The organism is Olsenella profusa F0195, from assembly GCF_000468755.1.
GTDB classification, from domain to species: domain Bacteria; phylum Actinomycetota; class Coriobacteriia; order Coriobacteriales; family Atopobiaceae; genus Olsenella_F; species Olsenella_F profusa.
Genome location: NZ_AWEZ01000006.1, coordinates 56,657 through 113,771 on the forward strand (window position 1 = coordinate 56,657; position 57,115 = coordinate 113,771).

The window sequence follows — 57,115 nt, forward strand, 5'->3', positions numbered from 1 at the left end:
GCCTATGCCCATGAGGCCCTGGTGACCACCCTGCCTTCCGGCCAGATGCCACGGACGGGCTCGGTCGCCGGATCCGCCCGCGCCCAGGTGGGCGTGGCACTCGACCAGCGACGACGGGGCATGATCGTTGCGTCCTGTGCCATCGACAACCTGGGTAAGGGTGCGGCGAGTCAGGCCGTGCAGTGCGCCAACGTCGTACTGGGCCTCCCCGAGACCTGTGGTCTCGACTTTACCGCCCCCGTACTCTAGCACCCCAAGGAGGTAGCTGTGACTTCCTACCAGCCTTTGGATATTCCCGCATATGGCCACGCGGAGTCCGCCTATGGATTCGCGCCCTGCGATGGTGGCGTGTGTGCCGCCGCGGGCATCAGGGCAGCGGGGTTCTCCGCGGGGTTCCGCCGCAATCCCAACCGCCGCGACCTTGCCCTGGTGGTTGCTGACGAGACCTGCGTATGTGCCGGAACCTTCACCAAGAATCGCTTCTGTGCCGCTCCCGTGCAGGTGTCGCGCGAGCGTGCCGCCGCCGGCCGTGCGCGTGCGGTGGTGCTCAACTCCGGCAACGCCAATGCTGCTACGGGGGATGAGGGGCTCGAGGTGGCCCGTACGTCCGCGCGCCTCGTGGCAGAGGCCGTGGGCTGTTCCGAGGAGGAGGTGCTCGTTGCCTCCACGGGCGTCATCGGCGTGCCCCTGGGCTTGGACAACTTCAGGACGGGCGTTCCTGCCTGCGTAGCACAGCTCGATCGCTCCGCCGCGGCGGCCCACCATGCCGCTCGGGCGGTCATGACCACCGACACCCACTCCAAGCAGGCGGCCGTCGTGGGGCAGCTTCCTGGCAGGGATGGAACGCCTGGCACAACCATCCATGTGGGAGGTTTCTGCAAGGGCTCCGGCATGATACAGCCCAACATGGCAACCATGCTGGCCGTTCTCTCCACCGATGCCTCGCTCACGGCAGCGGCCGCGCATGCCGCCCTGCTCTCGTCGGTCAAGCGCACCTTCAACAAGGTGACGGTGGACTCCGACACCTCCACCAACGACACCTGCGTCCTGCTGGCCACAGGCAGGGCCACCGTCGACCCCATCGACGAGGCGTCTCCCGCCTTCCCGGTGGTCGCCGCTGCCGTGCGGGCGGTGTGCGAGTCGCTGGCCCGCCAGATTGCGGCTGACGGGGAGGGCTCCACCAAGCTCGTGACCGTGGACGTGCTGGGCGCCGCCACGGACGAGGATGCCGATGTCGTGGCGCGCTCCATCGCCAATTCGCCCCTCGTGAAGACGGCCGTCTTTGGTCACGATGCCAACTGGGGCAGGGTCGCCATGGCGGCCGGCAAGTGCGGGGTCGCGTTCGACCAGCGCAGGGTGGACATCGACCTTTTGGGCGTGCCCGTGTGCCGCGGCGGGCTCACGGTACCCATGGACGAGGAGGACATGCTCCGCCGCTTCGAGGCCCCCGAGGTCTCCATCGCCATCGACCTGGGCATGGGCACGTGCCACACGCGCATCTGGACCTGCGACCTCACGCACGACTACGTGACCATCAATGGGGACTATCGCACCTAATGTCCCGGCGCGGGGATGGTGCAACTCCAACGGGAGGGACAGGCTATGGCGATACGCAGGGGACAGCCCTCACGGGCGTCACAGGAGCAGGCGGAGGTGCTCATCGAGGCGCTGCCTTGGATCAATGCGTGGTCGGGCAGCACCTTTGTGGTGAAGTACGGTGGCTCGGCCATGGAGAGGCCCGAGCTGCGGGCCAAGGTCATCGAGGACGTGCTCATGCTCAAGCTCATGGGCGTGCGCGTGGTGCTCGTGCACGGTGGCGGCAAGGCCATCTCTGCACTGAGCGACCAACTCGATCTCAGCGTGCAGTTCAAGGACGGGCTGCGCGTGACCGATGACGCCACCATGGACGTGGTGCAGATGGTGCTCGTGGGCAAGGTGAACGCCCAGCTCGTGGGTGCCATCAACAGCTATGGCAACTACGCCCTGGGCATCACGGGTGCCGATGGCCGCACGCTGATGGCCGCCCAGCAGGACCCCAGCCTGGGCCGGGTGGGCAAGGTGACCGAGGTCAACGTCGACCTCATCGACAAGATCCTGGAGGATGGCTACATCCCCGTACTGGCGGGCGTGGGCTTTGGCGAGGATGGTGGCTCCTACAACGTGAACGCCGACCTCGCAGCGAGTAGGGTCGCCGCTGCCCTCAAGGCCGACAAGCTCTTCTTCCTCACCGACGTCGATGGCCTCTACGCCGACTTCGACGACAGGGACAGCCTCATCGCAGGCATGAGCGTCGCCGAGGCGCGCAAACTCGTGGATGCGGGTACGCTCACGCATGGCATGATCCCCAAGATCGAGAGCGCCATCGACGCCATCGATGCGGGGGTGGGGCAGGTCACCATCCTCAATGGGACCGTGCCCCACTCGATGATCATCGAGACCTTCACCGATGCCGGCATCGGCACCGAGATCTCCGAACACTACGAGGCACCCGAGGAGGACTAGCCATGTACGAGTTTGACAGGCACGCCGAGTTCATCGGTCAGGACGACACCTATCTCATGCATACGTACGGACGCCTGCCCGTGGAGTTCGTCTCGGGCAGGGGTGCCGTGCTCACGGACAGCGAGGGTCGAGAGTACCTGGACTTCCTGGGGGGCATCGGCTCGGTGAGCCTGGGTCACTGCCATCCCGCGCTGGTCGCGGCCGTGCAGGAGCAGGCGGGCAGGCTCTGGCAGGTGGGCAACTACTACTACGTGGAGAATCGCAACGAGCTCGCGCGTGACCTCTCGGATATCCTGAGTGCCACGACAGATGAGGCGGGGCACATCACGGGATCCACGGGGGAGACGTGGAAGACCTTCTTCGCCAACTCCGGGGCCGAGGCCAACGAGGGTGCCATCAAGCTGGCACGCAGGTGGGGTGAGCGCACGCTGGGCGGTGCCACGGGCATCATCACGGCCAAGAAGAGCTTCCATGGCCGCACGCTGGCCACGCTCTCGGCAACCGGTCAGGAGGCCTTCCATCAGAGCTTCTTGCCCCTGCCTGCCGGCTTCGAGGCGGTGCCGCTCAACGATCTGGCGGCGCTTGAGGAGGCCGTCGCACACCCCTCCGACCAGTGCGGCCCCGTGTGCGCGGTCATGCTCGAGTGCGTGCAGGGCGAGGGGGGCGTGTGGCCGGTGACCAAGGAGTACCTGCAGGGCGTCTCCCGGCTGTGCCACGAGAGGGGCCTCGTGCTCGTGGTGGACGAGGTGCAGGCGGGCATCTTCCGCTGCGGTGCGCCCTTTGCCTATCAGCTCTTTGACGTCGTGCCCGATATCGTGAGCATGGCCAAGGGCATTGGCGGTGGCTTCCCCATGGGGGCCTTCGCCGCGCGCGACGAGGTGGCCGCCCTGTTTGGGCCGGGCGACCACGGCTCCACCTTTGGCGGCAACGCCCTGGCGTCCGTCGTGGGGCGCGCGGTCATCGAGACCCTCGTGGGCGAGCATGTGGGCGGGCATGTGATTGCCACCGGTGCACATCTTACCCAGGCCTTGGCAACCCTGCCTCACGTGAGCGAGGTGCGTGGCCGCGGCCTCATGCGGGCAGCCCAGTTTGACGCGCCCATCGCCACCGAGCTGGTGGAACAGGGCCTCTCTGCCGGTCTGGTGCTCAACCACATCGGTGACTCCATCCTGCGCTTCCTGCCGCCACTGGTGGTGACCGACGAGCAGGTGGATGCCATGGCCAGCCGCCTGCGCGGGCTCATCGAGGGGTTGGCCTAGGTTCATGCGCCCCTTGCCGGGATGGGGCCGCGTGCCTGCATGGCCGCGATCCCCTTTGCATAGATGAACCACCTGTATGAATGGCGGTACATGGCGAGTGCGTTCAAAGTGTACATTTCTGTCATCTTGCGTGATGTTTGCCCAGGATCGCAATTCTGGAAGTTACGCATGCGTACAGTTTGGGGGCTACCCGTCAGGTGCGGAGAGCATAGACTCACCCGGAGTATCAGGTGCCAGACATTCGGAGGACCTCCATGCCCCACAAGCGACTCGTCAAGGTCATCCTGCTCACCGGTTACCTCGGTGCGGGCAAGACCACGCTGCTCAACCATATCCTCGCCAACGACGAGGGCATCCATGCCGCCGTCATCGTCAACGACATCGGCGAGGTCAACGTGGACGCCACCCTCATCGCCGATGGGGGCCTGTCCGAGACGGACGACCTCATCCCCATGACCAACGGCTGCATCTGCTGCACGCTGTCAAGCGACCTCACCGACCAGCTGCAGTCCATCGCCGACTCCGGTACGTTCGACTACATCATCATCGAGGCATCGGGCATCTGCGAGCCCATCCCCATCGCCTATACCATCAGCGCCTTCTGCGACCAGGAGCGGGCGGGTGGCCAGGCGCCGCTTGCGCTCGACAACATCGTGGCGGTGGTGGACTGCAAGCGCATGTACGACGAGTTCAATGGTGGCCATGCGCTCTTGGGCGACGACATCGACGAGGACGACATCGAGAACCTGCTCATCCAGCAGATCGAGTTCTGCTCCACGCTCATCCTCAACAAGTGCGACCTCGTGAGCCCCAACCAGATCGCCGAGCTCAAGGCCCTCATCCGCAGCCTGCAGAGGGATGCCGTCATCGTGGAGGCCGAGCGCGGGGAGATCCCGATGGGCGAGCTGCTCGACACGGGACGCTTCGACTTCGACAGGGCATACAATTCGGCGGCGTGGATGGATGCCATGGAGCATCCCGAGGAGCATGATGACCCCGAGGTGCTGGAGTACGACATCACCACATTCGTGTACGAGCGCCGCCACCCCTTTGACGTCGACGCCTTCGCCGCCTACGTCAAGACCTGGCCCGACAGCGTCATTCGCGCCAAGGGCATGCTGTGGGCCAACCAGGATCCGGACATGTGCTACGTGTTCGAGACGGCTGGGCGCCAGGCAAACATGCAGGCGAATGGCCTCTTCGTGGCCTCGGCTCCCGAGGACGAGATGCGGCGGATCGTCGAGGCCAACCCCGAGGTGCTCAAGGACTGGGATCCCGTGCTGGGCGACCGCATGACCAAGCTATGCTTCATTGGCAGGCACATGGATCGCGCGGCGTTGGAGCGAGGCCTGGACGAGTGCCTGGTGGCGTGGGATCCGGGGCGTGCCCGCGCCTAGCGTGAGGGATCCCTCGGCCGGGGCGTGCCGACTTGGTATACACTGCCTGAAGTCGTGTCGGAGGGCGCGGGAGGGACTCTCGGCGTCCGCACTCATGAATGGAAGCCGTCTGTGATCAGGGAACTCTGCAAGGACGAGAAGGTGCTCTCCATCCGCTGCGAGAGGGCAATGCCGGAGGATGCGCCCATTGCGCAGGATCTCATTGACACCATCGAGTCCATCGAGGACGGTGCCTGTCTGGCGGCCAACCAGATTGGTGTCACCAAGCAGGTTGTGGCCTACCTGGACGAGGATAAGGGGCCTCACGTGCTCTACAACCCCCGCGTGGTGATGGGCCTGGGCGCCCAGCGCGTGGAGGAGGGCTGCCTCACGCGTGACGGGACCTCCAAGGTCACGCGCTACGCCAAGGTGAAGGTGACCTTCGATGACCTTGTGGATGGTGCCTTCAAGCGGCGCACCTACGACTTCGAGGGCTGGACGGCGCAGATGGTCCAGCATATGGTCGACCACTGCCAGGGCAAGCTGGTGTAGCGAGGCGCCCGCGGCGCCAACGGCGGGGAGTCCGGCACGAGCGCGCGGACAAGGAATAGAATCAGGGCAGCCACTGCTGGCGCGATGAAGGAGGACCCTATGCTTGTCAAGGACTACACCCTGCATGGTGAGGGAGCCAACCGCGACTTTGACCTGGTGGTGTATGGCTCCAAGGGTCAGCCGGTGATCGCCTTCCCCGAGGCCGATGCCTCATGCGTGTGCTGGGAGAACAACGGCATGGTCGCGGCGCTCGCCGACCTCATCGAGGCCGGCACCATCCAGCTCTTCTGCGTCGACTCCCTCGATGACGAGAGCTGGCATGCGACGGGGGCGCTCGACGAGTATCGCCGTCAGAACCTTGCCGATTGGTTCGACTTCATAGAGCATGAGCTGCTTGCCTTCGTGGGCACGACGTCCACCTCTCGTAGGAGGCCCCTTCTCGTGGGGGCGGGCATGGGTGCCATGAACGTTACGGTCGCCCTGCTACGCAAGCCCGCCGCCTACGCGGGGCTGCTTGCCCTTTCCGGGACCTATGACGTCCGCGCCTTGGTGGGCGACTGGGCGGTGCCTGAGTGGCTTGCCTTCTCGCCGGTGGACCTTGTCGCCAACCTCGATCCCGCATCCGATGTCGTCAAGGCGCTCAAGGACGGCCAGCTTGCCTTCGTAAGTGGCCAGGAAGGCAGCGAGACGGGGGCGTGGAGCCAGAGCCTCCTTGAGGAGCGCATGGCTGCGCTTGGCATAGACGCCACCTTCGAGCTGTGGGGCTACGACGTGAGTCACGACTGGTGCTGGTGGCAGGAGATGTGCCGCCAGCTCCTGCCGTGCCTGCTCAAGCGCAATGGCCTCGAGCAGCGCAGGCTCACGGCGCGGGTCTCCCGCGCCGAGGTCGAGGCCCAGCACGCCGAGGAGGTGCTGGCCGCGCGCGAGGCGGAGCTTGCGGTCGTCGAGGCTTCCCTCAGCCAGACCAAGGGCGAGGTAAAGGTCACCGCTGCCCGTCAGGAGGCGGAGGAGCACGTGGTGCTCGAGCACGAAAGGGAGCTCAAGCGCCTTGCCGACCTCGCCACCGAGGCGTGGGCCGAGCGCGATCGCATCGCCCAGCTCCTCGCCCATGCCAACGATGCGGGCAACGAGGCACAGGCCAAGGCTGATGCTGCCGCCGAGGCGCTCTCCGAGGCCGAGTGGATTGCCGGCGAGGCCAAGGGGGCCGCCGAACGTGCCGCGGCCGAACATGCTGCCGCGAAGGAACGGGTGAGGGAGGCTCGCACGGCGGCCCAGGCCGCCAAGAAGGCCAAGGCCGCTGCCGACAAAGCCTTGGTGGACGTGCAGGCGGAGCTCAAGGCCAAGAAGGAGGCACACACGGCGGCCAAGCCAAAGGCTCGCAAGGCGTCCGCCAAGGCCACGAAGAAGCCCACGGCGAAGAAGATGGCTGCCAAGCGGTCTGCCGATGCGCCCGCCACGTAGGGCCACATCACCGGAAAGGGGCACAGGCCATTCGGATGCCGCGCCTATGCCTCCACGTCGTAGCGCACGGCATACTGCGTGAAGATGCGATCGAAGAAGTAGGTGACGCCAAACGTGGCGTAGATGCGGTGGAGCGGCCCGCCCTCGATGGCGTGCTGTCCCAGTTGAAAGACCTCGTCAAAGGTCCGTCTCGTCCCCTCGTCCTCGCTGGCCGTGACCACCACCTTGTGGGCGCCGCTGCGTGCGATGACGTCGTGCTGGCGCTGGGCGAAGGCATTGGACGTGGTGACCACGACCAGAAGGTCGCCCGCACCGAGCGCCCTGATGCCATTGATGTCCGGGGAGTTCTCGCTCACCATGCGAACGAATCGGCTCTCGGCGTGCATGGCCTGCTGGAACTCCCTCAGGGAGAGCGTGGATGCCTCGGTGGCAAAGAGCACCACGTGGGATGCATCGTGCAGCATGCTCACGAGCCGCGCCACCTGGTCGGTGAGGAGCACCCTGTCGATCTGCGTGTAGATGGCATCGAGGTCCGCATGGAGGTTGCGGTGCTGACTGCGCTCGGCGCGCACATAGGCAAGGTAGTGCGCACGGAGTTCCTGCTGCTCCTCCTTGCTCAGGACGCGGTTCTGGGTGATGGAAAAGCCGATCTCGCTCATGGAGGCCTCCTTGTGCGGTGCCGTGTTGCACCTTGTCGCCGATCCCATTGTAGGAGTTGTGCACCTGTCGCAGCGAGGCTATCCTGAGGAAGAGTCGCACGTGAGAAAGGTATGGTATGGCCACGCAACCCATCCGTGACGTCGCCGCCCGCATGAGGCTCGAGAGTCCCGCCATGGCGGCCTCTCCCGTCGAGACGCGCAATGCCGCGCTTGTCCGCATCAAGCAGGCGCTCCTGGCCTCCCAGGACGACGTCTTTGCCGCCAATGCCCATGACCTCGAGCGTGCCCGGCGGGGCGCTGTCGCCCCCGCCGTCATCAAACGCCTGCGCTTCGGTGAGCACAAGCTGGCGGACGTGGTCGCTGGGCTTGACAGCCTGAGGGGGCTGCCCGATCCGCTCGGGCGCACGCTGCTCTCCCGTGAGCTGGACGAGGGTCTCACGCTCACGCGCGTGAGCTGTCCCATCGGCGTGATCGGCGTCATGTTCGAGGCGCGGCCCGACGCGCTCGTGCAGATTGCCTCGCTCTGCATCAAGAGCGGCAACGTGGCCATCCTCAAGGGCGGATCCGAGACGGCCGAGACCAACCGTGTGATCTTCGGCCTCGTGCATGCGGCGGCGGTCGGGGCGGGCCTCCCCGCAAGCTGTCTCTTCCAGGCCGAGGCCCACAGCGAGATCGACGAGCTGCTCGCTTGCTATGGCCTCGTTGACCTGCTCATCCCACGCGGCTCCAACGCCTTCGTGCGCCACATCATGGACAACACCAAGATTCCCGTGATGGGCCATGCCGATGGCATCTGCCACATCTACGTGGATGCGGCAGCGGACGTGGAGCGTGCCGTGCCCCTGTGCGTGGACGCCAAGTGCCAATACACCGCGGCCTGCAACGCGGTGGAGACCCTCCTCGTGCATGCCGACGCTGCCGAGCGCTTCCTGCCCGCCCTCGCCGCGGCCTACGATGCGGCGGGCGTGGAGATGCGCGGCGACGAGCGCACGCGAGCCCTCATCCCCTGCGCGCCCGCCACGAGCGAGGACTGGGACAGCGAGTACCTGGCGCCCATCATCTCCATCAAGGTGGTGGACTCGCTGGACGAGGCCATCGCCCACATCAACCGTCATGGCTCCCATCACACGGACGCCATCCTCACCGAGGACGCGGTGGCGGCCGGGCGCTTCATGGATCTGGTGGATTCCGCCGGCGTGTACCAGAACGCCTCCACGCGCTTTGCCGACGGCTTCCGCTACGGCTTTGGCGCCGAGGTGGGCATCTCCACGAGCAAGCTGCATGCGCGTGGTCCCGTGGGGCTGGATGGTCTCGTGACCTACAAGTACAGGCTGCGCGGCCATGGCCAAGTCGTGGGCGACTATGCCGAGGGCAGACGTCAGTTCCACTTCAGGGACCTGGCGTAGGGACGCCGCGGCCCCACGTGCGGGACTATCGGGTCAGGCGCTCGCGCACCTCCTCGAGGAGCCTGCGGTAGTCGGAGAGGCGTGCCTGCGGGAACGCCCGCAGCACGCGCCGTTCCTGGTCGCTCAGCATCCCGGCGAACGTCCTGGCGAGCTCGTCAAGCGAGGGCAGGCTGGGCCATCTGGCTGCCTCGCGCAGGCTGGGGAGCGGGGAGAGCTGCCGTGTGGTGGCGTGCACCCGGGCGGCGGCGCCCTCCACATAGGCGCGGATGCGTCCCCTGATCAGCTCGTCCATGTCCGGCGTGGTGAGCGCGGGCAGGCCCTCGCGCAGGCTCGCCAGTCTTAGCAGGCTCTCCTCGCGCAGGTAGTCCATCTTCTGGCGCAGCCCCGCCATGCCCGTCACGGTGATGGCGGCATCCGTGGCAAAGAGGGCCAGGCTTGCCGCGCCCACCAGCTTGAGCAGGGGATGCGGCAGGCCCTCGAGGGCGTCCAGCAGGTATGGGTTGACCAGCACCACGGCCACGCAGCAGGCACCGAACTCGGCGAAGCCGCCGATCCAGACGCGCCCGTTGATGTTGAGGGGCTTGTCGGAGTAGTCCCACCAGCGCGCATGGTAGGCGCGCTCCATGGCCCAGGACGTCACGTACTCCAGCCCGCAGCTCGCGAGGCCACCAGCACAGAACACCATTCCCAACCTGTCCAGCCCGGAGAGCCCGAGGGCCGCGATCATGGCCCCACAGCCGTAGATGGGGATGTAGGGCCCGTTGAGGAAGCCACGATTGATGGGGCGACCGACGTGGAGGGAGCAGTAGGTGCTCTCGATGACCCAGCCGCACATGCTGTAGGCAAGGAAGAGCAGCCAGAGGAGGTCAGGCTGCGTCAGAGGGCTGCCGTCCGGCACGGCGTGCGTCCCCTCTCCCACGAAGGCGCCGCACGAGGCCCCGCGCCGTCTCGCGGGTGGCGACGTACTTGTCCGCCATGCAGAGCAGCCAGGCCTCGCGACAGGTGGGTGGCACCGGCGTGAGCGGGAACATGTGGCGCAGGATCATGTTCCCCTCGATGGCCGTGAGGGCAAAGTCGCGTCGCGCGTTCTCATAGGCGGTGCGAGGATGCCTGAAGCCATGCAGGCGGTGCGCGGGGTCGCTCTCATGCCAGTCGTAGAGGAAGTAGTCGTGCAGGAGCGCCCCACGCAGGAGGTCGCGCTCGTGCACGGGGACGCGCAGGCGGCATGCCAGGGAGACGCAGGCGTGCGTGACGGCGACGGAATGCCTGAAGACCGAGGTGGTGCCATGCTGCATGCAGCGACGCTCGATGGCGATGCCCTCGGAGGCGAGGATGTCCATGCAGTGGCGCTCCATCAGGCCTTGGATGGAGCGACCAGCTGCAAGAGGCGTCCTGCGAGGAATTGGCATGGGCGTGGGCCTCCTGTGGCCCTGCGGGCTAGGCCCTCAGGCGCTCCGCGATGGCCAGGATGAACTCCTCGGTGCCCAGCGTCTGGGGGCGGGGGAGCGTGGTGATGCGCGCGAGGTCGCCCGTCATCCGTCCGGCCTCGATCGTGGCGATCGTGGCGGCCTCGAGACGGTCGGCAAAGTCCACGAGCTCGGGCGTCCCGTCCAGCTCGCCGCGCTTGCGGAGCGCTCCCGACCAGGCGAAGATCGTGGCGACGGAGTTGGTGGAGGTTGGCTCGCCCTTGAGGTGGCGGTAGTAGTGGCGCTGCACCGTGCCGTGGGCCGCCTCGTACTCGTAGTAGCCATGGGGTGAGACCAGCACCGACGTCATCATGGCGAGGCTGCCGAAGGCGGAGGAGAGCATGTCGCTCATCACATCGCCATCGTAGTTCTTGCAGGCCCAGATGAAGCCGCCCTCGCTGCGCATGACGCGGGCCACGGCGTCGTCGATGAGGGTGTAGAAGTACTCGATGCCCGCCTGATCGAAGCGTGCCTGGTAGTCCGTTGCATAGACGTCCGCAAAGATGTCCTTGAAGCGGTGGTCGTAGGTCTTGGAGATGGTGTCCTTGGTGGCAAACCAGAGGTCCTGCCCGGTGGAGAGGGCGTACTCGAAGCAGCTGCGCGCGAAGCTCTCGATGGAGGCATCGAGGTTGTGCATGCCCTGGATGACGCCGGGCCCCTCGAAGCGGTGGATGAGCTCGCGGGTCTCGCTGCCGTCCTCGGCCGTGAACACGAGCTCGGCCGTGCCGGCTCTGGGTATGCGCATCTCGCTGTTGCGATACACGTCGCCGTAGGCGTGGCGCGCGATGGTGATGGGCCGCCTCCAGCTGCGTACCTGTGGCTCGATGCCCCTGACCTGGATGGGTGCGCGGAACACGGTGCCGTCGAGCAGGGCGCGGATGGTGCCGTTGGGGCTCTTCCACATCCTCTTGAGGCCGTACTCGCTCACGCGCGCGGCATTGGGCGTGATGGTGGCGCACTTCACGGCCACGCCCAGGCGTCGCGTCGCCTCGGCGGAGTCGATGGTCACCTGGTCATCCGTCTCGTCGCGATGCTTGAGGCCCAGATCGAAGTACTCGGTCCTGAGATCGACGAAGGGGCAGATGAGGTCGTCCTTTATCATCTGCCAGATGATCCGGGTCATCTCGTCGCCGTCCATCTCAACGAGCGCGGTCTTCATCTGGACTTTGGGTTCTGCCATGCATGCCTCCCTGATGATACGTGTACCCCCATGATACTTGAGGAACCCGCCCCCGCCTCATGTGGATACGCCTTGGCAACGAAGGGGGCATCGGCGTCTCAAGCGCCGATGTATGCATAGTGGGGGTCGGCTCTACGAAAGGCGCTCGCCTACAGGGTGCGTTTCCGTCACATTCGACGAGGCAATCCTGGGCAGATGTCGGCGCGCGGAACGCAGGCGTACACCTTGGATTGCCCACCAACGCATGGCTATGCATGCGCGCATTGCTAGAATGGGAGACAGGGTAATCCTCGCGAGGAAGGCAGCTCCCATGATTTACACGGTTACGCTCAACCCGGCACTCGACAAGACGGCAACGGTCGAGAACCTCCGTCTCGACTTCGTCAATCGCATCAGCGAGCTGCGCGTCGATCCAGGTGGCAAGGGCATCAACGTCTCCAAGGTCGTCAAGGAGCTGGGTGGCACCTCGGTTGCCTATGCGCTCCTGGCGGGCAACACGGGTGCGACCATCAAGAACATGCTTGACGAGCTTGGCGTCAGCTGCGAGGTGCTCGAGGTCCCGGGAGAGACGCGCGCCAACCTCAAGATCAAGGATCCCATCAACAAGACGAACACGGATATCAACGAGCCCGGTCCGGAGGTGACGGACGAGCAGCTGAACGGCATGCTTGAGCGGCTCGCCGCCAAGGTTGGCACGGGCGACATCGTGGTGCTCTCGGGCTCGCTGCCGCGCGGTGCCGCCACGGGCACCTACAGGACGTGGGTCACGGCCCTCAAGGCCGCAGGTGCCAGGGTCTACCTGGATGCCGATGGCGACAAGCTCGCGGCAGGCATCGAGGCCAAGCCCGACCTCATCAAGCCCAACGAGATCGAGCTCGGTGCCATGTTCGGCCGCACGCTCGATGCGGACGGGGAGGTCGCGTCCGCCGCCCGCGAGCTCATCGACGGGGGGCTTGATCGCGTGATGGTCTCCATGGGCGGTGCCGGGGCCCTCTATGTGACCAAGGACGTGACGGTGAAGGCCAGTCCCGTGAAGGTGAGGGTGGGCTCCACCGTCGGTGCGGGCGACTCCGTGGTGGCGGCGCTTGCCTATGCGGAGGATACGGGCTTGGGCCTGGAGGAGACCATGAGGCTCGCCATGGCCACGGGCGCCGCCAACGTGATGCAGTCCGGGACGCAGGCCGCCCCGCGCGACCTGATCGACTCCCTCGTGGACAAGGTGCAGGTCACGCAGCTGTAGGTGCCTGAGAGTCCCCACCTGCGGGAGGGGTGGGAATCGATGCCCTGACGGGGCGCCTGCGCCTGGCGCGCGCCGACAAGCCAGGCGGGTCGCCCGGGAGCGACCACAGCCTCGGTGGCGGCCAGCGCGGCAAGCCCTCCGAGGCAGGAGGCCCATGGGCCAATGACTGCGTGACGCACGAGCCCTCATCCAAGGTTTCGAGAGAGGGCTCGTCCCTGCGGAGCACCTCCCGCCGGAAGTCCTGGGGAAGGTCCTGCGGCAGGTGCCCTGCCGCCCCGAGCTCCTAGGAGAGCAGCCGATAGAAGTACAGGCGGTCTTCTGGTGTGATATGCGGCACGGGCTATCGGGTCTCCTGCACGCCGGCGTGGATGATGCTGGCAATCTGCCGGACGGCATTCCGTGCCTCCGGGATGAGGGCAAGCGGCCACTCGTGCGAGAGGCCCTCTCCCGTGACGAGGCGGTGTGTCACGCCGGCCTTCTCCAGCAGCTGGTCCCATGTGGCGCAGTCGGGGTAGAGGATCTCGCGCGCGCCCACAAAGGTGGTCACGTTGCGCAGGACGGAGACGTCACCGTTGATGGGGCTCAGGCGTGGCGAGGAGATGTCGTCCCCGTCGGCCCAGAGGTCCCCTGCCTGTGCCAGTCCCCAGGGGGCCAGCGATGGGTCGCGGTCAAAGTAGTCGCTGATTGCGTCGTTGCGCAGGGAGAGGTCAAGCTCCGGCGAGATCAACACGAGCTGGCCAGGCTGGGGCAGCTGGTAGTGCTTGAGCGCCTCCACGATGCCCGCGGCAAGCCCGCCGCCCGACGAGCTGCCCACCAGGGAGAGATCGTCCGCCCCGTAGCGGTTGACCATACCCTCGTACAAGTCTATGAGCAGCGAGTACGCCTCATCGTAGTCGTGCGCTGGCGCCAGGGGATAGATGGGCACGCACACCTCCGCGCCGCTGAGGCGGCAGAGCCTATCGGCAAAGAGCCAATCGATGGGGCGCATCTGGGTGAGATAGTCACCGCCATGCAGGAAGAGCACGGCCCGCGTGTTCTTGCCGGTGGTTCCCAGGTGGTACGTCCTCATGCCATCGCGCGTCTCCTCGAAGACGAGCGACTTGATGGGCAGCCACGAGGGGATGGCATATTCCTGCTCGTTCCGGACGCGGTTGCGCGCGACGTAGTCCTCGAAGCGCTCCAGGTCGTCACCGAGGAGGTTCTTGCGGGAGCCCGTGGCCCGCCGACCGACCTCCCACAGGCTCGCGACGCCGGTGCGGTGCCATCTGAGACGCGAGAGCGCCTCGAACCCCACTACCGTGCCCGTGGCGATGACCGCAGCGGCTGCGGCTTTGATGAGAGACCTTGTCGACCTGTCCATGGTGCCTCCATTCCCGTGACGCGGTCGCGTCGCACGTATTCCCTCCAGTCTACTCTGAGTGGGGCACGCCAACCTCCTCAACCACCCTGTGGTGGCAGATGGATGTCATGTCGCAGGTCCCTGGCGGGGCGAGCGTCCGCGTGGGGCTGTCCGTGCGTCGCGGCCCTGAGGCGCTGGTTGCGTAGGTTGGTGACGGTGCCCCGCATGCCGTGGGGCACGTAGGTGGCGGCCATGGCATCGAGGTCTGCGGGCAGGTAGTCGACGAGGCTCATCGATCCCCTCTGCCCCACGCAGGCTGGGATGGGAGTGGTCTGGGGCGTGGCCTCCACGGCGTAGACCGTGGCGCCCTGAGCGGAGAGGCGTCTTTCGTACCAGCTCATGACATCGTCCGACCGCTCGGCGCGCGCGTCCTCGCTCTGCCAGAGCACGTCGTAGCCGGCCAGATCGAGCTGGTCGAGCGAGAAGCGCCAGAGCGGATAGCTGTCCGTCTTCAGGAGCAGGCGCGCGTCGGGCGCCAGGAGCCTGCGGTATTCCAGCAGGCGGTCCGCATGCGTGAGGCGCAGGTGAGCCTCCTTGCGCCTAGGGAAGGGCGTCGGGAAGTTGAGGTAGATGCCGTCGAGCTCACCGGGGGCAAAGGCGTCTGAGAGACGGTCCGCCGAGCGCGGTACGAGCACCATGTTGTGAAGATGCCGTCTGACGGCCTTCTCCGCTGCGTAGGCCATGCAGACGGGCTCGAAGTCCACGCCCACGAAGAGGGTCGTGGGGTCGCGCTTGGCCATGTCCGCCGTGAAGCCACCCTTGCCACAGCCCAGGTCAAGCCACAGCCCTTGGTAGGCGTGCGGCCCGTCTTGGCCCTCCCTGAGGGGATGGCAGGCCTCGCGCCAGCGCCCGGCGTAGCTCTGGGGCCGCACCTCGATGGCATCCGCATACCGCTCGAGGCGCTCCTCGAGCACGAAGTGCTTGGGAAGTCTGGTGCGGATTGCATGCATGTGGCCTCCTATCTTCCATTTGTTGCATTTGGGAGCTGAGTATCGAATGCCTCCAGGTGCAATGCAGATCGTGTCGAGAAAGTAGGTGCCCCCAGGTAGGGAAACGGCCACTGCCTCTCGTCGCATCCATTGTCTCGCAACTGCGAACTCTAAGGCGGCGGCCGTTGCCCTACCTGGGGGCACCTACACCAGAGACTCCGATGTGATCCCCACTCCTTGGCAAAGGCAATGGGAATATGGGATCAAACCAATGTAAGTACAGTTTAAAATTGTCATCACGCCAACTGGCGTCGATCGCGAGTGGCTGTCACCCAGCGACTTGGTCGTGATCGACCTTGACGGCCACGTCGTTGAGAATCTCTCGTGACTCAGGCCTACGAGCGAGGCGACGATGCACAGGACATGTCCGAGGCATATCTCAAGGCCCCATACGTGGAAGAGGTGGCACATCTCTATTACAATGCGCTGAGTATTTCGGATGGTACGGAGATGCATGGCCCTTCTCAGGAGGAGCTGGATGCGTGGAGATATCCTTCGGGGGCTATCACAGAGGGGATAGCACATGACGAGGGCAAACTCGGATACAGGGCAAGGGAAGTGGAAAGGGCGAGGCAGGATGTCACGTTTTACCAAGTATTTTGAGATGAGTCCAGATGATGTTGTGGAGTATGCGCTTGAGAAGACACCAGAGATAGGGTGGGATCGCGCATCCATCAAGGCGGTCGTGCCTCCTGAGCATGGAAACCTGAATTACGTCTTCCGCGTGACGGATGACGTCGGTCACTCGCTCTACATTAAGCAGGCTGGGATGGAGACGCGCATCTCGAAGGACATGAAGCCCTCGACTGATAGAAACCGCATCGAATCTGAGATCCTTGAGGTGGAGGGCAAGCTGGCACCTGGCATGGTTCCACACGTATATTTCTATGACACCATCATGTGCGCCTGTGGGCTCGAGGATTGCAGTGACTTCGAAGTCATGAGGGATGCGATGCTCAGGCATGAGACGTTTCCACACTTTGCGGAGGCCATCTCGACGTTCATGGTCGACACGCTTCTGCTGAGTAGTGATGTCGTCATGAACCATCAGGAGAAGAAACGCCTCGTACAGAGGTTCGTCTCTCCAGACTTGTGTGACATTACCGAGAAGCTCGTGCTGATGGAACCATATGGTGACCATGAGGGACGTAACAACGTTTTTCCTCCCAACAGGCAGTTCGTTGAGGAACAGCTTTATGCGGATCAGAGGTTGCATCTGGAGGTCGCGAAACTCAAGTTCAAGTTTATGACAGACGCCCAAGCCCTTCTGCACGGTGACTTGCATACAGGATCGATCTTCATCGCACCAGACGCTATGAAGGTGTTCGATTCGGAATTTGGTACCTATGCACCGATGGGATATGACACGGGCAATGTCGTCGCAAACCTCATTTTTGCCTATGACAATGGACTGGCGACAGAGGATGAGCCATTCTGCACATGGGTACTCGATACCATCGAACAGACGGTCGACAAATTCGTCACAAAGTTCAACAAGAGGTTCGACGAACGTGTGACCGAGCCGATGGCCCAGGTACCTGGCTTCAAGGAATGGTACCTCGAAAGCATACTTGATGATACGGCTGGTTATGCGGGCACAGAACTCCACCGCCGGACCGTGGGCCTTGCCAATGTTGCTGACGTTACAAGCATCAAGGATGAAAAGAGACGCCTATTGGCGGAACGCATCAATATCCTTGCCGGAAAGGACTACATACTGCATCAACGTGCATTTCGCTCGGGCAAGGACTTCGTCGGTGCGGTCAGGCGCGCCGAGGACGCTGCCATGAGGACCCTGTAACAGCCAGTGGGAACGCAAGAGGAGCTTAGTCATGAACGTTGAGGAATTCTTTAACAAGGTCGTTACCGTTCGCATGAGCCCTGATGAGAGCGCACTCGACATCATAGACCAGACGCTTCTTCCCGGCACCATCAAGCGCATTGAGATATCAAGCAGGGTGGAGATCTGGGACGCCATCAAGCGGCTGCGCGTGCGTGGTGCACCTGCAATTGGTGTTGCGGCTGCATATGGCATCGCGCTTCTGGCGTCTCGTATCGAGTCGAACGGCCTTGATGACTTCTATGCCAAGTTTACAGAGGAAAAAGACTATCTTGCCTCCTCTCGTCCTACGGCAGTGAATCTGTTCTGGGCGCTCGATCGCATGGACCGTGTCGTCAAGAACCATGCGGATGATTCTCCTGATGACATCAAAGAGGCGCTCTTTGCCGAGGCTGACGCCATTCGAGAAGAGGATGTGCAGATAAGCCGTGCGATTGGCGAGATTGGCTTTGGGCTGCTCAGGGATCTCAAGAGGAACGGCCAAGCGGTTGGGATTCTGACGCACTGCAATGCCGGTACGCTTGCCACTGCAAAGTATGGTACGGCCACCGCACCTATGTACCTGGCTCTCGAACACGGGTGGGCTGGAACGGACATGCATGTGTACTGCGATGAGACGAGGCCGCTGTTGCAAGGTGCACGCCTGACATCCTTTGAGCTTTACCATGCGGGAATCACTACTACGCTGCAGTGTGACAACATGGCCTCCATCCTCATGAGATCCGGCAAGATCGACGTCATCTTCGTTGGGTGCGATCGTGTGGCAAGGAATGGTGACACGGCAAACAAAATTGGAACATCCGGGGTAGCGATTCTTGCCCACCATTACGGGATTCCATTCTATGTCTGTGCGCCAAGCTCGACCATTGACATGGACACACCAACAGGAGAGCAGATTCCCATCGAGATGCGCAATCCCGACGAAGTGACGGAGATGTGGTATCGAGAGCGTATGGCCCCTGAGGGCGTTGACGTCTTCAATCCGGCTTTTGACGTGACGGATCACGGCCTCATCACGGGCGTCATTACGGAAAAGGGTCTGTGCCACACCCCTTATGACGAGGCTTTCCTCGACCTTGGCATGGGTCCATAGGGGGTCACCTACCTGAGGTGCACGAGGCGGAGGCACGGATCCGCCTCGTTGCCCCGGCTGATTCGTTCCCCTCGCCTCCGTCCCTGCATGCCGTACGATGACCAGTGACCGTCACACGCCATTGGAAGGATAGCCCATGGATCGCCAGCAGTCGCACTTCTCGGCGATACTCTCACGCCTCAGGTACATCGATCGCTGGGCGCTCATGCGCAACGCGCGCACGGAGAACCTCAGCGAGCACTCGCTGGAGGTGGCCATGATCGCGCACCTGCTGTGTGTGATCGGCAACGTGCGCCATGCCCGGAGGCTCGACGCCAACCGTGCCGCGCTTGTGGGCATGTACCATGATGTGGCGGAGATCATCACCGGCGACATGCCCACGCCGGTCAAGTATGCCAACGGGCATATCCGTGATGCCTACAGGGACGTGGAGGCAGCGGCCGAGGAGCGCCTCCTGGACACGCTGCCTGCCGACCTACGGCCCACCTTCGTGGAGACGCTCGCGACGGGGGAGGGCGAGGCGGACCAGTACCTCGCACGCCTGGTGAAGGCGGCCGACAAGCTCTCCGCGCTCATCAAGTGCCTCGAGGAGCGCGCGGCAGGCAACACCGAGTTTGCGACGGCAGAGGCCGCCACCCGCGCCAAGCTCGACGAGATGGCGGCGGAGCTTCCCGAGGTGGCCGACTTCATGGAGGAGTTCCTGCCATCGTATGGCAGCACGCTCGACCAGCTGCTGTGACGGTCGTTCGGGTCTGCGGGACGACGCAGGCCGTACCCACCGCCCCGTGGCGCCCAGGCGGTGGGTCGGTCGGGGGGATCTGTGGCTACTCCTTCTGGTAGTCCTGCAGCGTCGCCATGAGTGCGGGGATGACCTGCTTCTTGCGGCTCACGACGCCCGGTAGCATGGCGACGCCATCGACGGGTTCCACGTCGAACGCCTGCCTGACGATGCGCTCGGCGTTGGTGCCAAAGTAGAGCATCTCACTCGAGGCGTGCTTGACATCGGTGAACAGGTAGAACACCATCGGCAGCTCATCGGCGGCGGCACCCTCCTCGAGGTAGGGACCCACGAGCGCCTCGGCGGCCTTGCGGCTCCGCTCGGTCATGAAGCTGCCCTGGCCCACGCCAAAGCGTGCGGAGCCGCGGGAGAACACCTTGAAGTCCTGGTGGAAGACCTCCTCGGCGGTGCGGCCGTCGAGCGCGGCCCCGGCATCGAACATGTCATCGGCGTAGGCGTCGATGTCCTCGCCACAGATCCGGGCCAGCTCGCGGGCCGCATGCTCGTCGCGCGGGGTGCAGGTGGGGGAGCGGAACGCCAGCGTGTCGGACAGGATGGCGCTCATCATGAGGCCCGCGATGTCGTGCGGAATCTCCACGCCCTGCTCGTGGTACATGCTGAAGAGGATCGTGCAGGTGCATCCCACGGGTTCGTTGCGGAAGAGGGCGGGTGACTCCGTCTCTATCGTGCCGATGCGGTGGTGGTCGATGATCTCCATGATGACGGCCTGCTCCAGGCCATCGACCGCCTGCGAGCGCTCGTTGTGGTCCACGAGGATGACGTGCTTCTTGTTGACGCTGAGCAGGTTGGGCGTGGAGACCAGGCCGCTGTAGTGACCGTCCTCGTCAATTACGGGGAAGAAGCGGTGGCGCGACTGCGTGATGGTCCTGCGCGCCTCGTCCACGGTGGTGTTGACGGAGAAGCGCAGGACGTCCGCCGCATCGAGCATCCTGGCGCGCACGGGGACGGACATGCTGATGAGACGCGCGGCAGAGAAGGTGTCGTAGGGTGTGACGATGACGGTGCAGCCCCTGTCCCTGGCGGCGTCGAGCACCACGTTGGAGATGCGCGCGTCATTGCAGACCACGAGGCAGCTCGCGCCGGACTCGACGGCAAAGCGTTGCGTCTCGTAGCGGTTGGTCACCAGGACGGTATCGCCCTCCTGGATGTTGCCCTCCATCATCTCGGGCGTCGTGCCCACGACGACCTTGCCGACGGCGACCTTGTCCACGAGGTCCCCCAGGAGCAGCTCGCCCTTGAGCGTGGAGACGATGTTGGAGTAGAGCGTGTGCGCCTCGGAGAGGGCCGTCTTGTCGAAGACGTCCATGTTGGCGTTGGCGATGTCCTTCACGGCGATGAGGCCCTTGAGGTCACCCGTGGGATCGGTGATGCAGAGCGTGTCGGTCTTGCTCTCGCCCATGAGATTCCAGGCGGAGAACAGGCTCATCTCGGGATCGATGCCTCGCATGTCCTGGATCTGGATGTCCTTGATCTGCGGACGCACCGACGTGATGAGGGCGGGCTCCTTAAAGCCGAAGTGCTTGAGCACGAAGGAGGTCTCGCGGTTGATGGTGCCGGCGCGTCGTGGCTCGTATTCGGTGTCGTCCGTCTGGCCCTTGAGGTAGGCCAGCGAGATGGCCGAGCAGATGCTGTCGGTGTCGGGATGCAGGTGGCCGATGACGTTGACCTTGCGAATGGATTCGGACACGGTGTCCTCCTTTGTGCAGTGCCTCCGGTTTCGGATGCTACCATCGCCGTCGATTGTACACGTCTGCGGTGCAGCCATGATGGTCGGGCTGGTAGAAGGGGTAAGACGTTCCGTCGGGGCCTGGTGCCGGACGCCAGTGCCCCAGGCCGACGACGGGGGATGCGTCCCATGGCGTCTTGGGGCTATACGCGGGTGGGCCTGAGGCCCCGTTCCTCTTGGCGCAGCTCGCGCAGCACCTGCCAGGCAAGCGGCAGGGCGATGAGGCCCGTGATGACGTCGGTGACGGGCTGTGCCAGCTGCACGCCCAGAAGTCCCCAAAGGTGGGGGAGCACGAGCACGACCGGCCCCAGCACGAGGCCCAGCCGACAGGCGCCCAGGATGGTGGCGCGCCACATGCGTCCCGTGGTCTGCAGCAGGAAGTTGGTGATCATGGCCACGCCGGTGATGGCCATGGTGAAGCTCTCCACGCGCAGGCTCAGCGTGGCTATCTGGATCGCCTCGGCGTCGGGGGTGAAGGCGGAGACCAGCTGGGGTGCGAACGTGCAGGTGAGAATGCCCACCATCAGCACCGATACCACGGCGGCCCCAACGGAGAAGAAGTAGCCCCTGCGGATGCGCGAGAACTTGCGCGCGCCGTAGTTGTAGCCCACCACGGGCTGATAGCCCTGACCGATGCCGATCTGGATGTAGTTGCCAAAGGCACAGATGCGCTGCACGATGGCCAGGCCGGCGATGGCGGGGTCGCCAAAGGGACGGGCGGCATCGTTGAGCAGCGTGGTGGCGATGCCCAGCATCACCTGGCGCACGAACGAGGGAACGCCGCCATTGTTTATCTCGCGCAGCATGGCGGCGCTGGGTGGCTGCAGCCATGCGGGCGAGAGGGTGGTGATGCCCGTGCGCTGGAGCTGTATGACCAGGATGACGAAGCTGATGGCCTGGCAGATGATGGTGGAGAGGGCGCTGCCGGCGATGCCCATGCCCAGGACGTAGATGAAGAGCGGTTCCAGGCCGATGTTGAGGATGGCACCCGTCATGATGGCGACCATGGCGTAGAACGCCTCGCCTTCGAAGCGCATGAGCGTGTTGAGCATGAGCGCTCCGCACATGAAGGGGGCACCCAGCAGCGTGAGGCCGATGAACGTGCGCGCGTAGGGCAGGATGGTCTTCGTGGAGCCGGCAAGCCGACAGAGCGGGTCGATGAACACGTTGCCGACGATGGCGATGAGCACGCCCATCATGAGGGTGTAGGCCAGGCCATTCGTCGCGAGGCGGCAGGCGTGCTCCGTCTCCTGCTTGCCGAGGCCACGCGAGGCGGCGTTGCCTATGCCCTGTCCAAAGTAGAAGCCCACGGCCTGGATGGCGGTCATGGCGACGAACGAGATGCCGATGGCACCCGATGCCTCAACGCCCAGGCTTCCCACGAAGAAGGTGTCCGAGAGGTTGTAGATGCTGGTGACCAGGTTGGAAAGGATGGACGGTGCCGCAAGGGTGAGGATGAGCCGCCGCACGGGCGACTCCGTCATCTGCCGGAACTTCTCCTCTTGGGAGCCCTCTTCTGACTTCATGGTATCCCTATGTCGCATTCCTATGCCTCGTATCGGTTCTCTTGATAGTGTCACAAACGATGCCGGCTCGCACACGTTGGCTTTCCGACATGGTTGAGCATGGGGGCATGCCACAATGAAGGTGACAGGTACGGGGTCTGAGGGAGAGTGGCACATGAGCGAGGGGCTATCTTTGCCTGCCATGGCACGACGGATGGGGTGGCATACCATCGCGACCTGGTGTCCGTGGCATAGGCACTGGCGTCAGCGTGCTAGCGGCCGCTGCGTTCGGTAGTGACGATGGCCGATGCCCGGGAGTTTCCACGACGGGCGCCGACTCCTGCTGGCCTACACTGGCCTCGGGGACGCGGAGGTACCATGCGATGGCACCAGGGGGGGAGGCCCATGCTGGACAGACGAGCCTTCGTTGCGGCGGCGCTGTGCGCTGCGGGTGGCCTTGTGGGCTGCTCGGGCGCGGGCGGCGCACAGGGGCAGGATGGTGCCCCTGAGCAGGGCAGTGCCACGGAGCCGCAGAACGTGGTGGCACTCATGCGCTCGCTTGCGGACATGTGGCTGCTTGCGGGCGGCACGCTCGTGGGTGTGACCGAGGATGCCACGGACCTCGACGGCGTGGGCTCTGCGACCACGGTGGGAACCGATGCCAAGCCCAGCCTCGAGGCCATCGTGGGCCTCGATCCCGGCCTCGTGCTGCTCTCGAGGGAGATACCCGCGCAGGTGGAGCTCAGGGACTCCCTGGACGGACAGGGCGTCACCACCCAGGCGGTCACGATCGAGTCCTTTGGGGACTATGCTAGCGTCATGGCGCAGCTCTGTGCCATGACGGGGCGCGGCGACCTCTACGACCAGAACGTCACCACCGTACAGGCGGACATCGATGAGGTCAGGAACCAGGCGGGCAAGCTCCCTCAGGCGAGCTACCTGGCATTGCGTACCTCCGCTGCCAAGAGCAAGGTGCTCAAGGACGACCACTTCGCCTGCGAGATCCTCGATGACCTCGCCCTGGCCAACGTCGCCGAGGGCACCTCGAGCCTGGACGACCTCTCGCTCGAGGCCATCGCGGCGGCTGACCCAGACAACGTGTTCGTCATCTATCAGGGCAGGGAGGACGAGGCGGCATCCGCCTTCGAGGAGGGCTTCTCCAGCCAGCCCATGTGGCAGGATCTCTCGGCGACCAAGACAGGTCATGTGTACGTGCTGCCCAAGGACCTCTTCCAGTACAAGCCCAACGCTCGCTGGGCCGAGGCCTATCGCTACATCCTCGATCTCAGGGAGCAGGGGTAGTGTCGATGTCCTCCCCACGTGGCGTGCGCCAGCGCCCAGCCGCGGCCTCGGCGCTCGGCGCGCTCGTGCTCGCCTGCGCGCTCGTCGCCTCTGCGGTGGTGGGCACCGACGCCCTGGGCACCGGTGACGCCCTGGGGGCGCTGCTGCGTCCGGACGTCGCGTCGCGTGTGGCCGTGACCATCGTGTGGCAGCTGCGCCTGCCCCGTGCGCTGGGCGGCGTCGTGTGTGGCGCCGCCCTCGCCGTGTCGGGCCTCCTGCTGCAGGCGGTGCTCGACAACCGGCTCGCGGCGCCAAGCGTGATGGGCATCAATGCCGGTGCCGGCCTCGCCGTGCTCGTCTGCGGGCTCGCGCTTCCGTTCGTGCCCCTGGCGCGGCAGCTGTCCGCCTTGGCGGGGGCCCTCGTCGCAACGCTTGCCGTCATGCTCGTGGCGCGCCGGGCGGGGGTCTCGCGCACCACGCTGGTGCTTGCCGGCGTCGCCGTGGCCTCGCTCTTCTCTGCCGGGTCCGACGCGCTGGTGACCGCCCGTCCCGACCTGGTGGCCGACAGGGTCGCCTTCCAGCTGGGTGGATTGGCGGGCGTCTCCTGGCAGCAGCTCCAGGTGGCCGCGGCCATCACGCTGGTGGGAATCGTGGCGGCCTATGCCCTGGGTCCAGGGGTCGACCTGCTTGCCCTGGGCGACCAGACCGCATTTGGCCTGGGACTCGACGCACGTCTCCATCGCGCGTGCGCCGTGGTGATTGCGGCGGCGCTTGCCTCGGCCGCCGTCTCGGTGGCAGGTCTCGTGGGCTTCGTGGGGCTCATCGTCCCCAACCTCGTGCGCATGGTGGCGCGGGGCGGCTTTCGTGAGGAGGCCGTGGCCTGCGCCATCTGGGGCGCGTGCCTGCTCGTGGGCTGCGACCTGGTCGGTCGGCTCGTGCTCTATCCCTACGAGCTGCCGGTGGGGCTGGTGCTCTCGCTGCTGGGTGCGCCCTTCTTCCTAGCGATGCTCATGCGGGGGCGAGGGGGGATGCGCCGATGATCGAGCTCTCCCATGTCACCTGCGGCTATGGTGGCAGAGCGGTCGTGAGCGTGGATGACCTGTGCTTTGGGGACGGTGAGCTCACCTGTGTGGTGGGGACCAACGGCAGCGGCAAGTCCACGCTGCTCAAGGCCATCGCCGGCGCACTGCCGCACGAGGGCTCGATACGTGTGGACGGTCTGGACGTGAGGGGCCTCTCGCACCGTGAGCGCGCGCATCATCTGGGCTTCCTGCCGCAGCGCCTCGCCGTGCCCGCGATGAGCGTCCGCACGCTTGTGGGGCATGGGCGCTTCTCGCGTATGGGCGTCTCCAAGGTGCTCGGCGAGGGGGATCGTGCCGTCGTACGTGAGGCCCTCGAGCTCTGCGAGCTGGAGGGTCTTGAGGAGCGGCAGCTGGAGAGCCTCTCGGGAGGGGAGCTGCAGCGGGCCTACCTGGCCATGGCCATTGCACAGGAGCCGGGAGCGCTGCTGCTGGACGAGCCGTGCGCCAGCATGGACGTACGGCATCGCCGGTGGGCAACCGACATGCTCTCCCGTCTCGCGCACGAGCGGGGCATGGCGGTGGTGGAGTGCACGCACGACCTCGTGGAGTGCTTCTCCACGGCGGATGACGTGGTACTCATCGATGGGGGGTGGGTACGCGCGGCAGGGACGCCAGCGGAGCTGGCCCGGATGCCCCGGCCCCTGTATGAGTCGTTTGGCGTCAGCGTTAGAAAAACGACAGACAATGATGCCGTCTTCCCGTACGTTCTCGTGGACGAGTCATAGGCCGCTTACGGCATGCCGGCCGTGACGTGAGGGCGTCACGGCCGGGGAGGGGGAGACATGGGCTACGTGCTGAGCGCCGCGGGCTTCTCGCGCGCCATGGGACGTCTGGGAGAGGATCGCCTGATCTATGCGCCCCAGCTCAAAAGGGGCGAGGGCCGCTTTGCCGACGTGGATGTCGTGCGCTACGACTTCACGGCCGACGTCAGTGCCATGGAGCTGGAGAGACGCTCTGACTACCCCTTCAAGGAGGTGCTCACGCCACTCTCTCAGACGCTGTTCTTCTTTACGGAGGATGACGTCAAGGTGGCGGACGCGGACGAGCGCGAGGTCGTGGTGGTGCTGAGGGCCTGTGACCTCAATGCCGTGCGCCGCCTGGACGCCCTGTACCTCGAGAATGGCCGTCCCGACCCCTTCTACCAGCGCCTGCGCTCCAGGATGCGCTTTGCCCTCCTAGGCTGCGACCACAGCCAGGAGGACTGCTTCTGCGTGAGCATGGGCACGAACGTGGCCACGGGGTACGACCTCTCGTTTGACCGCCCCGCCGATGGCGGTGGGTATCGCGTGGACGTGAAGGCGGACGACCTGCGCCCCTACTTTGTCGCCGAGGCCACGGGCGAGGAGGACGTGACGCCCACCCATGTGGCGTCAAACGACGTCTCCGTGCGCGTGCCCGAGGCCGTTCCCAACGCCATCTACGGGCACGATATGTGGAACGAGTACACCGAACGCTGCATCACCTGCGGTCGCTGCAACCTGGTGTGCCCGACCTGCACCTGCTTCACCATGCAGGATGCCTACTACACGGACAACGGCCGCGTGGGCGAGCGTCGGCGCGTCATGGCCAGCTGCATGATCGATGGCTACACCGACGTCGCCGGTGGTGGCTCGTACCGCAAGGCCGCTGGCGATCGCATGCGCTTCAAGGTGCTGCACAAGGTGTACGACTTCCGTCGGCGTTTCGGCTTTGACATGTGTGTGGGCTGTGGCCGCTGCGACACGGTGTGCCCGGAGTACATCTCGTTCTCGGGCTGCATCAACAAGCTCGCGGATGCCGTCGACGGGCTTGCCCGGGACGCCTCCCAGGGGGTGGCCACCAATGCCTAGCAGTGCCACAGCTGCCGTCACGCTCGATGCGGCGACCAATCCCTACGTTCCCTTCCCATCCACGATCCTCGAGGTCATCCGCCATACCAAGAGGGAGTACACCTTCCGCATGGCCTTCGCGGGCGACGTGCGGCCCGGACAGTTCTTCGAGGTCTCCCTCCCCAAGTTCGGCGAGGCACCCATCAGCGTGTCGGGCATCGTACCGGGCGTGTCGGTGGATCTCACCATCCGCCGCGTGGGCGTGGTCACCAATGAGGTGTTCGAGCATTACGAGGGTCAGATCCTCCTGCTGCGCGGACCCTATGGCAACGGCTTCGACACCTCGCTCTTTGAGCGAGGTGAGGTCGTGGTGGTGGCCGGCGGCACGGGCGTGAGTCCGGTGCGCGGTGTCGTCGACTTCCTCTCACGGTGCGTCGACGCCGCGGACAAGCACGTGATCGTGGGCTTCCGCAGCCCTGACGACCTGCTCTTCCGTGATGACCTCACACGGTGGGACAAGGCGCTCGACCTCACGCTCACCGTGGACGCGGCTCCCGAGGGCTATGGGGGCAACATCGGCCTGGTGACCAAGTACATCCCCGACCTGTCACTGCGGGACCCTGCGACGGTGCAGGCCGTCGTCGTGGGACCACCCCCCATGATGCGCTTCACCATCAGGGGGCTGCTCGGGCGCGGCCTTGCGGAGGGAAACGTCTGGGTCTCCCAGGAGCGCCGCATGTGCTGCGGCCTTGGCAAGTGCGGCCACTGCCGCATCGGTGACACGTACGTGTGCCTGGACGGCCCGGTGTTCAACTACACCGAGTCCAAGGACCTGTTGGACTAGGGGGCAGCTCGTTATGACCATGGACGTCAACGTCAAGAGGCTTAAGAGGAACGCCTTCCGCCAGTCCAAGGTGCGCGGCGAGACGGCCAGTCGCGTGCGTGTGCCGGGTGGTCTCGTGAGTGCCAGGAGCATGGCGCGCATCGTGGGGATCGCGGAGGAGTTTGGCAACGGCGAGATCTTCCTCACCAACCGCCAGGGCGTGGAGATCCCCGGCATCAGGCTGGAGGACATGCCCCAGGTGAATGCACGGCTCAAGGCCATCATCGAGGACACGCGCATCAACCAGGAGGACACCGACCACGGCTATCTGGCGAGCGGCACGCGCAACGTCGTGGCGTGTCCCGGCAAGCGCCTGTGCCCCTTTGGCTGCTATGACACCACGGCCTTTGCCCGGCGCATGGATCAGGCGATCTTCCCCAATAACCGCCACGTGAAGGTGGCCTTCACGGGCTGTTCCAATGACTGCGCGCACGTGGCGCTCAATGACTTTGGCATCATCGGCATGACGGAGCCGCAGTACGATCCCACCCGCTGCATCGGCTGCGGCCAGTGCGTGGACTGGTGCCGGCGTCGTTCCGTGAGCGCGCTCAAGCTGGTGGGTGGCAAGGTCGTGCGCAGCGAGGATCGCTGCATCGGCTGCGGCGTGTGCGTGGTGTACTGCCCCACGCGCGCCTGGACCCGTTCCCGGGAGCACTACTTCCGCGTCAAGATCCTCGGGCGCACGGGCAAGCAGAACCCACGCCTGGCCGAGGACTGGCTGCGCTGGGCGGACGAGGACTCCATCGTCAGGATCGTGCAGAACACGTACGCCTTCATCGAGGAGCACATCGACCCCCATGCCCCGGAGGGCAAGGAGCACATCGGCTACATCGTGGATCGCGTGGGCTTCGACGAGTTCGTGAGGTACGCGCTTGACGGCGTGGAGCTGGGCGAGAAGTGCCAGCGTGCGAGCCATGTGTACTGGGGTGGCAAGCGCTATGATCGAGACAACGACCTGAGGTAAGCGCCTGGATCGGGCGGTGCTACGGCCTGCGGAGGTCCCATGTTTCGTCCCATGCGTAGATTCAGGCAGGAGCTTCCTCGCGAGGAGTGCGACGAAGTGCTCCTGGATGGCATGCGTGGTGTCATGGCCTTGCTCGGCGACGACGACTATCCCTATGCCGTGCCGCTCGACTACCTGTACGAGCCCTCCGAGGGGCGCATCTACTTCCACGGTGCCCGCGAGGGCCACAAGGTGGACGCCCTGCGCGCCCATGAGAAGGCCAGCTTCTGCGTCATGAGCGAGGGCGTGCCGGCGCAGGGCAGGCTTGGACTCGATGTGAGGAGCGTCATCTGCTTTGGCCGCCTGCATGAGATGGAGCCGGGCGCCGCCACCATCGAGGCCGTGCGTGCGCTGGGTTTGCGCTACGTCCATAGGGTCTATCCCGACGTGGCTGCCGTCGATGAGGAGGTGCGGCAGGCAGGCAAGCGGGTGCTCTGCTACTACCTGGACATCGAGCACATGACGGGCAAGCTCGTCAATGAGTCGTAGGAACGACCGCGATGCCCGACCCCGCCCGTTCAGTAATTCAGTAATATGGTTATCCTGACGGACCCTATGATTCATACTATGGTTCCCTGTGGGGTATGGATGCCCCGTGCCAGAGAGGCCTCAAAAGAAAGGGCGTTATGGGGAGCATGAAGAAGTACGTTGCCGAGTTCATTGGAACGTGTGTCCTGGTGACCTTTGGCTGCGGTACCGCCGCCGCACTTGGCTGCAATGGTGCGGAGCCCAATGGCGCCTATCTTGCGACGGCACTGGCATTCGGCCTGTCCGTCGTGGCCATGGCCTACTCCATTGGTAACGTCTCGGGCTGCCACGTCAACCCTGCCGTCTCGCTGGGCGTGTGGATGCGTGGCAACATGGACACGGCGAAGTTCGTCGGCTACCTGGTCTCGCAGTTCCTTGGTGGCCTTCTCGGTGCCGCCTTCGTGGGCCTCTTTGCCGGGTTTGGCAGCAGCATGGGCACCAATGCCCTCTACCAGGGTAACGTTGGCCTCTCGCTGCTCATCGAGATCATTTTGACCTTTGTATTCGTGCTCGTGGTGCTTGGCGTCACCGACAAGGTGGAAAACGGGGCGGTCGCCGGTCTCGTGATAGGCCTGTCGCTGACCTTCGTGCACATCCTGGGCATCCACTTTACGGGTACGTCCGTTAACCCCGCCCGCAGTCTTGGCCCCGCGCTCCTCAAGGGCGGCGAGGCACTCGGGTGCGCCTGGGTCTTCATTGTGGCTCCGCTCATTGGCGGTGCGTTGGCGGCCGCGGTGTACAACTACCTGGCTCCCAAGAATCACTAGGTCTCCCGTTCTCAGAGTCCGATGGTGTCCTGAGGGGCATCCGGTCGCACAGCCGCCCCAAGCTTGGCGTTGGGGCGGCTTTTGTTGACGAGCCCTGTCACCGGGCCGAGGCGTGTGTCAGTTTTTTGGTGGTATGGGGCGACGCACTGTACATCTGATGACAGCACAAGCGCACTTTCGCGCTCATACCGCCATCAGATGTACGATTCATAAGATGGTTGGTCACGGGAACCTCAGATTCTCCATCTGCCACTGCAGGGGCGCATAGCTGACCCCACTATGTGAGTTTGTGCGTTTGAGCAGATAAACAGTTGTGTCTGTGTCCACGTTCTGCCCATATTGATAGATTTCTGCCAGTTTGCTACACGTAAGGCATAGAAAATCCGTCCACCAGGGCCCAAGGACTCCCATCATGGGGGCATGGATATCTGGATTGGCGGACATAGCGCGGTCGAACTGCTGCGCATGGCGCGAAGCGGCCGGTGGCCGCGCCTGCACGAGTCCAACAGTCATATCGTTGGGCACTCCTCTGCAGGCGTTGGCAGGACATGGCGGGAGGCGGTGAGCGAGCTCGGACAATACCTGGACGTCTTCCCATCGCATCCATTGATGGTGCGCGTTGCGGACGGGGCGCATAGGATACGGAGTTCGGTGGTTGATTGCAAGGTGAATGCCTCCGTGCTTCCCAGCGGGTCGTTCCTGATAGCCGAGCTTGACGCCTTTGGCACGTCCGTCCATATCGACGCCCCGGAGCACCAGCTGCTCTCCCTTGCCCGTCACCTGAGCCCCCTTGTCTCCATGGGGCGCATGGATCGTCCGGTTGCCCTGGCCGTGCTGGCGGAGTTTGGCATGGAGCTCTGCGGAACCTATGCCCGCAATCCCAGGAATCCCTATGGCGAGGACTGCCACTACGGGACGAATCCCGTCACAGATCCGAATCGGCTGAGTCTATGGCTGAATGGGGTCTCCCATGTTAAGGGCGCACGACTTGCCAAGGCGTCCGTGCGTCACATCCGCGCCAGCTCCGCCTCGCCCGTGGAGTCGACCCACGCCATCCTGCTGGGGTTTCCGGTGCGTTGGGGTGGAATCGCCCTTGGAGACTTCCAGCTGAATGCCCAGCTGGTGATGAGCCGTAAGGACATGAGCATGCTCGGGCGGACGTCGTTTCGTCCGGACCTGTACTTTCCGAGGCATCGGCTTGCCATAGAGCACTATGGGGCGGAGTGGCACGGTGGGATTGATCGCATGGCGGAGGACGCCACGAGGACCCAATTGCTATGCCGCCCTAGGCATCAGGGTGTATCCAACCACTGCGCGCGACTGCGGAACCGCTGTGGCATACGAATCGTTTCTCAGGAAGCTGGCGGAGGGGTTGGGGCATGACCTTGGCGAGCGTCACCGCAGGATGATCCTTGGCCGCCTCGAGGACTTCGATGGCTCGCGCATGCGCGCCGCGATCATTGACGAGCTGGCGCACGGTGCCAGCGTGCGTTCCTATTGACGGTCGAGGGTTCCTGGGCGCGAGGACTACATGCGAAAGTGCGCATCTGATGGCATTCGCAGCCAAAATCTGGGTTCAGGATGTCATCAGATGTACACTCGCACGGGTATGGCTGGGCTGCCCATGACGAATACGACGCTTGCTCACGAGGGCCTTCCTGGGCGGCGGCACGTCCGGGCCCTTGGAAGCGGAGGGCCTTCCTGGCGCAGCCCATGCGGCATGGGTGGACGGCGTATCCTTCCTGCGGCGTGACTTGTGAAAGGCCTGCGGAAGCGCCGGGGCTCCCGTAGAATGGCGGGGACGGCACGACGGCTGCGTGGGCAGCCATACGCAGGGAACGGCATATGGCAGAGTTCATCTACCAGATGGAGAAGGTTCGCAAGGCCTTTGATGGCAAGGTCGTCCTGGATGACGTGACGATGGGATTCTTGCCGGGCGCCAAGATCGGCGTGGTGGGGCCCAACGGCATGGGCAAGTCCACCCTGCTCAAGATCATGGCAGGCAGGGAGGGCATCTCCAATGGCGAGGCCAGGCTCTCACCCGGTTACAGCGTGGGCCTGCTCGAGCAGGAACCGCCTTTGGACGAGGCCAAGACCGTGGGGGAGGACATCCGCCTGGCCTTTGGGGACCTTCTGGCCAAGGTCGAGCGCTTCAACAGGATTGGCGAGGAGATGGCGGATCCTGACGCCGACTGCGATGCCCTCATGGCGGAGATGGGGACGCTGCAGGACGAGATTGACGCCGCGGGTGGCTGGGACATCGACTCCCAGCTCTCGCAGGCCATGGATGCCCTGCAGTGCCCCGATCCCGACGAGGGCGTGAGCCACCTCTCAGGCGGCGAGCGCCGTCGCGTGGCCCTCTGCAGGCTGTTGCTTGAGGCACCGGACCTGCTGCTGCTGGACGAGCCCACCAACCACCTTGACGCCGAGAGCGTCCTGTGGCTGGAGCAGTTCCTCAAGAGCTACCAGGGCGCCGTCCTGGCCGTCACGCACGACCGCTACTTCCTGGACAACGTGGCCGAGTGGATCTGCGAGGTGGACCGCGGCACGCTCTATCCCTACAGGGGGAACTACTCCACCTACCTGGAGACCAAAGCCGCGCGCATGGAGATGGAGTCCAAGCAGAACGCCAGGCGCGCCAAGCGAATGCAGGACGAGCTCGCGTGGGCGCGCAGCTCGCAGAAGGCACGTCAGGCCAAGAGCAAGGCCCGTCTGGCCGCCTACGAGCAGATGGAGGCCGAGGCCCGTCGCGCCACCAAGACGGACTTCATGGACATCCACATTCCCGTGGGCCCGCGCCTGGGTGCCAAGGTGCTCGAGGTGGAGCATCTGCACAAGGCCTTCGGCGATCGCACGCTCATCGACGACCTCTCCTTCACCCTGCCGCGCAACGGCATCGTGGGCGTCATCGGCCCCAATGGCGTGGGCAAGTCCACGCTGTTCAAGATGATCGTGGGCCGGGAGCGGCCCACATCGGGCACCCTCGAGCTGGGCGAGACGGTACGGCTCTCCTACGTGGACCAGGGACGCGAGGGCCTGGACGCCCAGAGGAGCGTGTGGGAGGTCGTGTCGGACGGCAACGACTACATCCAGGTGGGCGATGCCGTGATCCCGAGTCGCGCCTATGTGGGCGCCTTTGGCTTCAAGGGTTCCGACCAGCAGAAGCGTGCGGGCGTGCTCTCCGGGGGCGAGCGCAACCGCCTGAACCTGGCTGTCACGTTGCGCCAGGGCGGCAACCTCCTGCTGCTTGACGAGCCCACCAACGATCTCGACACCGAGACCCTGTCCTCCCTCGAAGAGGCGCTCCTGGCGTTCCCGGGCTGTGCCGTGATCACGAGCCACGACCGCTGGTTCATGGATCGCGTGGCCACGCACATCCTGGCCTGGGAGGGCACGGACGAGAACCCCGGCAGCTGGCACTGGTTCGAGGGCAACTTCGAGGACTACCAGAAGGATCGCGAGCGGCGCCTGGGACCCGACCTCTCTCGCCCGCACCGCCTGCACCGCAAGCTCACGCGCGACTAGCCTGGCGCTGAGGGCGATGAGGGCACAGGCATCACAGCCGCAGCGCCGCCTGGCATGGCTCACCACGAGTCGTGAGACGGCGCGGCAGTATGTACGATGGACGGCGGGCCTGCGCGCGCACCCTGGGGCGCGCGCGGCTCTGTTGGGGGCAAACCGCTGGCTCAAGGTACTGTGCTACGTGCTCTACCCGCTGTTGCTGGTGCTCACCTGGTTCGGCGTGGGATGTGAGACGGCAGGGGCATCCTTCTGGCACGCACTGCTGGCTCCCGTCGTGGGCTTTGTCTTGGAGACGGCCCTGCGCGCCTGGCTTGACGCACCGCGTCCCTACGAGGTCTTGGCCATCGACCCGCTCATCCGCAAGAAGACGCGCGGCAAGTCGTTCCCCAGCAGGCATGTCTTCTCGGCCTTCGTGATCGCCACCAGCTGGCTTTCCTATAGCGTGCCGGTGGGGTGTGCGCTCCTTGCCGTCGGCGTGATGCTGGCGGTGGTGCGTGTGCTCGGTGGCGCGCACTTCCCACGTGACGTGGTGGCGGGAGCGCTTTTGGGCATCCTGATCGGGATTATCTAGCGGTCGCTCGCGGCAGGGCTATCCGAGGCCCTTCGCAGACGCCAGGAGCCCGCCCACATCGTCATTGCCCGTGGCCTAGGAGCATGAGGCGGATAACCTTCTCGCCCGAGGGCGGCGTGACAAAGGTCCCGGCACCCGCGGTCCGTCCGAACGCCTGTGCCATCGTTGGTGAGACCACAAAGAGCCACCGGTTGGTGGGGGGTCTGGACAGGGATGGAGGCCCGGTTCCACCATGCCCTGACGGGGGCGCCGGGCATGGTCCCTCCTTGGCGTCCCGGTACTGACAAGACACATGACTTTACAGTTACCTCATCTCCTGTCATACTGTCACGCCAACCGGCGGTTGTCCCTAAGGGATCCGAGGTGGGGAGGGGCACATGGGCGACTATGTCATGACGCCGTTGGAGCGGCAGAGCCTCGAGCGGGCGCTGCGACGCCTCCACGAGGATGGCGGCCCCGTCCCGCAGGACTTCGGATCGGGGTTCGGGGCGCTCCGTGAGCGCGTGGAGCGGCTCAAGCGCGAGCGCGATGCGGTGGTGCTCGCGCACTACTACGTGCCGGCCGAGACGCAGGCGCTGGCCGACCACGTGGGCGACTCGTTCTACCTCGCGCGCCTGGCGAAGACGCTGACGGCCGAGACCATCGTGCTCTGCGGCGTCTCGTTCATGGCCGAGAGCGTCAAGCTCCTCAACCCTGACCGCCGCGTGCTCATGCCTGTCCCCGCGGCCGATTGCCCCATGGCGCACATGGTGCGCGAGGCCGACGTGGACAGGGTGCGCACCCAGTACGACGACCTTGCCATCGTGGCCTACGTGAACACGACGGCCCGCATCAAGCGCTGGGCGGACGTGTGCGTGACGTCCTCGAACGCCCTCAAGGTGGTGCGTGCCCTGCCGCAGCACAACATCCTCTTCCTGCCCGACATGAACCTGGGCCGCTACGTGGCGCACCAGCTTCCCGAGAAGAACGTCATCCTCAACCGTGGCTATTGTCCCACGCACATGCGCATCGCGCTGGCGGAGGTGGAGGCGTTGGAGCTGGCATATCCCGATGCCGAGGTGCTGGCTCACCCCGAGTGCAGCGAGGAGGTGCTTGCCGAGGCGGACTTCATCGGCTCCACCAAGCAGATCATCGAGCACATCGCGGCGAGCAGCCGGAAGGAGTTCATCGTGCTCACCGTCATGGGTGTCTCGTACGAGATAGAGCGGCAGACGCAGGGCCAACACAAGCGTGTCCACTATCCGGCGACGCCACCCATCTGTCCCAACATGGCCATGGTCACGCCGCAGAGCCTGCTCGCCTGCCTTGAGGACCGCTCGGGCGAGATGCAGCTTCCCGAGGACGCGGATCGTGCCAACGCGCCCCTTGAGCGCATGCTCGAGCTGGCGGCGCTCTGATGGCGGGCGAGGCGCAGGACATGCGCGCGGACGTGACGATCGTGGGCTGTGGCGTCGCGGGCCTCTATGCGGCCCTCAACCTGCCGCGGGCTCTCTCGGTGGCCATGCTCTGCAAGGAGGATGTGGCCAGCTGCGACTCCATGCTGGCGCAGGGTGGCATCTGCGTGATGCGTGACTATGACGACTACGCCCCCTGGTTTGACGACACGCTGCGCGCCGGTCACGGCGAGAACCGCATCGCGAGCGTTGACGTCATGATCTGGGAGAGCCGTGGCATCATCCGCGACCTCACATGCCTGGGCGTGTCGTTCGACCGCACGCCGACGGGCGACCTGGACTACACGCGCGAGGGCGCCCATTCGCGACCGCGCATCGTGCACCATGCGGACGTCACGGGCAGGGAGATCACCACCACGCTTCTGGCGCGCGTGCGTGAGTTGTCCAACGTGCGCATCCTCGAGGGACACCCGATGGTGGACCTCCTTGAGGGGGACGGTGCCTGCACGGGCGTCGTCTGCGAGCGGCCTGGCGGCGGGCACCTTGCCATCCGTGCCACGGACACCCTCATGGCCACGGGGGGCGTGGGCGGGCTCTATGAGCGCTCCACCAACTTCCGCAGCCTGACGGGGGATGGCTGCCGCATCTGCGCCGCGCATGGGGTCGAGCTGGAGCACATGGACTACGTGCAGCTGCATCCCACCTCGCTCTATACCACGCGACCGGGGCGCGCCTTTCTCATCAGCGAGTCGTGTCGTGGGGAGGGGGCCATCCTCCTGGATGCGAGGGGCGAGCGCTTCGTGGACGAGCTGCTGCCCCGTGACATGGTCTCCGAGGCCATTCGGGCGCAGATGTGCGAGGATGGCATGCCGTACGTGCGCCTCTCGTTCGAACGGGTGGCACCGGAGGTCATAACGGGACACTTTGCCAATATCTACCAGCGCTGTCGCGACGAGGGCTACGATATCCTGCGCGAGCCCATTCCCGTGGTTCCCGCCCAACACTACCTCATGGGCGGCATCCATGTGGACCAGGACTCCCGTACCACCCTGCCGCATCTCTATGCGGCGGGGGAGACCAGCTGCAATGGCGTGCATGGCAGGAACCGCCTTGCGAGCAACTCGCTTTTGGAAAGCCTGGTATTCTCACGGTTGGCGGCGCGGGACATCGTGCGAAGGAGGCATGCCCATGCGTGAGACGACCCTACGGCTGCAGGCGGAGCCGCTCATCCGCTCCGCCCTGCGCGAGGACATCACGAACGAGGACGTCTCGACCATCTCGGTGGTGGATGGCACGGAGCGTGGCCGGGTGCATCTGCTGGCCAAGGAGGATGGTGTCATCTGCGGCCTGGACGTGTTCGAGCGCACCTTCCAGCTGCTTGACCCCACGGCCCGTCTTAAGGCCGCCGTGCGTGAGGGCGATGACGTGACCGTCGGCGAGGAGCTGGGCGTCGTGCATGGGCATGTGGAGGCCCTGCTCTCGGGCGAGCGCGTGGCGCTCAACTTCCTGCAGCGCATGAGCGGCATCGCCACGCTCACGCGCGCCATGGCCCGCGAGCTTGCGGGCACCAGGACACGTCTGGTGGACACGCGCAAGACCACGCCCAACATGCGCGTCTTCGAGAGGGAGGCCGTGCGCGTGGGCGGTGGCGCCAACCATCGCTACAACCTCTCGGACGGCGTGATGCTCAAGGACAACCACATCGATGCGGCGGGTGGCATCTCCCAGGCCGTGGCCGCGGCGCGTGCCCGTGCGCCCTTCGTGCGCAAGGTCGAGGTGGAGGTCGAGAACCTCGTCCAGCTTCGCGAGGCCTTGGCCGCTGGCGCGGACATCGTGATGCTTGACAACATGGACCTTGCCACCATGCGCACGGCCGTGGGCATGGTGGATGGCAGGGCAGAGGTCGAGGTCTCGGGCAACGTGACGTTGGGGCGCCTGCACGACCTTGCCGAACTGGGAGTCGACGTCATCTCGTGCGGGGCGCTCACGCATTCGGCACCCATACTGGACCTTTCCCTCAAGCATCTCGTCGTCACGGGGCGGCGCGCATCATGACGGGCGAGGAGCGCAGGAGTCGGGCGCTGACTCTGCTGGAGCGGAGTGTGGCCCCCCTGACGGGGACGGAGCTCGCGCGTCGCCTTGGCGTGAGTCGTCAGGTGATCGTGCAGGACATCGCCCTGCTCAAGGCGCAGGGGGCGGACGTCGTCTCGACCAGTCGCGGCTATCGTCTCATGCCGGCCACCAGTCGTCCGATGCGGCTCCTCAAGGTGTTCCATGGGCCCGGGCGCGTGGGCGAGGAGCTGCGGCTCATCGTCGATCTGGGTGGGACGGTGGAGGACACGCTGGTGAGCCACCGCGCCTACGGGCGCCTGAGCGCCCCTTTGGGCATCTCCAGCCGGAGTGACGTGACGCACTTCGAGCACGAGCTGGCAAGCAGCAAGTCGGGGCTGCTCAGCGAGGTCACCTCGGGCTATCACTTCCATCATGTGAGCGCCCGTGACGAGGCAACGCTCGACGCCATCGAGGAGGCCCTGGGGTCGGCGGGGTTTTTGGCCGAGCGCAGCGATTGGGAGCGTACGGAGCTGGGCTAGGCCCCAGCGGACGGTCGCACGCTCGCAAGGATGTTTCAGGCATATCTCGTGCGTTTGGGTTTGACGTGGCAGATGGTGTATGCGCGTACACTCTAGGGCAGGCACTACAGGGTGTCGTCACCAGTGGAGGAAAGCATGGAGAAGAAGGATCTGGACTGGGGCAAGCTCAGCTTTGCCTACATGCACACGGACTACAGCTACGTGTCCGACTATAGGGATGGCGCGTGGGATGCGGGCACGCTGACCACCGACCACTCCCTGCACCTCTCCGAATGCGCGGGCATCTTCCACTACTGCCAGGAGGTCTTCGAGGGCCTCAAGGCCTACACCACCAAGGGTGGTGACATCGTCTGCTTCCGTCCCGACCAGAACGCCCGGCGCATGCACGATTCCGCCAAGCGCCTGATCATGCCGCCCTTCCCCGAGGACCGCTTCGTGGACGCCGTCGAGCAGGTCGTGAGAGCCAACGCTGCCTGGGTGCCGCCCTTCGGATCCGGTGCCACGCTCTATATCCGCCCGTTCATGGTGGCCACGGGCGACGTCATTGGCGTCGCCCCTGCCGACGAGTACCAGTTCCGCATCCTCGTGACCCCGGTGGGTCCGTACTACGCAGGTGGCATCAAGCCTGTCAAGCTGCAGGTCTCCAAGTACGACCGCGCCGCGCCCCATGGCACCGGCAACATCAAGGCCGGCCTCAACTATGCCATGAGTCTGCTTCCCTCCGTCGAGGCGCACGCGGCAGGCTATGCGGACAACATGTTCCTCGATCCCGAGACCCGTACGTACGTGGAGGAGTCCGGCGGCGCCAACATCCTCTTCGTCACCAAGGATGGCAGGCTCGTCGTGCCGCAGTCGCACACGGACTCCATCCTGCCCTCCGTCACGCGTCGCTCCCTGGTGGACGTGGCTCAGAGGATGCTGGGCATGGAGGTCGAGCAGCGCCCCGTCACGTTTGCGGAGATCGACCAGTTCGTCGAGTGCGGCATGTGCGGCACCGCGGCCGTCATCTCGCCGGTGGGCGAGGTCGACGCCGACGGGCGGAAGGTCGTCTACGGCATGGACCATGTGGGTCCCGTGATGGCAAAGCTGCGTGAGACCCTCGTGGGCATCCAGTCGGGCGAGATCGAGGACCGGTTCGGCTGGGTCCACAGGATCGACGTGGGGTAGATCCTGACCCCTCGCCCCTTGCTTTACAAACTACGGTCGGACCGCAGCAACGAGGTAACGGTCCGACCGCTTTGTTTGTCGAATGGCCAGTATGCCCACACCGGCGTGGTTCAGAGGCCTACGGCAATGTCTGCCCATCTATATTGCATACAGGACATGGCTCCTGAGGCATGGCTACTCATCCACCGGGACAAAGTTGCGTAAGTACCTTGCTGCAAGCTGCACGGCGCGCTTCGCCTCTTCGAGGCTGCCCTCAAAGGCCTTGTCCTCGATTTCGATACAGGTGTAGCCGTTGTAGCCAATGTCCGTGAGCGCGGAGACGAACGCGCCCCAGTCGATGTCCCCTAGGCCAGGGATCTTGGGGGACATGTACTCGAGTGGATAGGCCATCACACCAACATCGTGTAACTTGTCGGTAAGCAGCTTGATGTCCTTGTAGTGGGCGTGGAAGATTCTGTCCCTGAACTCATAGAGAGGCTTGATGTAGTCAATCTGCTGCCATACAAAGTGGGACGGGTCATAGTTGATGCCAAGGTTGTCATAGGGGAGCACCTCAAAGATCTTGCGCCAGTTGGAAGGTGAGGTCATGAGGTTCTGCCCGCCAGGCCACTCGTCCTTGGTGAAGAGCATGGGGCAGTTCTCAATGGCAATTCTGACATTCTTTGCCTGTGCATACTCGAGGATGGGAGGCCAAACCATCCTGACTTCCTCAAGATTGTCCTCTAGATTCTTGGTGGGGATACGGCCTATGAACGTAGAGACCATGTTGACGCCCAGCATATGGGAGGCATCGATGAGCGCATAGAGGTGCTTGACATACTCCTCGCGCCTTGCAAGGTCGGGTTCGAGGGTGTTGGGGTAGTAGCCGAGGGAGGAAATCTCGACGTGCCTCTTGGCACAGTACTCGTTGATCTGGCGGGCACGCTCCAAGGTGAGCGCCTCGGCATCGATATGGCAGACGCCGGCGTAACGGCGCTTCGCGCCGCCCGCATTGGGCCAGCAGGCGACCTCAAGGCACCGTAGGCCATTCTCGGAGGCAAAGTCGACGGCCTTCTCGAAGGTTGTGCCTTCCAGGATAGAAGTAAGCAGGCCAAACTTCATGATGGAGTCCTTTCTCGCGTATCACTCGAAGTCGATGGACTTGCCGGTGCGCCCAGACTCCCGGATGGCGTCCATGAGGCGCAGCACGCGGCGAACCTCGGGAATCTTGACAAAGAGTTTCTCCTTGCCATGACGTGCTCTGACATAGTGCTCAAAGTAGTTGCGATGGCAGGTGTTGACCGTGGGCAGGGGCTCGGTGACGAGAGTCCCCTCGGGGGCCGGCCCAAACGAGCGTGTGGGACCGGCGGCTGTCATGGTTCTGTGGCCGGGGACATTCGTGAGCAGATGCGTGGTTCGTACAATCTTGCCAGTGGGCTCGAAGCCATCAACATAGGCGCTGCCCCTGTCGCCGGCAACAAACCAGTGACGTTCGAACCACTTCTCGTCGGCCTTGTCGGCAAGATAGTATGTGCCAAGCTCCACAGTCGTCGTAACACCGTTGTCAAAGCGCAGCATGATTTGGAAGTAGTCGTCGACCTCCTTGTTGATGACGCTGCGGATGTCGGCAAACACTGACCTGAGCTTGGCGCCTGGGAACATCCAGCACACCTGGTCGAGCAGGTGGACGCCCCAGTCATAGAGCATGCCACCGCCCTCGCTCGCAAAGACGTGCCAGTCATGCATGGTGCCGTTGAAGCCGTAGAGCTGGTTCTTGATGGCATACACGTTGCCGAGCGTGCCGGAGTCGCAGACGGCCTTCGCGATACGGAAGTCGGGGTCAAAGCGACGTTGCTGGTGCACGGTAAACGTGACGCCGCACCCCTTGCAGACCGCCTCCATCTCGTCGAGTTCCCTGAGGCTCATCGCCGCGGGCTTCTCGCAGATGACGTGCTTGCCGGCACGCGCCGCCTGGATGACGAGATCATGATGTTGGTTGTTGTTGGCTGCGATGATGACCGTATCTACACTGGGGTCCGCTAGGAGCTCCTCGTTGCTGCCATAGCGCTTGAGGCCATCGCGGACATCTACGAGCTGCTCGGGATCCTTGTCGGCAAAGCCTGTGAGGGTGATGCCGGGAAAGTCAGAGAGCATCTTCTCATGTTCGTGGCCCATGAAGCCGTGCCCGATGATTGCCATGCGAATGTCATCTGCCATCTCTACCTCCAAGATAGACCGAGCAAAAGGGATCTGCCCTCTATATGAGTCTATGGAGGAGGACTGTCCTGCGTTTGCCTTCCGGCATTAGATATCGAACGGTATTTGCAGTACTTGAGGCGAGCAACCTAGCGATTACAACAAACATCATGCATTTCTTGCATTGCTGGTTATGAACGGTCGCAAAGGCCCGCTTACGGATTTTTTGATGAGCTATCGTGCGCCTTGCAGTAATTGTTTGGTGCGACAACCGCTTATCTACGTACAAGCTTCCTCAACGATTATTGAGTAAAAATAGGATGGTTATTGTATGTTTTTGCAGAATCTCGATTTTTCCATCGTACGGGCGAAGACAGGTGTCTCCTATGCCCAGACAAATCTCTTCGTCTTCTTCGTGCTCGAGGGCAGGATGACCGTGCGCTATCGGGAGGAAGACATCAGTCTGGCAAAGGATGACGTGCTGCTTGTGGCCCCTGGCATGGGCTGCATGATACGGAAGTCTCAAGACGCCCTGTACGGGGTCGCGAGCTTTCCAATGGAGCTCATACATGCCGTCATAGGATCTCAGCATATCGTCCTGTACGCAAACTCGGTGAGGGATGCTTCCCATGCCTATGCAGATTTGCGTGAGGTCTTCAATGATTTGATAGCGGAGTATACGTCCGACACCAATCGGACCCATGCCCTACGGGATAGTCTCCTGCTGAAGTTACTCAACACCCTCATAGAGAACTATCAGCTCAGCTTTGCGAACGTAGGAGAAGTTGGTGATGACGCCAGCAATGACGCCCGCATGGAAGAGGCCATACGATATGTGCTCAATAATCTGACGACCAACATAACGCTCTCGAGGCTTGCCCGAAGCATGTACATCTCGCCATCGACGCTTTCACGGCTGTTCAAGCATGGCACGGGCATAAACTTTACGGAGTACGTGTCACGGCTTCGCGTGCAGATGTCCCTCGAACTTCTCGAGTCGTCCGATAAGAACCTCACGGAGATTGCGTTGGCCTGCGGCTTCTCATCCCCTGTGACCTTTAACCGGGCCTTTCACAAGGTTATGGGAACGAGTCCCTCCGGGTTTCGCAAGACCAATCGGCAGAATGCCAAGCAGCTCAAGCAGCAGCGACAGAAGGACGAGCGGGAGGTTCGTCGTGAGCTTGTCGAAAAGGGCTACAGGGCCCCTCAATCCAGGCACCAGGAAGACTTATTGTTGGATATCGAGCGCACGCACATCGAGAGACATGCCTGCCTAGGTATCATAAATATGGGTAATATTGCTGATATTATGCAGATACAGCAGCATGTCCTGCACCTGCACAAGAACCTTCACTTCCGGTATTTCAGAATATGGAACATCTTCTCTCGGAGTCTCAAGGTGTCGGACGGCATGACGTTTGGCAGCTATAACTTCTATGAACTCGACACTGTGCTGGACTTTTTCGTTACCAACAACCTCAAGCCATACATCTGCCTTGGAAGGCGTCCCAACATGGCTCTGAAATCGCTTGGGAACAACGTGTTCTATATGGACGACTGCGTGCAGTTCGTCTCGAAGCGCATATGGGCAGACTGCCTCTCGAGCCTGCTTGATGAGATGGTAAATCGCTATGGGCTCACGGAGGTGTCAACGTGGATCTTCGAGTTTGATCGTGACTATGACCATGATGACAGCATGGAGTCCTATGCGGGCGACCCCTTCGACTTCTTTGATGCGTGGAAGACCGCCTATCGTATTGTCCATGAGAAGGTTCCCGGTGCTCTCTTTGGGGGCATTTCGGGTGAGGTTGTGGAGAACTACAGCTTTCTCAAGCGCTTCTACCAGCGCTGTATTGCCGAACACTGCGCTCCAGACTTCGCATCATTCCTCTTGTTTCCCTATTTCTCAGGCAGCGGAGACAAACAGCGTAGGAGGATCTGTCCAGATGTGTCGTTTGTCAAGCTGCTTGTAGAGAAGATGCGCTCCCTTATGGACGAATCGGGCATGGGCGGCAGAAGGCTCTTCATTTCCGAGTTCAATAGCTCAATCTCCAACAGAAACTACCTCAATGACAGCTGCATGCGTGCCGCGTGGACCATAGAGGCGATCCGGCATGTTGACACACAGGTTGACTGCGTATGCTTGATGGCCGGATCGGACTGGATCAGCAATTACTCGGACGCCAGCTGCATCATCGAAGGAAAGATCGGACTCCTCTCTCAGGATGGAATCCGCAAGCCCGTCTACTTTGCCATCGACTTTCTCAATCAGCTTGGGGAGAGGCTCATCGCCCAGGGGGACAACTATGTCGCTACCCTGCAGGATAACGGTGACATCTATATCCTGTGCTTCTATTATGCCTACCCACAGGCCATAAGAAATCTGACCAACGAGAACATTGGTCTTAACGAGTGCATCTCATACCATGCCGTTGGTGCACTGCCCCTTACGCTCAACTTTGCCATTGAGCACCTGTGCCTCCCGGGTGAGTATTGCGTGAAGAAGAGGGTCATTGACACGAGCCATGGCGACGTGGTGGGGGAGTGGCGAAAATTCCAGTTTGAGAGGCACCTCACTACTCGTGATGTGGATTATCTGCGAGCCGTGTGCTGCCCATGCATCAGCATTGACAGAAAGACCGTTGATTCCCGCAAGAGGCTTTGGGTTCAAACGACACTGAAGCCCAACTCGATCGTCTCCCTGCACATCTATCGACACAAGAAATAGGCGTGACGTCTCAAAGCGCACGTAACCTATCACTGCCACCATCACACATGAATGATGGCGTGCGACCGCTGCCGTCGCCCTCTGTTGGCGTGCCTTTTGGTGTAGGCCCCTCCTACACACCTTCGTGTTCAAGAAAAGGATGCTATTTCTTGCAGCCCACGTCTCATGTCGCGGGAAGGCGCAAGAATCACGCCATCTTTGCGACTGATGTGGGTCGATGCCGTGCATGGCCCCCCTCTAGACTTGATTTCAAGAGATGACGCAGGTGGTGTCACTCAAGGGCGAATCGATTCCCCCATTTTTTCGTTTCTTCGAACACTCAGAGATAGGGGAGGGAAATGGAAGCGGATGGCATTAAAAAGCATATGGCCACACGCGCGGCAGTCATTTGCTATGGCTTTGGTGACCTGGCTTCGCAGTTTGTCTGGACATTTGTCGGCTCGTATCTAACCATCTACTATACCGACGTGGTGGGGATAGCGCCCTTTGCCGTTTCGGTCATCATGCTGGCGGCACGTGCCTGGGATGCCCTTAACGACCCAATGATGGGCGCTATCGCAGAACGTACTCGTTCGAGGTGGGGACGCTTCCGCCCATACATTGCCTTTGGATGCCCGTTCCTGGCGATTTTTTCCATCCTCACGTTTACCAATCCCTTTGGGGGAAGCACGACAGCGGGAGTGATTTGGGCAGCCGTCATCTACACGGTGGCCGGGATGTGCTACACACTGGTCAATATTCCCTATGGTGCCATGGCTGCGGTCATGTCAGAGGATGCGGATCAGCGCAACAAGATCAATACCTCGCGCAACGTTGGCATGAACATCGGTATGACAATCGTCAATGCCGTGTCTCCCATACTGTTGCTTCATTTTTCAGCCCAAGGTTCCAGCACAGCTGATGCCCAGGGATACCTGGTGGTAGCGATTGTCTACGCGATCATATCAATCCCACTCTTCCTGATCGTGTTCTTCACCGCACGGGAAAACGTGCAGCCTCTCAAGGCCACGATGACCCGTAAGTTCTCGTTTAAAGAGACTGTCAAGAATCTTGTTACCAACAGATACCTCATGATTATCAGCGCTGTCATGCTCGTCCAGATGACGGCGTTCATGGGACGCATTGCGGTCTGTGCCTTCTGGGTCATCTATGACTTAGGCTCATTCACGATGATTGCCCTCATCATGACGCTTCCGACGCTGCTGGGCGTTGTGGGATCCTTGTTTGTTCCAGCCTGTGCGAAGAGGCTCGGCAAGCGAAACGTACTGATGGGCTCCATGCTCATACAGGCCATCGGGTTGCTTGTGATGTTCCTTGCCCCCTATGACAACATGGCGATGGTCATTGCGGGCGATGTGATCTTCGGCATTTTCAACGTCGGGTTTCCCATGTCCCTGTCGATGGTTGCAGACTCGGTCGACTACATGGAGGACAAGACGGGCGTGCGTACCGATGGCACCGCCTATGCTACCTACGGCCTGGCCACCAAGATCGGAAATGCCATCGGTGGCGCATTCGGAGTCACCATCATGTCAGTGTTTGGCTATGTCCCCAATGTGGCCCAGACCTCGTTTGCCCAGATGGGCATAAATTTTACGGTCAATCTCGTTCCCGCAATCCTGTTCATCCTCGCCGCACTTCTGTGCCTGCTCTGGAAGATGACGGATGCTGACGCGGATGCCATTCGCACGAGGCTTAGGAAACGTCACGAGGAAGAGCAGAGAAGCCTTGAGGCCGCCACGGCCGAGTAGGAAATCATGTCAGGTCAAATGCCTGGAATGGGGCTGGGGTTCCATACATGTGGGCAAGAGGTGCTCGCATGGTGACGATAGGAGGTAACGATGAGCAAGGTGCGCATAGGCATCGTAGGCTGCGGAGGCATTGCCAACCAAAAGCACATGCCTGCCATGAGGAAGAACGGCACCCTGTGCGAGATCGTAGCCACGTGCGACATCATCAAGGAGCGTGCGCAGAAGGCTGCCGAAGAGTACGGTGCAACGGGGTGCAAGGTCTACGAGGATTATCATGATCTGCTGGCTAATCCCAACGTGGAGGTCGTACACGTTTGCACACCGAACGTGTCTCATTCCGAGATCACGATTGCTGCCTTTGAGGCAGGCAAGCACGTGTATTGTGAGAAGCCTATGTCTCACAGCACCGAGGAGGCACAGAAGATGCTGGATGCCTGGCGTACGTCAGGAATGCAGTTTACGATTGGCTATCAAAACCGGTGCCGCGCAGAGGTGCAGAACCTACATGCCGCCTGTGAGGCAGGCGATCTGGGCGACATCTACTATGCCCAGGCTTGGGCCATCCGTCGGCGCGCCGTTCCTACGTGGGGCGTGTTCCCCAATAAGGCCCTTCAGGGTGGTGGACCCCTCATTGATATCGGGACTCATGCCCTGGACATCACCCTATGGTGCATGAACAACTATGATGTCGAGTCTATCTCGGGCTCCGTGTTCTACAAGCTAGGCGGCCTGCAACAGGCAACCGAAGGCAACCTCTTTGGCCCCTGGGATCCCAAGACCTATGAGGTCGAGGACTCAGCATTTGGCTTCATCAAGATGAAGAACGGCGCGGCCATCAACCTGTTCGCCTCATGGGCCCTCAACCTACTTGATTCGAGGGAGGCCTCCACGACGCTGTGCGGTACCAAGGAGGGCGCCGAGATTCACTCTGGCATGAGCTATCCACAGAACGAGCTCATCTATAACCGTGGCCGCAACGGTCAGCTTATGGAGGAACGCCTGACGCCGCAGGGTGACGTCGCCTACTTTGGCGGTGGCGGTGACGTCGAGGGCGTCATCGACAACCGGCAGTGGCTCGAGGCCATCCAGAAGGGTACCGAGCCCCTCGTCAAGCCAGAGCAGGCCTTTGTGATTACCAAGGTCCTGGACAATATCTACAAGGCCGCACGTGAGAACAGAGAGATTCGTTTCGACTAGACGTGTCAGTAGGTAGGGAGACGGCAAACATGTATCAGTATGATCGAAGGGGACCAAAGCGTGGCGTCGCCATTTACAGCTATTCTGCCGATTTTGGCCTGACCAAGAACCTTGAGGACTGCTTCGAGGACGTGCACGACATGGACGCCCATGGTATCGAGATTCTGGCAAACACGCACATCGAGAACTATCCGTTCCCAACGGACGAGTGGGTGGACAGGTGGTTCCGCCTGTGTGACAAGTACGAGATCGTTCCGGTGGAGTATGGCAACTGGATTGACTCCCATGTCATGCGCAGCGTTCGCGAGCTGACGACGGAGGAGTCCGTGGCAATGCTCAAACGGGACATCAGGATTGCCCATCGCCTGGGCTTTACGGTCATGCGCACCAAGATGCCCGTCATTGCGGACTTCGGCCCCAATCAGTCGCCAGTCAAGAACTGGCGTGACATCATCCTCGGAGCTCTGCCCCTGGCGGAGGAGCTCGGTATCAAGATGTGCCCAGAGATTCATAATCCGGTTAATCTGGCCAGCCCAATCGTCCAGGATTACGTTGACTTCATCGATAGGACGGGGACAAGGAACTTCGGGCTGAACATCGATTTCAGCGTGTTCAAGAATCATTTCGACCCAGGCGAATGGGTTGATCCGGCATTCACGACCAGCAAGCCCGAGGAGATCATTCCCCTGCTTCCGTACCTTTACTGTTGCCATGCCAAGTTCTTCCATATCAACGATGACTTTGAGGAGACAACGGTTCCGTATCCCGAGATCATCCAGATTCTGAAGGACCATGACTGGGATGGTTACCTCCTCAGCGAGTACGAGGGCGCCGACAAATATGACGAGGGTTATGAAGTCGGTCAGACCCTGCGCAAACATCACATTCTGATGAAGCGCTGTATCGGCGACTAGGAGGGACGAAAGATGGAACGTGAAGTAATACAGTCTGTTGGCTTTAGGAATGTCAAGGACGAGTCCGGAGAGGTTACCGGCTTTCAGCTCAAGGTTCGCCTGCCCTATTATCGCGGTGTGTTTCTGAGCCAGATCATGCCTGGAACGCTGTATGTCGATGGTGAGAAGTTCGATAAGGATCAGATCCTCTGGCGTATCAAGGGCGAGGACTATACGGCCGAGGAAATGAGGTACGACATGACGACGCAGTGGGATGTCACTGCCCCTGCCGTCCTTAAGGTCAAGAAACCGGGTGGCCTCGCCCAGGGATTCCATGACCTCACGTATGGCTTCTGCTTCACCTCGTCGTACATGCCACCCATCATTCAAGATCACCTCGATCCTGACAAGGAGAACGAGATCTTCATGCCTGAGTTCGGCCACCACGTGAACAGGCGCCGCTTGCTTATCGTGTAGCCTTCGACGTTCTTGCAAGAAGCCCTCTTGGCCCCCTGTGTCGCATCTGCGCGCAGGGGGTCTCGCATACTGGCGGCGCGCATAATATGATGGGGCAACGTATCGGTGACGCTTGCGATGAGCCTCGCATCATCGGCGGGCTTCCTCTGGATGAGTTCGCACGTTCGATGTGGAAGAGGGGCGCACGACCGTCGCGGGCGGCTGTCCCTTTTGAGCTTGTTACAAGTCTGATCTGCGGCGGGACGTTCTGCTCGGTGGCGTCGTATGTGTAGCCACCGTTCTCGCTGGCAACGGCCACCGCTCTGTGGGTGCTCTTCTCCACCTGTGTGGGTGCCAATCGGTCCGTGTGGGTGCGTATCTCCTGGGGTCGGCTCACGGAACCCCAGGTCGGCGGAGGCTGTCGCGGGAGAAAGGCACCCACACGCAGCAAAAGGCACCCACATGCAAATGAAAAGCGCCCACAGGGGAGAGGGCCAGGCGGCTGTTCTCCTTGATTTATCGAAAAACAATAAATTTATATTGATAAACGATAGATTTACGACTATAGTGTCCACACACACCACCTCGTGAGGGGGAGACGCCTATGCCAAAGAGGGGGATGGTCATCCTACTTGTGATCATGGACCTGGTGGCGGTGGTAGCCTGCCTGCTCATCGCCTTCGTGATCATGCCCGGTGCAGAGGGGGCGGGCCTTGTGCCACCCTACTCGTCCGTTCTGTTCATCGTGGGGTCGGTACCACTGCTCGTGCTGGCCGTCGTGGCGCTGAGGCTTTTTGGTGCCATCGGCAGGGGAGAGGTGTTCACTGTCGCCAACGTGCGCACGCTCAAGGCGATGGGCTGGCTCTGTGGCGTGGATACGCTGATCTGGCTGGGCGAGTTCGTGGCGTATGCGCTCGTGGCTCAGCCGGTGCGCTTCTCGGTTGCCGCGGCACTCGCCGTTGCAGCGGCCTTCTCGTTCTCGCTGACCATCGTGAGCGCGACGCTTGCCGCCTTCACACGGTCGGCGGCCGAGCTCAAAGACGACAACGACCTGGTGGTGTAGAGATGCCGGAGCAACCGCAGGGAGAGATTCGCGTGAACCTGGACGTCATGCTCGCCCGCCGCAGGATGACGCTCACGGAGCTCTCGGAGCGTGTGGGTGTGACCATCGCGAACCTCTCCATCCTCAAGAACGGGAAGGCTCGTGCCATACGCTTCACCACGCTTGCCGCGATCTGTCGCGAGCTGGAATGCCAGCCCGGTGACGTGCTTGAGTACGTTCCACACCAGACGTAACGACGAAAGGAACAACCTATGGCTACGTATGAAGGGGCCGGGATCCCTCCCGTGCCCGAGGGCTACCATACCCAAAACGCAGATGCCGCCGCTGGACATGCCGGCGGGGAACGGCCCCCCATGACCAGGGGAGACGTGCCAGTCCTCCTGCTTGCCCTGGCCTTCTCGCTCCTGTGGACGTGGGCATCCGATGCCGCGCAGTACTCCCTGTGGTTCCTCTTCTCGGGCGGCGCGACGCTTTCCGTGGGCGTCGTGAGCTTTCTGGCCTGTGCCATCATCGTGCGCAGGGGCCTCATGAATATTACGCGCCAATCGGTGCATGATTCCATGAGCCGCCGGTGTGCCGTTCCATAGCGCGTCGGTGCGCACCGACACTTTCATCCAAGCCCGGCATCGCCGGGCTTTTCCTTTCTAGAATCGATTGCGGGGACGCAAGGGGCGTCCCGTGGCCATCGAGAGAAAGGAAGCAGAATGGTCAAGTACAGAGAGATTCTGCGTTTGAGGGCAATGGGGGTGAGCCAGCAGAACACAGCCCACTCTTGCGGTTGCGCGGCATCGACTGTGCAGGAGGTCGAGAAGCGCGCGAGGGCCGTCGGGCTGGAATGGCCGCTGCCCCAGGAGATGGACGACGCCGCGATACGCGCGAGGCTGTACCCGAAGGCGCAATCGCGGTCCGCAAAGTTCCCGATTGACCACGAGAAGGTCGACGCCGAGCTGATGCGGCGCGGCATGACGCTCGCGCTGTGCTGGAACGAGTACTGCGAGGAGGCTGTCGCCTCGGGCGGCGAGCCGTACCAGTACTCGGCCTTCTGTCAGCGGCACCGCAAGTGGGCCGAGGCGAACGCGTTCACCATGCGCGTCGGTTGCAAGTGCGGCGAGAAGACCGAGGTCGACTGGGCGGGCGACCCCATGGAGTACTTCGATCCGGACACGGGCCTTGCCGCGAAGGCGTGGGTGTCCGTCGCGTGCCTGCCGTGGTCGCAGTACACGTTCGCCGACGCCTTCCCCGACATGGGCGAGGAGTCGTGGATTGCCGCCCACGTGCACGCGTTCTCGTTCTTCGGCGGCTCCACGCCGATCCTGGTCCCGGACAACTGCAAGACGGGCGTGACCAGGAACACCGTGGACGAGCTGATCGTCAACGAGCGGTACCGCCGCATGGCCGGGCACTACGGCTGCGCCGTCGTCCCGGCGCGTCCGAGGCGCCCGCGCGACAAGGGGTCGGTCGAGGCGGCCGTCGGGCTGGTGGAGCGCCAGGCGATGGCGCCTTTGCGCGACCGCACCTTCCTGTCGCTCGCCGAGCTGAGCGCGGCGCTCGCCGCCAAGGTCGGCGTCATAAACGCCCGCCCGTTCCAGAAGCGCGAGGGCAGCAGGGAGAGCGAGTATCTCGGCCAGGAGAAGGGCTCGCTCATCCCGCTGCCGGCGCACCCGTACAGGATAGTCGTGCACAAGTCCGTCACCATACAGTTTAACTACCACGTCGCCTTCGAGGGCATGTTCTACTCGGTGCCGTTCACGTGCCTGCGCAAGAAGGCCGACATAGCGGCCACAGCCACCGCGCTCGCCATCGCCGTCGACGGCGAGCGCGTGGCGACGCACCCCCGCCTGCACGGCGCCAAGGGCCAGTACTCCACCAACCCCGAGCACATGCCCGACGCGCACCGCGACTACGCCGAGTGGAACGGCGACCGCTTCCGCCGCTGGGCAGTCGAGAAAGGCGCCCCGGTCGCGGCCGCCGTCGACGCGATGCTGCGGTCGCGCACCGTCGAGCAGCAAGCCTACCGGACATGCCGGGCATTGCTCGACCTGGGGCGACGCCACGGTGACGACGTGCTGGAGGAAGCCTGCTCGAAGGCGCTCGGATACTCGCGCAACCCCAGCTACAAGACCGTGAAGACAATCGCCGCCAAGCTCGCGTCCGACAAGCCCGGAGAGCCGGACGGCCACGCGTACCTGCGCGGCAGCGAGTACTACGACGGCGCGGGTACGGACGGCGGAGGCGAAGAAGCCGACGGAAACGACGAGGAGGAATAGCCATGGCGGCAATGCAATCGACGATGGACAAGCTGTTCGAGATGAGGATGACGACGATGGCGAGGGCCTACCGCGACCTGGGCGACGCCCCCGGCGCGGCGGAGATGGACTTCGACGAGCTCCTGGCGATGATCGTGGACGCCGAGTGGGACGCGCGGCGCGTGAACAAGCGGATGCGCCTGCTGCGGCAGGCGGCGTTCTCCGCGCCCGACGCCAACGTCGCCGGCGTGCGTTACGACCCAGACCGCAAGCTCGACCGCGAGCGCATCGTCGACCTCGCCGGCTGCGGTTGGATACGCGACGTCCGCAACGTCGTCATCACCGGCGCAACCGGGTCCGGGAAGACCTGGATCGGCTGCGCGCTGGGCGTGGCCGCGTGCAACGCGTTCTTCAGCGTGCGCTACGTGCGGCTGCCCGAGATGCTCGACGACCTGTGCGTCAAGAAGGACGAAGAATGGGCGAAGGTCAAGAAGAAGTACGTGAGGTGCGACCTGCTGATAGTCGACGACTGGATGCTCGAGCCGCTCAAGGACGGCGAGGCCCGCGAGGTGCTCGAGATCGTCGAGGCCCGCAACACGCGCGGATCGCTCATGCTCTGCTCGCAGTTCGGAGCGGGCGGCTGGGCGAAGAAGCTCGGCGGCGACGCCATCGCCGAGGCGATCGCCGACCGCATCGTGCACAACTCCTACGTCATCCACATCGAGGGCGACGAGTCGATGCGCAAGCGCATGGGCGGCATCGGCTAGGCGTGCGCTAAGATAGCGGCACCGCGGGTGCGGGCGCGGTCATGTGGCCCGCCCGCACCGACTCTGCGCGCAGGCGCGCACCGACGCGCCGTGGAACGGCGCACCGATGAGCTGCGGAACACCACGCCGAGATAAACGTAATAAGCAGCCTCAGGGACCTTGTGCCCTACGAGTGGTTCCTGCTCGTGGCAACCGTTGCCCTTGCCATTGTTCCAGCGCTTTCGGCGAATGCGGTGGTTCGCGAGCTCAATGCCGTCGTGTTGGCGGCGGCCAGCATGCTCGCCTTCCTGGTTCTTGCGGGCGGACCGGAGAGCCTGGCACTGTCCATGGGTGGCATTTCCGCCGCACTGGGCGCATTCGTGGGCGGCCTGGTGCGCAACGTGCCCGTCCTGAGGCCCACGCACGCCATGACCGCGCAGGGTAGGCGCACGCTGGCGTCCGTGCTGTGGGGCGTCCTTGCCGCGGGTGCCGTGCTGGTTGTTGTCGTCCCGCTCCTGCTGCATGCCGACAGGAACTTTGGGTCGGCGCTCGATCACCTCTTTGGCTGGCTCGATGACGAGTGGTGGGTCTGGCGCGTCGTGCGGTTCCTCGTGGTTGCGCTGGCGACGTTCTCGCTGCTCTACGGTGTCGCACACGCCCAGGAGGCGCACCGTGTGACGGAGGGCGCGCACGTGCCGAGGCCCGCCAACACCGTCGCGCTCACCACGATGCTCGCGGCTCTCGATGCCGTGTACCTCATCTTCGTGGTCGTGCAGTTCCAGGAGCTGTTTGGCGGCTCTTCGATAGTGGATGCCACCGGTGCCTATGCGAGCTATGCGCGTCAGGGGTTCTTCGAGTTGGTGGGCGTTTCCGCCATCAACCTCGCGGTGGCCCTGGCATGCGTGTGGCGGCTCCACACTGGCAAACGTCCCATCATCCTGCTCGTGCTGCAGTGCGGGCTGCTCGCCGCCATCGCGGTCATGCTGGCCTCCTCGGCGCTGAGGATGGGGCTGTACGTCGAGCGCTATGGCCTCACGATGCTGCGCGCCCTCACGTACGTGGGTATGGCGTCCATCCTCATGCTGGGCATCCTTACGGCCGTGCGCCTGTTCCGGCCGCGGTTCCGCCTGTACAGGTGGTCCCTGGCAGCCCTGCTCGTCATCTGGCTGGCCTTTGGGCTCTCCGTGCCCGCCGCTCGCATTGCGGAGTTCGACGTCAATGGCTACCTCAATGGCTCCATCGAGGAGATTGACGTCGACTACCTGTATGACCTCGGCTCCGACGCAGCTGATGCCCTCGACCACCTTGCCGAGGAGCGGCCGGGGCAGACCGCCTTCGATGCGGCGACCTAGGGGAGTCCCACATCCGGGGGCATCGGGATGCGTCTGCCCCTTCGTGTGGGTGCGATTCTCCACCCCTGTGGGTGCCAGTCGGTTCGTGTGGGTGCGATTCTCCCGCATGCGGCTCACAAAATAGCAGGTCGCCAGAGGCTCGTTCGGGAGAAAAGCACCCACAGGCAGCAAAAGGCACCCACAGGTAGGGCACGGCGCACGCGCGATGCCTGTGGACGGTCGTTCGCTGTCGCCCGTATTGGGTAGACTGGATGGGCATACAGCGGGCGCCGCCCGGTGGCGCCCCCACTCGGAATTCCGTCACAAGAGGTACCCATGGCATCAGAGTCCATCGTCATCCGCGGCGCACGCGAGCACAACCTGCGTGACGTCGACGTCACCATCCCGCGCGACAGGCTCGTCGTCATCACGGGGCTCTCGGGCTCGGGCAAGTCGAGCCTGGCCTTCGACACCATCTACGCCGAGGGCCAACGCCGCTACGTGGAGAGCCTCTCCTCCTATGCCCGCATGTTCCTGGGCCAGATGGACAAGCCCGACCTCGACAGCATCGACGGCCTCTCCCCGGCCGTCTCCATCGACCAGAAGACCACGAGCAAGAACCCCCGCTCCACCGTGGGCACCGTGACGGAGGTCTATGACTACCTGCGTCTGCTCTTCGCGCGCATCGGCGTGCCCCACTGTCCGGAGTGCGGGCGGCCCATCGAGCGCCAGACCACCGATCAGGTGGCGGACAAGGTCCTGGCCCATGCGCAGGGCAGGCGTGCCCTCGTGCTCGCGCCGGTGGTGCTGGGCCGCAAGGGCGAGTTCTCCAAGCTCTTCGAGGACCTCGCCAAGGAGGGCTTCTCGCGTGTCCGCGTGGATGGTGACGTGCGCGAGCTGGGCACAGGCGAGATCAGGCTCGACAAGAAGTTCAAGCACACCATAGAGGTCGTGGTCGACCGCATCGTGGTGCGCGAGAACAGCCTGGGTCGCATCGCCGAGGCCGTGGAGACGGCCACGCGCATCGCCGAGGGCCGGGTGGCCTTCTACCTGCTGCCCGATCGTGACGCCCCCGAGGGCACGGAGGGCGAGCTGCTCTCCTACTCGCTGGCGCTGGCCTGCCCCGAGCACGGACACTCCATCGACGACCTCCAGCCGCGCGACTTCTCGTTCAACGCCCCGTACGGCGCCTGCCCCGACTGCGACGGCATCGGCACCCGCCGCATCGTGGACGCCGAGGCGCTCATCGAGGATCCCACGCTCTCCGTGACGGGTGGCGTCTTTGGCGCCATCTTCGGCCACTCCAACTACTATCCGCAGATCCTTGCCGCCGTCTGCAGGCATCTGGGCGAGAGCCCCGACACCCCCTGGCAGGACCTCAGGAAGAGGACCCAGCGGGCCCTGCTCGACGGCCTGGGTGACGCCAAGGTCCGCGTCGACTACCACACGCGGGACGGGCGTGACACCCACTGGTTCACCAAGTTCTCCGGCGTGCGCTCCGTGCTCTTCGAGAAGTACCAGGAGACCACGAGCGAGACCATGAGGACGCACCTCGAGCGCTACATCCGCGTGGTGCCCTGCCCCAGCTGCCACGGGGCGCGCCTCAAACCCGAATACCTGGCCGTCACCGTGGGAGACAAGAACATCCAGGAGGTCTGCGACCTCTCCTGCGCCGATGCGCTCGCCTTCTTCAACGGCCTCGTGCTCACGGAGCGCCAGCAGCTCATCGGTGCCGCCATCGTCAAGGAGATCGTCGCCCGCCTGCGCTTCATGGTCAACGTGGGCCTCGACTACCTCACGCTCAGCCGTGCGGCCGCCACGCTCTCGGGCGGCGAGGCACAGCGCATCCGCCTGGCCACGCAGATCGGCGCCGGCCTCATGGGCGTGCTCTACATCCTGGACGAGCCCTCCATCGGCCTGCACCAGCGTGACAACGACCGCCTCATCGAGACGCTGGGGCGCCTGCGCGACCAGGGCAACACCGTGATCGTGGTGGAGCACGACGAGGACACCATCCGCTCGGCGGACTACGTGATCGACATGGGGCCGGGTGCGGGCGAGCTGGGCGGCGACATCGTGGCCGCCGGCACGCCGGAGGAGATCATGGCCAACCCCGACTCCCTCACGGGCGCCTACCTCACGGGCAGGCGCATGATCGAGCTGCCCGAGCGGCGCCGCACCCCGCGTCGTGGCTCCGTCAGGCTGACGGGGGCGCGGGCAAACAACCTCAAGAACGTCTCCATCAAGGTGGAGCTGGGCACCCTCACCGTGGTCACGGGCGTCTCGGGCTCGGGCAAGAGCTCGCTCGTCACGGACACGCTGGCGCCCGCCCTCACCAACGCCGTGCACCACTCCAAGCGCGTCGTGGGCCCCTATCGCAAGCTCAAGGGGCTCCAGGACGGGGACGGGCACAAGATCGTGGACAAGGTCATCGACATCGACCAGAGCCCCATCGGCCGCACGCCGCGCTCCAACCCGGCCACCTACATCGGCCTATGGGACGACCTGCGCAGCCTCTTCGCCTCCGTGCCCGAGAGCCGCGCGCGCGGCTACAGCCCGGGACGCTTCTCGTTCAACGTGCCGGGTGGCCGCTGCGAGGCCTGCAAGGGCGACGGCCAGATCAAGATCGAGATGAACTTCCTGCCCGACATCTACGTGCCGTGCGAGGTGTGCGGCGGCAAGCGCTACAACCGCGAGACCCTGGAGGTCACCTACCATGGCAGATCCATCTCGGACGTGCTGGACATGACGGTCACGGAGGCGCTCGCGTTCTTTGGGAGCATCCCGCGCATCAAGAACAAGCTGCAGACCCTCTACGACGTGGGCTTGGGCTACATCCATCTGGGCCAGAGCGCCACGACGCTCTCGGGCGGCGAGGCCCAGCGCGTGAAGCTCGCCAAGGAGCTGCACCGCCAGCAGACGGGCAGGACCTTCTACATCCTGGACGAGCCCACCACCGGGCTGCACTTCGAGGACGTGCGCCTGCTCGTGCAGGTGCTCGAGAAGCTCGTGGACGCGGGCAACACCGTGCTCGTGATCGAGCACAACCTCGACGTCATCAAGATGGCCGACCGCATCATCGACCTCGGTCCCGAGGGCGGCGAGGGCGGCGGCACCGTCGTGGCCTACGGCACGCCCGAGAAGGTCGCCCAGGTGGCGGAGAGCTACACCGGCCGCTACCTGGCGCCCATCCTCGCGCGCGACCGTGCGCGGCAGGGGAGGGGCTAGCCCATGCCCAGGAGGGAGAGGATAGCCAAGACCAACGCCATGCGCGAGCTGGAGCGCGGTGGCGTTGCCTACACGGCCCACGAGCATGAGGAGGGCGACCTCTCGCGCGGCCTGGGACTGCGCATGGCCGAGGAGGCGGGCGAGGATCCCGCAAGCCAGTTCAAGACGCTCGTGTGTGTGGCCCCGAACGGCGACCACGTGGTGTGCTGCCTGCCCGTGGGCGAGGAGCTCGACTTCAAGAAGGCCGCGGCG

General features: G+C 63.6%; 53 protein-coding genes (2 of these 53 cut by a window edge). 43 read left to right on the top strand and 10 right to left on the bottom strand.

The window, feature by feature from the left end; genetic code table 11:
* From argC to HMPREF1316_RS12940, 7 genes are all read left to right on the top strand, one after another.
* Positions 1-249 carry the final stretch of an N-acetyl-gamma-glutamyl-phosphate reductase gene (gene argC / locus HMPREF1316_RS00735; protein ID WP_040650715.1) on the top strand. It extends 834 nt beyond the left edge of the window, so 249 of the gene's 1,083 nt are visible here — the last part of the coding sequence; its start codon lies off the left edge, out of view; it ends in the stop codon at positions 247-249.
* A gap of 18 nt (positions 250-267) precedes the next feature.
* Positions 268-1,557 carry a bifunctional glutamate N-acetyltransferase/amino-acid acetyltransferase ArgJ gene (gene argJ / locus HMPREF1316_RS00740; RefSeq protein WP_021724965.1) on the top strand — a complete coding sequence of 430 codons (1,290 nt, stop codon included), beginning with the start codon at positions 268-270 and terminating at the stop codon, positions 1,555-1,557.
* A 45-nt stretch (positions 1,558-1,602) separates the two neighbouring features.
* Positions 1,603-2,502, top strand: coding sequence for an acetylglutamate kinase (gene argB, locus HMPREF1316_RS00745; protein WP_021724970.1), 900 nt, complete (start codon positions 1,603-1,605; stop codon positions 2,500-2,502).
* Between the two features lie 2 nt (positions 2,503-2,504).
* Positions 2,505-3,761, top strand: a complete 1,257-nt coding sequence (locus tag HMPREF1316_RS00750) for an aspartate aminotransferase family protein (protein ID WP_021724957.1) — start codon at positions 2,505-2,507, stop codon at positions 3,759-3,761.
* A gap of 254 nt (positions 3,762-4,015) precedes the next feature.
* Positions 4,016-5,158 carry a CobW family GTP-binding protein gene (locus HMPREF1316_RS00755; RefSeq protein ID WP_021725005.1) on the top strand — a complete coding sequence of 381 codons (1,143 nt, stop codon included), beginning with the start codon at positions 4,016-4,018 and terminating at the stop codon, positions 5,156-5,158.
* A gap of 111 nt (positions 5,159-5,269) precedes the next feature.
* Positions 5,270-5,689, top strand: a complete 420-nt coding sequence (locus HMPREF1316_RS00760; protein ID WP_021724942.1) for a peptide deformylase — start codon at positions 5,270-5,272, stop codon at positions 5,687-5,689.
* Positions 5,690-5,788: 99 nt separating this feature from the next.
* The gene (locus HMPREF1316_RS12940) at positions 5,789-7,150 is read left to right on the top strand and encodes an alpha/beta hydrolase-fold protein (RefSeq protein ID WP_021724972.1); all 1,362 of its coding nucleotides are present in this window, start codon (positions 5,789-5,791) and stop codon (positions 7,148-7,150) included.
* Between the two features lie 44 nt (positions 7,151-7,194).
* On the opposite strand, the gene HMPREF1316_RS00770 is transcribed toward HMPREF1316_RS12940, so the two are convergent.
* On the bottom strand, positions 7,195-7,809 hold the full coding sequence (locus tag HMPREF1316_RS00770) for a hypothetical protein (protein ID WP_021724933.1): 615 nt from the start codon (positions 7,807-7,809) through the stop codon (positions 7,195-7,197).
* Positions 7,810-7,925: 116 nt separating this feature from the next.
* Between HMPREF1316_RS00770 and HMPREF1316_RS00775 the strand changes: the two genes are divergently transcribed.
* Positions 7,926-9,215, top strand: coding sequence for a glutamate-5-semialdehyde dehydrogenase (locus HMPREF1316_RS00775; RefSeq protein ID WP_021724986.1), 1,290 nt, complete (start codon positions 7,926-7,928; stop codon positions 9,213-9,215).
* Between the two features lie 25 nt (positions 9,216-9,240).
* On the opposite strand, the gene HMPREF1316_RS12945 is transcribed toward HMPREF1316_RS00775, so the two are convergent.
* The 3 genes from HMPREF1316_RS12945 to HMPREF1316_RS00790 form a co-directional block, all read right to left on the bottom strand.
* Entirely contained in the window at positions 9,241-10,113 is an 873-nt protein-coding gene (locus tag HMPREF1316_RS12945; RefSeq protein WP_021725017.1) for a putative ABC transporter permease, read from the bottom strand.
* On the bottom strand, positions 10,082-10,555 hold the full coding sequence (locus HMPREF1316_RS00785; RefSeq protein ID WP_021724936.1) for an HD domain-containing protein: 474 nt from the start codon (positions 10,553-10,555) through the stop codon (positions 10,082-10,084). Before HMPREF1316_RS00785 ends, HMPREF1316_RS12945 begins: the two co-directional genes overlap by 32 nt.
* A 97-nt stretch (positions 10,556-10,652) precedes the next feature.
* Positions 10,653-11,861 carry an NADP-dependent isocitrate dehydrogenase gene (locus tag HMPREF1316_RS00790; protein WP_021725007.1) on the bottom strand — a complete coding sequence of 403 codons (1,209 nt, stop codon included), beginning with the start codon at positions 11,859-11,861 and terminating at the stop codon, positions 10,653-10,655.
* A gap of 310 nt (positions 11,862-12,171) precedes the next feature.
* Between HMPREF1316_RS00790 and pfkB the strand changes: the two genes are divergently transcribed.
* On the top strand, positions 12,172-13,101 hold the full coding sequence (pfkB, locus tag HMPREF1316_RS00795) for a 1-phosphofructokinase (protein ID WP_021724938.1): 930 nt from the start codon (positions 12,172-12,174) through the stop codon (positions 13,099-13,101).
* Positions 13,102-13,441: 340 nt separating this feature from the next.
* Here the strand turns inward: pfkB and HMPREF1316_RS00800 are convergent, their stop codons facing one another.
* Together HMPREF1316_RS00800 and trmB are read right to left on the bottom strand one after the other, a co-directional pair.
* Complete coding sequence (locus HMPREF1316_RS00800) at positions 13,442-14,461, bottom strand: alpha/beta hydrolase (RefSeq protein ID WP_021725003.1); 1,020 nt, start codon at positions 14,459-14,461, stop codon at positions 13,442-13,444.
* A gap of 77 nt (positions 14,462-14,538) precedes the next feature.
* Positions 14,539-15,450 carry a tRNA (guanine(46)-N(7))-methyltransferase TrmB gene (gene trmB, locus HMPREF1316_RS00805; protein ID WP_051332854.1) on the bottom strand — a complete coding sequence of 304 codons (912 nt, stop codon included), beginning with the start codon at positions 15,448-15,450 and terminating at the stop codon, positions 14,539-14,541.
* Positions 15,451-15,724: 274 nt separating this feature from the next.
* On the opposite strand from trmB, the gene HMPREF1316_RS14935 reads away from it, so the two are divergent.
* The 5 genes from HMPREF1316_RS14935 (at position 15,725) to yfbR (ending at position 19,161) form a co-directional block, all read left to right on the top strand.
* Entirely contained in the window at positions 15,725-15,817 is a 93-nt protein-coding gene (locus HMPREF1316_RS14935; protein WP_332248140.1) for a hypothetical protein, read from the top strand.
* A complete protein-coding gene (locus HMPREF1316_RS13520; protein ID WP_021724967.1) occupies positions 15,814-16,092 on the top strand; it encodes a hypothetical protein in 279 nt (92 codons plus the stop codon). Before HMPREF1316_RS14935 ends, HMPREF1316_RS13520 begins: the two co-directional genes overlap by 4 nt.
* Entirely contained in the window at positions 16,067-17,290 is a 1,224-nt protein-coding gene (mtnK, locus tag HMPREF1316_RS00810) for an S-methyl-5-thioribose kinase (protein ID WP_021724937.1), read from the top strand. The genes HMPREF1316_RS13520 and mtnK overlap by 26 nt, the downstream gene beginning before the upstream one ends.
* 31 nt (positions 17,291-17,321) lie before the next feature.
* Positions 17,322-18,422 (top strand): S-methyl-5-thioribose-1-phosphate isomerase, encoded by a 1,101-nt coding sequence (gene mtnA / locus HMPREF1316_RS00815; RefSeq protein ID WP_021725015.1) that lies wholly within the window; start codon positions 17,322-17,324, stop codon positions 18,420-18,422.
* Positions 18,423-18,558: 136 nt separating this feature from the next.
* Entirely contained in the window at positions 18,559-19,161 is a 603-nt protein-coding gene (gene yfbR / locus HMPREF1316_RS00820) for a 5'-deoxynucleotidase (protein ID WP_021725024.1), read from the top strand.
* A gap of 85 nt (positions 19,162-19,246) precedes the next feature.
* On the opposite strand, the gene HMPREF1316_RS00825 is transcribed toward yfbR, so the two are convergent.
* On the bottom strand, positions 19,247-20,908 hold the full coding sequence (locus HMPREF1316_RS00825) for a putative manganese-dependent inorganic diphosphatase (RefSeq protein WP_021724929.1): 1,662 nt from the start codon (positions 20,906-20,908) through the stop codon (positions 19,247-19,249).
* Positions 20,909-21,090: 182 nt separating this feature from the next.
* Positions 21,091-22,473, bottom strand: a complete 1,383-nt coding sequence (locus HMPREF1316_RS00830) for an MATE family efflux transporter (RefSeq protein ID WP_021725009.1) — start codon at positions 22,471-22,473, stop codon at positions 21,091-21,093.
* Between the two features lie 384 nt (positions 22,474-22,857).
* Between HMPREF1316_RS00830 and HMPREF1316_RS00835 the strand changes: the two genes are divergently transcribed.
* The 16 genes from HMPREF1316_RS00835 to HMPREF1316_RS00910 all read left to right on the top strand — a co-directional run bounded on the left by HMPREF1316_RS00835 (position 22,858) and on the right by HMPREF1316_RS00910 (position 39,049).
* Positions 22,858-23,754 carry an ABC transporter substrate-binding protein gene (locus HMPREF1316_RS00835; protein ID WP_021725030.1) on the top strand — a complete coding sequence of 299 codons (897 nt, stop codon included), beginning with the start codon at positions 22,858-22,860 and terminating at the stop codon, positions 23,752-23,754.
* A 5-nt stretch (positions 23,755-23,759) separates the two neighbouring features.
* Complete coding sequence (locus HMPREF1316_RS00840; protein ID WP_021724999.1) at positions 23,760-24,773, top strand: FecCD family ABC transporter permease; 1,014 nt, start codon at positions 23,760-23,762, stop codon at positions 24,771-24,773.
* Entirely contained in the window at positions 24,770-25,540 is a 771-nt protein-coding gene (locus HMPREF1316_RS00845) for an ABC transporter ATP-binding protein (protein ID WP_021725004.1), read from the top strand. Before HMPREF1316_RS00840 ends, HMPREF1316_RS00845 begins: the two co-directional genes overlap by 4 nt.
* 57 nt (positions 25,541-25,597) lie before the next feature.
* Entirely contained in the window at positions 25,598-26,644 is a 1,047-nt protein-coding gene (gene asrA, locus HMPREF1316_RS00850; RefSeq protein ID WP_021724975.1) for an anaerobic sulfite reductase subunit AsrA, read from the top strand.
* Positions 26,637-27,467 carry an anaerobic sulfite reductase subunit AsrB gene (gene asrB / locus HMPREF1316_RS00855; protein ID WP_021724954.1) on the top strand — a complete coding sequence of 277 codons (831 nt, stop codon included), beginning with the start codon at positions 26,637-26,639 and terminating at the stop codon, positions 27,465-27,467. The genes asrA and asrB overlap by 8 nt, the downstream gene beginning before the upstream one ends.
* Positions 27,468-27,486: 19 nt before the next feature.
* Entirely contained in the window at positions 27,487-28,470 is a 984-nt protein-coding gene (asrC, locus tag HMPREF1316_RS00860; RefSeq protein ID WP_040650734.1) for a sulfite reductase subunit C, read from the top strand.
* 51 nt (positions 28,471-28,521) lie between these two features.
* A complete protein-coding gene (locus HMPREF1316_RS00865; protein WP_232204380.1) occupies positions 28,522-28,998 on the top strand; it encodes a pyridoxamine 5'-phosphate oxidase family protein in 477 nt (158 codons plus the stop codon).
* A 146-nt stretch (positions 28,999-29,144) separates the two neighbouring features.
* Complete coding sequence (locus HMPREF1316_RS00870; protein WP_040650736.1) at positions 29,145-29,804, top strand: MIP/aquaporin family protein; 660 nt, start codon at positions 29,145-29,147, stop codon at positions 29,802-29,804.
* Positions 29,805-30,269: 465 nt separating this feature from the next.
* A complete protein-coding gene (locus tag HMPREF1316_RS00875) occupies positions 30,270-31,187 on the top strand; it encodes a hypothetical protein (protein ID WP_198009529.1) in 918 nt (305 codons plus the stop codon).
* A 462-nt stretch (positions 31,188-31,649) separates the two neighbouring features.
* Complete coding sequence (gene ettA / locus HMPREF1316_RS00880; RefSeq protein ID WP_021724926.1) at positions 31,650-33,329, top strand: energy-dependent translational throttle protein EttA; 1,680 nt, start codon at positions 31,650-31,652, stop codon at positions 33,327-33,329.
* A gap of 16 nt (positions 33,330-33,345) precedes the next feature.
* Positions 33,346-33,897, top strand: coding sequence for a phosphatase PAP2 family protein (locus HMPREF1316_RS00885; RefSeq protein WP_021724977.1), 552 nt, complete (start codon positions 33,346-33,348; stop codon positions 33,895-33,897).
* A gap of 377 nt (positions 33,898-34,274) precedes the next feature.
* On the top strand, positions 34,275-35,294 hold the full coding sequence (gene nadA / locus HMPREF1316_RS00890) for a quinolinate synthase NadA (protein WP_021725010.1): 1,020 nt from the start codon (positions 34,275-34,277) through the stop codon (positions 35,292-35,294).
* Positions 35,294-36,487 (top strand): L-aspartate oxidase, encoded by a 1,194-nt coding sequence (locus HMPREF1316_RS00895; protein WP_021724924.1) that lies wholly within the window; start codon positions 35,294-35,296, stop codon positions 36,485-36,487. The genes nadA and HMPREF1316_RS00895 overlap by 1 nt, the downstream gene beginning before the upstream one ends.
* Complete coding sequence (gene nadC, locus HMPREF1316_RS00900; protein ID WP_021725012.1) at positions 36,480-37,346, top strand: carboxylating nicotinate-nucleotide diphosphorylase; 867 nt, start codon at positions 36,480-36,482, stop codon at positions 37,344-37,346. Before HMPREF1316_RS00895 ends, nadC begins: the two co-directional genes overlap by 8 nt.
* Positions 37,343-37,882, top strand: coding sequence for a transcription repressor NadR (locus tag HMPREF1316_RS00905; RefSeq protein WP_021725031.1), 540 nt, complete (start codon positions 37,343-37,345; stop codon positions 37,880-37,882). Before nadC ends, HMPREF1316_RS00905 begins: the two co-directional genes overlap by 4 nt.
* A 135-nt stretch (positions 37,883-38,017) precedes the next feature.
* Positions 38,018-39,049, top strand: a complete 1,032-nt coding sequence (locus HMPREF1316_RS00910; RefSeq protein WP_021725025.1) for a branched-chain amino acid aminotransferase — start codon at positions 38,018-38,020, stop codon at positions 39,047-39,049.
* A 174-nt stretch (positions 39,050-39,223) separates the two neighbouring features.
* Here HMPREF1316_RS00910 and HMPREF1316_RS00915 read toward each other — a convergent pair whose 3' ends face one another.
* On the bottom strand, positions 39,224-40,150 hold the full coding sequence (locus tag HMPREF1316_RS00915; RefSeq protein ID WP_021724928.1) for a sugar phosphate isomerase/epimerase family protein: 927 nt from the start codon (positions 40,148-40,150) through the stop codon (positions 39,224-39,226).
* Between the two features lie 21 nt (positions 40,151-40,171).
* Complete coding sequence (locus tag HMPREF1316_RS00920) at positions 40,172-41,245, bottom strand: Gfo/Idh/MocA family protein (protein ID WP_021724944.1); 1,074 nt, start codon at positions 41,243-41,245, stop codon at positions 40,172-40,174.
* Between the two features lie 310 nt (positions 41,246-41,555).
* Here HMPREF1316_RS00920 and HMPREF1316_RS00925 point away from each other — a divergent pair, with 310 nt between their 5' ends.
* From HMPREF1316_RS00925 to HMPREF1316_RS00985, 13 genes are all read left to right on the top strand, one after another.
* Positions 41,556-43,952, top strand: a complete 2,397-nt coding sequence (locus HMPREF1316_RS00925; RefSeq protein WP_021725023.1) for a GH39 family glycosyl hydrolase — start codon at positions 41,556-41,558, stop codon at positions 43,950-43,952.
* 338 nt (positions 43,953-44,290) lie between these two features.
* The gene (locus HMPREF1316_RS00930; RefSeq protein ID WP_021724940.1) at positions 44,291-45,703 is read left to right on the top strand and encodes an MFS transporter; all 1,413 of its coding nucleotides are present in this window, start codon (positions 44,291-44,293) and stop codon (positions 45,701-45,703) included.
* A gap of 90 nt (positions 45,704-45,793) precedes the next feature.
* The gene (locus HMPREF1316_RS00935; protein WP_021725022.1) at positions 45,794-46,900 is read left to right on the top strand and encodes a Gfo/Idh/MocA family protein; all 1,107 of its coding nucleotides are present in this window, start codon (positions 45,794-45,796) and stop codon (positions 46,898-46,900) included.
* Between the two features lie 29 nt (positions 46,901-46,929).
* Positions 46,930-47,814: a sugar phosphate isomerase/epimerase family protein gene (locus HMPREF1316_RS00940; protein ID WP_021724992.1), complete on the top strand. Its 885-nt coding sequence runs from the start codon at positions 46,930-46,932 to the stop codon at positions 47,812-47,814.
* Positions 47,815-47,826: 12 nt separating this feature from the next.
* Positions 47,827-48,270: a C-glycoside deglycosidase beta subunit domain-containing protein gene (locus HMPREF1316_RS00945; protein ID WP_021725006.1), complete on the top strand. Its 444-nt coding sequence runs from the start codon at positions 47,827-47,829 to the stop codon at positions 48,268-48,270.
* 583 nt (positions 48,271-48,853) lie between these two features.
* Entirely contained in the window at positions 48,854-49,312 is a 459-nt protein-coding gene (locus tag HMPREF1316_RS00950) for a DUF2975 domain-containing protein (protein WP_021724974.1), read from the top strand.
* A 2-nt stretch (positions 49,313-49,314) separates the two neighbouring features.
* Positions 49,315-49,545 carry a helix-turn-helix domain-containing protein gene (locus HMPREF1316_RS00955; RefSeq protein ID WP_040650698.1) on the top strand — a complete coding sequence of 77 codons (231 nt, stop codon included), beginning with the start codon at positions 49,315-49,317 and terminating at the stop codon, positions 49,543-49,545.
* Between the two features lie 120 nt (positions 49,546-49,665).
* Positions 49,666-49,899: a hypothetical protein gene (locus tag HMPREF1316_RS00960; protein WP_198009530.1), complete on the top strand. Its 234-nt coding sequence runs from the start codon at positions 49,666-49,668 to the stop codon at positions 49,897-49,899.
* A 153-nt stretch (positions 49,900-50,052) separates the two neighbouring features.
* Entirely contained in the window at positions 50,053-51,579 is a 1,527-nt protein-coding gene (gene istA / locus HMPREF1316_RS00965; protein ID WP_232204383.1) for an IS21 family transposase, read from the top strand.
* Positions 51,580-51,581: 2 nt separating this feature from the next.
* Positions 51,582-52,325, top strand: coding sequence for an ATP-binding protein (locus HMPREF1316_RS00970; protein WP_021725027.1), 744 nt, complete (start codon positions 51,582-51,584; stop codon positions 52,323-52,325).
* Positions 52,326-52,486: 161 nt separating this feature from the next.
* The gene (locus HMPREF1316_RS00975; RefSeq protein WP_021724923.1) at positions 52,487-53,656 is read left to right on the top strand and encodes a DUF4153 domain-containing protein; all 1,170 of its coding nucleotides are present in this window, start codon (positions 52,487-52,489) and stop codon (positions 53,654-53,656) included.
* Positions 53,657-53,971: 315 nt separating this feature from the next.
* Positions 53,972-56,863 (top strand): excinuclease ABC subunit UvrA, encoded by a 2,892-nt coding sequence (uvrA, locus tag HMPREF1316_RS00980; RefSeq protein WP_021724987.1) that lies wholly within the window; start codon positions 53,972-53,974, stop codon positions 56,861-56,863.
* A 3-nt stretch (positions 56,864-56,866) separates the two neighbouring features.
* A protein-coding gene (locus HMPREF1316_RS00985; protein ID WP_021724935.1) for an aminoacyl-tRNA deacylase crosses the window boundary here: on the top strand, positions 56,867-57,115 show its 5' portion. 243 nt of this gene lie beyond the right edge of the window; 249 of the gene's 492 nt are visible here — the first part of the coding sequence; it begins with the start codon at positions 56,867-56,869; its stop codon lies beyond the right edge, outside the window.

Bases quoted from the DNA above. Each gene is read 5' to 3' on its own strand.
- argB (WP_021724970.1), top strand. From the start codon at position 1,603: ATGGCGATACGCAGGGGACAGCCCTCACGGGCGTCACAGGAGCAGGCG.
- HMPREF1316_RS00750 (WP_021724957.1), top strand. From the start codon at position 2,505: ATGTACGAGTTTGACAGGCACGCCGAGTTCATCGGTCAGGACGACACC.
- HMPREF1316_RS00755 (WP_021725005.1), top strand. From the start codon at position 4,016: ATGCCCCACAAGCGACTCGTCAAGGTCATCCTGCTCACCGGTTACCTC.
- HMPREF1316_RS12940 (WP_021724972.1), top strand. From the start codon at position 5,789: ATGCTTGTCAAGGACTACACCCTGCATGGTGAGGGAGCCAACCGCGAC.
- HMPREF1316_RS00770 (WP_021724933.1), bottom strand. From the start codon at position 7,809: ATGAGCGAGATCGGCTTTTCCATCACCCAGAACCGCGTCCTGAGCAAG.
- HMPREF1316_RS00775 (WP_021724986.1), top strand. From the start codon at position 7,926: ATGGCCACGCAACCCATCCGTGACGTCGCCGCCCGCATGAGGCTCGAG.
- HMPREF1316_RS00785 (WP_021724936.1), bottom strand. From the start codon at position 10,555: ATGGACATCCTCGCCTCCGAGGGCATCGCCATCGAGCGTCGCTGCATG.
- HMPREF1316_RS00790 (WP_021725007.1), bottom strand. From the start codon at position 11,861: ATGGCAGAACCCAAAGTCCAGATGAAGACCGCGCTCGTTGAGATGGAC.
- pfkB (WP_021724938.1), top strand. From the start codon at position 12,172: ATGATTTACACGGTTACGCTCAACCCGGCACTCGACAAGACGGCAACG.
- HMPREF1316_RS00800 (WP_021725003.1), bottom strand. From the start codon at position 14,461: ATGGACAGGTCGACAAGGTCTCTCATCAAAGCCGCAGCCGCTGCGGTC.
- trmB (WP_051332854.1), bottom strand. From the start codon at position 15,450: ATGCATGCAATCCGCACCAGACTTCCCAAGCACTTCGTGCTCGAGGAG.
- mtnK (WP_021724937.1), top strand. From the start codon at position 16,067: ATGTCACGTTTTACCAAGTATTTTGAGATGAGTCCAGATGATGTTGTG.
- mtnA (WP_021725015.1), top strand. From the start codon at position 17,322: ATGAACGTTGAGGAATTCTTTAACAAGGTCGTTACCGTTCGCATGAGC.
- yfbR (WP_021725024.1), top strand. From the start codon at position 18,559: ATGGATCGCCAGCAGTCGCACTTCTCGGCGATACTCTCACGCCTCAGG.
- HMPREF1316_RS00830 (WP_021725009.1), bottom strand. From the start codon at position 22,473: ATGAAGTCAGAAGAGGGCTCCCAAGAGGAGAAGTTCCGGCAGATGACG.
- HMPREF1316_RS00835 (WP_021725030.1), top strand. From the start codon at position 22,858: ATGCTGGACAGACGAGCCTTCGTTGCGGCGGCGCTGTGCGCTGCGGGT.
- HMPREF1316_RS00840 (WP_021724999.1), top strand. From the start codon at position 23,760: ATGTCCTCCCCACGTGGCGTGCGCCAGCGCCCAGCCGCGGCCTCGGCG.
- HMPREF1316_RS00845 (WP_021725004.1), top strand. From the start codon at position 24,770: ATGATCGAGCTCTCCCATGTCACCTGCGGCTATGGTGGCAGAGCGGTC.
- asrA (WP_021724975.1), top strand. From the start codon at position 25,598: ATGGGCTACGTGCTGAGCGCCGCGGGCTTCTCGCGCGCCATGGGACGT.
- asrB (WP_021724954.1), top strand. From the start codon at position 26,637: ATGCCTAGCAGTGCCACAGCTGCCGTCACGCTCGATGCGGCGACCAAT.
- asrC (WP_040650734.1), top strand. From the start codon at position 27,487: ATGGACGTCAACGTCAAGAGGCTTAAGAGGAACGCCTTCCGCCAGTCC.
- HMPREF1316_RS00865 (WP_232204380.1), top strand. From the start codon at position 28,522: ATGCGTAGATTCAGGCAGGAGCTTCCTCGCGAGGAGTGCGACGAAGTG.
- HMPREF1316_RS00870 (WP_040650736.1), top strand. From the start codon at position 29,145: ATGAAGAAGTACGTTGCCGAGTTCATTGGAACGTGTGTCCTGGTGACC.
- HMPREF1316_RS00875 (WP_198009529.1), top strand. From the start codon at position 30,270: ATGGCGCGAAGCGGCCGGTGGCCGCGCCTGCACGAGTCCAACAGTCAT.
- ettA (WP_021724926.1), top strand. From the start codon at position 31,650: ATGGCAGAGTTCATCTACCAGATGGAGAAGGTTCGCAAGGCCTTTGAT.
- HMPREF1316_RS00885 (WP_021724977.1), top strand. From the start codon at position 33,346: ATGAGGGCACAGGCATCACAGCCGCAGCGCCGCCTGGCATGGCTCACC.
- nadA (WP_021725010.1), top strand. From the start codon at position 34,275: ATGGGCGACTATGTCATGACGCCGTTGGAGCGGCAGAGCCTCGAGCGG.
- HMPREF1316_RS00895 (WP_021724924.1), top strand. From the start codon at position 35,294: ATGGCGGGCGAGGCGCAGGACATGCGCGCGGACGTGACGATCGTGGGC.
- nadC (WP_021725012.1), top strand. From the start codon at position 36,480: ATGCGTGAGACGACCCTACGGCTGCAGGCGGAGCCGCTCATCCGCTCC.
- HMPREF1316_RS00905 (WP_021725031.1), top strand. From the start codon at position 37,343: ATGACGGGCGAGGAGCGCAGGAGTCGGGCGCTGACTCTGCTGGAGCGG.
- HMPREF1316_RS00910 (WP_021725025.1), top strand. From the start codon at position 38,018: ATGGAGAAGAAGGATCTGGACTGGGGCAAGCTCAGCTTTGCCTACATG.
- HMPREF1316_RS00915 (WP_021724928.1), bottom strand. From the start codon at position 40,150: ATGAAGTTTGGCCTGCTTACTTCTATCCTGGAAGGCACAACCTTCGAG.
- HMPREF1316_RS00920 (WP_021724944.1), bottom strand. From the start codon at position 41,245: ATGGCAGATGACATTCGCATGGCAATCATCGGGCACGGCTTCATGGGC.
- HMPREF1316_RS00925 (WP_021725023.1), top strand. From the start codon at position 41,556: ATGTTTTTGCAGAATCTCGATTTTTCCATCGTACGGGCGAAGACAGGT.
- HMPREF1316_RS00930 (WP_021724940.1), top strand. From the start codon at position 44,291: ATGGAAGCGGATGGCATTAAAAAGCATATGGCCACACGCGCGGCAGTC.
- HMPREF1316_RS00935 (WP_021725022.1), top strand. From the start codon at position 45,794: ATGAGCAAGGTGCGCATAGGCATCGTAGGCTGCGGAGGCATTGCCAAC.
- HMPREF1316_RS00940 (WP_021724992.1), top strand. From the start codon at position 46,930: ATGTATCAGTATGATCGAAGGGGACCAAAGCGTGGCGTCGCCATTTAC.
- HMPREF1316_RS00945 (WP_021725006.1), top strand. From the start codon at position 47,827: ATGGAACGTGAAGTAATACAGTCTGTTGGCTTTAGGAATGTCAAGGAC.
- HMPREF1316_RS00950 (WP_021724974.1), top strand. From the start codon at position 48,854: ATGCCAAAGAGGGGGATGGTCATCCTACTTGTGATCATGGACCTGGTG.
- HMPREF1316_RS00955 (WP_040650698.1), top strand. From the start codon at position 49,315: ATGCCGGAGCAACCGCAGGGAGAGATTCGCGTGAACCTGGACGTCATG.
- HMPREF1316_RS00960 (WP_198009530.1), top strand. From the start codon at position 49,666: ATGACCAGGGGAGACGTGCCAGTCCTCCTGCTTGCCCTGGCCTTCTCG.
- istA (WP_232204383.1), top strand. From the start codon at position 50,053: ATGGGGGTGAGCCAGCAGAACACAGCCCACTCTTGCGGTTGCGCGGCA.
- HMPREF1316_RS00970 (WP_021725027.1), top strand. From the start codon at position 51,582: ATGGCGGCAATGCAATCGACGATGGACAAGCTGTTCGAGATGAGGATG.
- uvrA (WP_021724987.1), top strand. From the start codon at position 53,972: ATGGCATCAGAGTCCATCGTCATCCGCGGCGCACGCGAGCACAACCTG.